Annotated in this window: 45 protein-coding genes and 1 tRNA gene (1 of these 46 running past the window's edge); 22 read left to right on the top strand and 24 right to left on the bottom strand. The window is 72.6% G+C overall.

Annotation, left to right across the window (positions count from 1 at the left end; genetic code table 11):
* Positions 1-812, bottom strand: the beginning of a protein-coding gene (locus tag ACIGQF_RS19075; RefSeq protein ID WP_399711423.1) for an ATP-binding protein. 1,063 nt of this gene lie to the left of the window's left edge; the window shows 812 of its 1,875 coding nt (coding positions 1-812); the start codon lies at positions 810-812; its stop codon lies beyond the left edge, outside the window.
* A gap of 311 nt (positions 813-1,123) precedes the next feature.
* On the opposite strand from ACIGQF_RS19075, the gene ACIGQF_RS19070 reads away from it, so the two are divergent.
* From ACIGQF_RS19070 to ACIGQF_RS19050, 5 genes are all read left to right on the top strand, one after another.
* Positions 1,124-1,196 (top strand) — tRNA-Arg (locus ACIGQF_RS19070).
* Positions 1,197-1,272: 76 nt separating this feature from the next.
* Positions 1,273-1,812: a low molecular weight protein-tyrosine-phosphatase gene (locus ACIGQF_RS19065; RefSeq protein WP_399711421.1), complete on the top strand. Its 540-nt coding sequence runs from the start codon at positions 1,273-1,275 to the stop codon at positions 1,810-1,812.
* A complete protein-coding gene (locus tag ACIGQF_RS19060; protein ID WP_399711419.1) occupies positions 1,809-2,690 on the top strand; it encodes a fructosamine kinase family protein in 882 nt (293 codons plus the stop codon). The genes ACIGQF_RS19065 and ACIGQF_RS19060 overlap by 4 nt, the downstream gene beginning before the upstream one ends.
* A gap of 383 nt (positions 2,691-3,073) precedes the next feature.
* Positions 3,074-3,523, top strand: coding sequence for an alcohol dehydrogenase catalytic domain-containing protein (locus ACIGQF_RS19055; protein WP_399711417.1), 450 nt, complete (start codon positions 3,074-3,076; stop codon positions 3,521-3,523).
* Between the two features lie 82 nt (positions 3,524-3,605).
* Entirely contained in the window at positions 3,606-4,736 is a 1,131-nt protein-coding gene (locus ACIGQF_RS19050; RefSeq protein ID WP_399711415.1) for a hypothetical protein, read from the top strand.
* A gap of 32 nt (positions 4,737-4,768) precedes the next feature.
* On the opposite strand, the gene ACIGQF_RS19045 is transcribed toward ACIGQF_RS19050, so the two are convergent.
* The 8 genes from ACIGQF_RS19045 to ACIGQF_RS19010 form a co-directional block, all read right to left on the bottom strand.
* Complete coding sequence (locus ACIGQF_RS19045; RefSeq protein WP_399711413.1) at positions 4,769-5,284, bottom strand: hypothetical protein; 516 nt, start codon at positions 5,282-5,284, stop codon at positions 4,769-4,771.
* Positions 5,285-5,616: 332 nt separating this feature from the next.
* Positions 5,617-6,294: a GTP-binding protein gene (locus ACIGQF_RS19040; RefSeq protein ID WP_399711411.1), complete on the bottom strand. Its 678-nt coding sequence runs from the start codon at positions 6,292-6,294 to the stop codon at positions 5,617-5,619.
* On the bottom strand, positions 6,275-6,634 hold the full coding sequence (locus tag ACIGQF_RS19035; protein ID WP_361566516.1) for a DUF742 domain-containing protein: 360 nt from the start codon (positions 6,632-6,634) through the stop codon (positions 6,275-6,277). Before ACIGQF_RS19035 ends, ACIGQF_RS19040 begins: the two co-directional genes overlap by 20 nt.
* Positions 6,631-7,038, bottom strand: a complete 408-nt coding sequence (locus tag ACIGQF_RS19030; protein ID WP_399711409.1) for a roadblock/LC7 domain-containing protein — start codon at positions 7,036-7,038, stop codon at positions 6,631-6,633. Before ACIGQF_RS19030 ends, ACIGQF_RS19035 begins: the two co-directional genes overlap by 4 nt.
* The gene (locus ACIGQF_RS19025) at positions 7,035-8,624 is read right to left on the bottom strand and encodes an ATP-binding protein (protein ID WP_399711407.1); all 1,590 of its coding nucleotides are present in this window, start codon (positions 8,622-8,624) and stop codon (positions 7,035-7,037) included. Before ACIGQF_RS19025 ends, ACIGQF_RS19030 begins: the two co-directional genes overlap by 4 nt.
* Before the next feature lie 313 nt (positions 8,625-8,937).
* On the bottom strand, positions 8,938-10,116 hold the full coding sequence (locus ACIGQF_RS19020; RefSeq protein ID WP_399711405.1) for a rod shape-determining protein: 1,179 nt from the start codon (positions 10,114-10,116) through the stop codon (positions 8,938-8,940).
* Positions 10,117-10,291: 175 nt separating this feature from the next.
* Entirely contained in the window at positions 10,292-12,361 is a 2,070-nt protein-coding gene (locus ACIGQF_RS19015; protein ID WP_399711403.1) for an FUSC family protein, read from the bottom strand.
* A 109-nt stretch (positions 12,362-12,470) separates the two neighbouring features.
* A complete protein-coding gene (locus ACIGQF_RS19010) occupies positions 12,471-12,926 on the bottom strand; it encodes a hypothetical protein (RefSeq protein ID WP_361566504.1) in 456 nt (151 codons plus the stop codon).
* Between the two features lie 180 nt (positions 12,927-13,106).
* Between ACIGQF_RS19010 and ACIGQF_RS19005 the strand changes: the two genes are divergently transcribed.
* Positions 13,107-13,727: a TetR/AcrR family transcriptional regulator gene (locus tag ACIGQF_RS19005; RefSeq protein WP_399711400.1), complete on the top strand. Its 621-nt coding sequence runs from the start codon at positions 13,107-13,109 to the stop codon at positions 13,725-13,727.
* Complete coding sequence (locus ACIGQF_RS19000) at positions 13,727-14,449, top strand: hypothetical protein (protein WP_399711399.1); 723 nt, start codon at positions 13,727-13,729, stop codon at positions 14,447-14,449. Before ACIGQF_RS19005 ends, ACIGQF_RS19000 begins: the two co-directional genes overlap by 1 nt.
* A 55-nt stretch (positions 14,450-14,504) precedes the next feature.
* On the opposite strand, the gene ACIGQF_RS18995 is transcribed toward ACIGQF_RS19000, so the two are convergent.
* The 3 genes from ACIGQF_RS18995 to ACIGQF_RS18985 form a co-directional block, all read right to left on the bottom strand.
* Positions 14,505-15,368 (bottom strand): ABC transporter permease, encoded by an 864-nt coding sequence (locus ACIGQF_RS18995; protein WP_399711397.1) that lies wholly within the window; start codon positions 15,366-15,368, stop codon positions 14,505-14,507.
* Positions 15,365-18,070, bottom strand: a complete 2,706-nt coding sequence (locus ACIGQF_RS18990; protein ID WP_399711395.1) for a CocE/NonD family hydrolase — start codon at positions 18,068-18,070, stop codon at positions 15,365-15,367. Before ACIGQF_RS18990 ends, ACIGQF_RS18995 begins: the two co-directional genes overlap by 4 nt.
* A gap of 148 nt (positions 18,071-18,218) precedes the next feature.
* Positions 18,219-19,520 carry a hypothetical protein gene (locus tag ACIGQF_RS18985; protein ID WP_399711393.1) on the bottom strand — a complete coding sequence of 434 codons (1,302 nt, stop codon included), beginning with the start codon at positions 19,518-19,520 and terminating at the stop codon, positions 18,219-18,221.
* A gap of 170 nt (positions 19,521-19,690) precedes the next feature.
* Here ACIGQF_RS18985 and ACIGQF_RS18980 point away from each other — a divergent pair, with 170 nt between their 5' ends.
* Positions 19,691-20,923, top strand: coding sequence for a styrene monooxygenase/indole monooxygenase family protein (locus ACIGQF_RS18980; protein WP_399711391.1), 1,233 nt, complete (start codon positions 19,691-19,693; stop codon positions 20,921-20,923).
* Positions 20,924-21,070: 147 nt separating this feature from the next.
* Here the strand turns inward: ACIGQF_RS18980 and ACIGQF_RS18975 are convergent, their stop codons facing one another.
* From ACIGQF_RS18975 to iolC, 5 genes are read right to left on the bottom strand one after another with little or no spacing between them, the layout of a single operon-like run.
* The gene (locus tag ACIGQF_RS18975; protein WP_399711390.1) at positions 21,071-22,564 is read right to left on the bottom strand and encodes a CoA-acylating methylmalonate-semialdehyde dehydrogenase; all 1,494 of its coding nucleotides are present in this window, start codon (positions 22,562-22,564) and stop codon (positions 21,071-21,073) included.
* 38 nt (positions 22,565-22,602) lie between these two features.
* Positions 22,603-24,486, bottom strand: coding sequence for a 3D-(3,5/4)-trihydroxycyclohexane-1,2-dione acylhydrolase (decyclizing) (gene iolD, locus ACIGQF_RS18970; protein ID WP_399711388.1), 1,884 nt, complete (start codon positions 24,484-24,486; stop codon positions 22,603-22,605).
* Entirely contained in the window at positions 24,483-25,421 is a 939-nt protein-coding gene (gene iolB, locus ACIGQF_RS18965) for a 5-deoxy-glucuronate isomerase (protein WP_399711386.1), read from the bottom strand. The genes iolD and iolB overlap by 4 nt, the downstream gene beginning before the upstream one ends.
* Positions 25,422-25,477: 56 nt before the next feature.
* Entirely contained in the window at positions 25,478-26,359 is an 882-nt protein-coding gene (locus ACIGQF_RS18960; RefSeq protein ID WP_399711385.1) for a deoxyribose-phosphate aldolase, read from the bottom strand.
* A 60-nt stretch (positions 26,360-26,419) separates the two neighbouring features.
* Positions 26,420-27,427, bottom strand: a complete 1,008-nt coding sequence (iolC, locus tag ACIGQF_RS18955; protein ID WP_399711383.1) for a 5-dehydro-2-deoxygluconokinase — start codon at positions 27,425-27,427, stop codon at positions 26,420-26,422.
* Between the two features lie 300 nt (positions 27,428-27,727).
* Here iolC and ACIGQF_RS18950 point away from each other — a divergent pair, with 300 nt between their 5' ends.
* From ACIGQF_RS18950 to ACIGQF_RS18930, 5 genes are all read left to right on the top strand, one after another.
* Positions 27,728-28,648 carry a sugar phosphate isomerase/epimerase family protein gene (locus tag ACIGQF_RS18950; protein ID WP_399711381.1) on the top strand — a complete coding sequence of 307 codons (921 nt, stop codon included), beginning with the start codon at positions 27,728-27,730 and terminating at the stop codon, positions 28,646-28,648.
* 166 nt (positions 28,649-28,814) lie between these two features.
* Positions 28,815-29,834: a Gfo/Idh/MocA family protein gene (locus ACIGQF_RS18945; RefSeq protein ID WP_399711680.1), complete on the top strand. Its 1,020-nt coding sequence runs from the start codon at positions 28,815-28,817 to the stop codon at positions 29,832-29,834.
* Positions 29,835-30,066: 232 nt separating this feature from the next.
* Positions 30,067-30,957, top strand: a complete 891-nt coding sequence (locus tag ACIGQF_RS18940; protein ID WP_399711379.1) for a sugar phosphate isomerase/epimerase family protein — start codon at positions 30,067-30,069, stop codon at positions 30,955-30,957.
* 4 nt (positions 30,958-30,961) lie between these two features.
* Positions 30,962-32,380, top strand: coding sequence for a sugar porter family MFS transporter (locus tag ACIGQF_RS18935; protein WP_399711377.1), 1,419 nt, complete (start codon positions 30,962-30,964; stop codon positions 32,378-32,380).
* A gap of 403 nt (positions 32,381-32,783) precedes the next feature.
* A complete protein-coding gene (locus ACIGQF_RS18930; RefSeq protein WP_399711375.1) occupies positions 32,784-32,990 on the top strand; it encodes a helix-turn-helix transcriptional regulator in 207 nt (68 codons plus the stop codon).
* A 131-nt stretch (positions 32,991-33,121) separates the two neighbouring features.
* Here the strand turns inward: ACIGQF_RS18930 and ACIGQF_RS18925 are convergent, their stop codons facing one another.
* Positions 33,122-34,162 carry a LacI family DNA-binding transcriptional regulator gene (locus ACIGQF_RS18925; protein WP_399711373.1) on the bottom strand — a complete coding sequence of 347 codons (1,041 nt, stop codon included), beginning with the start codon at positions 34,160-34,162 and terminating at the stop codon, positions 33,122-33,124.
* A gap of 293 nt (positions 34,163-34,455) precedes the next feature.
* Here ACIGQF_RS18925 and ACIGQF_RS18920 point away from each other — a divergent pair, with 293 nt between their 5' ends.
* Positions 34,456-35,457 (top strand): Gfo/Idh/MocA family oxidoreductase, encoded by a 1,002-nt coding sequence (locus ACIGQF_RS18920; protein WP_399711371.1) that lies wholly within the window; start codon positions 34,456-34,458, stop codon positions 35,455-35,457.
* Here the strand turns inward: ACIGQF_RS18920 and ACIGQF_RS18915 are convergent.
* Entirely contained in the window at positions 35,385-36,293 is a 909-nt protein-coding gene (locus ACIGQF_RS18915) for a DedA family protein (protein ID WP_399711369.1), read from the bottom strand. The two genes, ACIGQF_RS18920 and ACIGQF_RS18915, sit on opposite strands and share 73 nt — an antisense overlap.
* Positions 36,294-36,569: 276 nt before the next feature.
* Between ACIGQF_RS18915 and ACIGQF_RS18910 the strand changes: the two genes are divergently transcribed.
* Both ACIGQF_RS18910 and ACIGQF_RS18905 read left to right on the top strand, forming a co-directional pair.
* The gene (locus ACIGQF_RS18910; RefSeq protein ID WP_052866971.1) at positions 36,570-36,803 is read left to right on the top strand and encodes a heavy-metal-associated domain-containing protein; all 234 of its coding nucleotides are present in this window, start codon (positions 36,570-36,572) and stop codon (positions 36,801-36,803) included.
* A gap of 4 nt (positions 36,804-36,807) precedes the next feature.
* A complete protein-coding gene (locus ACIGQF_RS18905) occupies positions 36,808-39,126 on the top strand; it encodes a heavy metal translocating P-type ATPase (RefSeq protein ID WP_399711366.1) in 2,319 nt (772 codons plus the stop codon).
* Between the two features lie 593 nt (positions 39,127-39,719).
* On the opposite strand, the gene ACIGQF_RS18900 is transcribed toward ACIGQF_RS18905, so the two are convergent.
* The 5 genes from ACIGQF_RS18900 to ACIGQF_RS18880 all read right to left on the bottom strand — a co-directional run bounded on the left by ACIGQF_RS18900 (position 39,720) and on the right by ACIGQF_RS18880 (position 47,005).
* Positions 39,720-41,009: a citrate synthase gene (locus tag ACIGQF_RS18900; protein ID WP_399711364.1), complete on the bottom strand. Its 1,290-nt coding sequence runs from the start codon at positions 41,007-41,009 to the stop codon at positions 39,720-39,722.
* Positions 41,010-41,186: 177 nt separating this feature from the next.
* Positions 41,187-43,430 carry an ATP-dependent RecD-like DNA helicase gene (locus tag ACIGQF_RS18895; RefSeq protein ID WP_399711361.1) on the bottom strand — a complete coding sequence of 748 codons (2,244 nt, stop codon included), beginning with the start codon at positions 43,428-43,430 and terminating at the stop codon, positions 41,187-41,189.
* Between the two features lie 400 nt (positions 43,431-43,830).
* Positions 43,831-44,688: a sugar phosphate isomerase/epimerase family protein gene (locus tag ACIGQF_RS18890; RefSeq protein ID WP_399711359.1), complete on the bottom strand. Its 858-nt coding sequence runs from the start codon at positions 44,686-44,688 to the stop codon at positions 43,831-43,833.
* Positions 44,685-45,785: a dihydrodipicolinate synthase family protein gene (locus ACIGQF_RS18885; protein ID WP_399711357.1), complete on the bottom strand. Its 1,101-nt coding sequence runs from the start codon at positions 45,783-45,785 to the stop codon at positions 44,685-44,687. The genes ACIGQF_RS18890 and ACIGQF_RS18885 overlap by 4 nt, the downstream gene beginning before the upstream one ends.
* Before the next feature lie 68 nt (positions 45,786-45,853).
* The gene (locus tag ACIGQF_RS18880) at positions 45,854-47,005 is read right to left on the bottom strand and encodes a Gfo/Idh/MocA family oxidoreductase (protein WP_361566439.1); all 1,152 of its coding nucleotides are present in this window, start codon (positions 47,003-47,005) and stop codon (positions 45,854-45,856) included.
* 284 nt (positions 47,006-47,289) lie between these two features.
* Here ACIGQF_RS18880 and ACIGQF_RS18875 point away from each other — a divergent pair, with 284 nt between their 5' ends.
* The 6 genes from ACIGQF_RS18875 to ACIGQF_RS18850 all read left to right on the top strand — a co-directional run bounded on the left by ACIGQF_RS18875 (position 47,290) and on the right by ACIGQF_RS18850 (position 56,793).
* On the top strand, positions 47,290-48,420 hold the full coding sequence (locus ACIGQF_RS18875) for a LacI family DNA-binding transcriptional regulator (RefSeq protein WP_399711355.1): 1,131 nt from the start codon (positions 47,290-47,292) through the stop codon (positions 48,418-48,420).
* A gap of 32 nt (positions 48,421-48,452) precedes the next feature.
* Entirely contained in the window at positions 48,453-49,574 is a 1,122-nt protein-coding gene (locus ACIGQF_RS18870) for a GNAT family N-acetyltransferase (RefSeq protein WP_399711352.1), read from the top strand.
* Positions 49,575-49,813: 239 nt separating this feature from the next.
* Entirely contained in the window at positions 49,814-50,623 is an 810-nt protein-coding gene (locus tag ACIGQF_RS18865) for a sugar phosphate isomerase/epimerase family protein (RefSeq protein ID WP_399711350.1), read from the top strand.
* Positions 50,624-51,929: 1,306 nt separating this feature from the next.
* On the top strand, positions 51,930-53,783 hold the full coding sequence (locus ACIGQF_RS18860) for a glycoside hydrolase family 3 protein (protein WP_399711348.1): 1,854 nt from the start codon (positions 51,930-51,932) through the stop codon (positions 53,781-53,783).
* Positions 53,784-54,103: 320 nt separating this feature from the next.
* Positions 54,104-54,889 (top strand): hypothetical protein, encoded by a 786-nt coding sequence (locus tag ACIGQF_RS18855; RefSeq protein WP_399711346.1) that lies wholly within the window; start codon positions 54,104-54,106, stop codon positions 54,887-54,889.
* 152 nt (positions 54,890-55,041) lie between these two features.
* Positions 55,042-56,793, top strand: coding sequence for a phosphodiester glycosidase family protein (locus ACIGQF_RS18850; protein ID WP_399711344.1), 1,752 nt, complete (start codon positions 55,042-55,044; stop codon positions 56,791-56,793).
* Positions 56,794-56,958: the final 165 nt, after the last annotated feature.

The following is a 56,958-nucleotide window of genomic DNA, read 5'->3' as shown; positions in this document are numbered from 1 at the left end:
CCGAGGCCCGCGCGGTTCAGCAGGGCCGCGTACCGGTCGGTGATGTCCGGCGCGATCTGGTGCGGCACCCGGTCGAGCACGGTGACGAGCGTGACGTCGTACTCCTTGGCCGTGCGCAGCAGGTGCCAGGGGACGGCGTCGGCGTACCGCGCGGCCGTGGTGACCAGCACCCACACGTCCGCGGCGCAGATCAGCTCCGCCGCGAGCTCCCGGTTGCGGGCCACGAGGGAGTCGATGTCCGGGGCGTCCAGAAGGGCGAGCCCCCGAGGGACACCCCGGTCCGTCTCGATACGCAGCGGCGCGGGCCCGCTGCCCTCGGAGGCGACGTCACCGTCCTCCTCCTCGCCCTCGTACGCGCCGCCCCCCGCGCCTCCTCCGTCCCCGTAAAAATCACTTCCGCACGAACCCTCCCCATACGGGTGATTCCCGGCACCGCCCTGTTCGGGCATCCACAGGCGGACGAGGTCGGGCAGCACTCGGGGGCCGGCGAACCAGTGCCGGTCGTCGGGGTGGCACACCAGGACGGGCGTACGCGTCGTGGGCCGCAGCACGCCCGCCTCGGTGATGTGCCGCCCGACGAGGGAATTGACCAGCGTGGACTTCCCGGCGCCGGTGGATCCGCCGACGACCGCCAGGAGCGGTGCCTGAGGAGCGCGCAAACGGGGCATCACATAGTCGTCGAGGTGAGCGAGGAGTTCGGCACGATCGCGGCGGGCTCGCGCGGCCCCTGGAAGCGGCAGCGGAAAGCGCGCGGCGGCGACGCGGTCACGCAGCACGGAGAGCGCGTCGATGATCCGGGGTCCTACGTCCAAGGTCGCCACATGTGAAGAATGCCCAATTTCGACGCCTTTTTGAAGCGTATAGCCCCATGTGCGCGCCGTACGAACCCACTCAAAACGGTATGTGTGGCGCGTGGGACGCCCGCGACAGGAGGGGCTCAGGCATAACGAGTGCACAACACCCGTCCCGTGAGGCGCCAAAACCGGTGCAGAATTCGTACCTGCCTGCGATTATCGGGACCGCTTCACCGAACCTCCACAACGTGCCACGGAGGTGAAGCAACCGGGACGAGGCACGCGGCCCCCTATCCTGGTCCGCGGTCCGTGATCCACGTTCACACCCGGCCCCCGTAGCTCAGTGGATAGAGCAGGTGCCTTCTAAGCACTTGGCCGCAGGTTCGAGTCCTGCCGGGGGCGCTCTTCAAGGCCCTCCCTGGGGAGGGCCTTTCTGCTGGGCAGCGTAGTCGCAGGCGGGCGGTCGTACGCTGGGCGTGTGCACATCTGTTTCGTCTGCAGCGGGAACATCTGCCGGTCTCCGTCGGCCGCGCTGGTCTTCGGTGAGCATCTGCGCCGGGCCGGGCTGGACGGGGCGGTACGGGTCAGCAGTGTCGGCATCGGGCCCTGGCACGTCGGGGAGCCCATCGACGAGCGGGCCGGCGAGGTGCTGGCCCGGCACGGTTACCCCACTCGGCACGTCGCGGCCCAGCTGGGCGCCTCGCACATGGACGCCGATCTGTTCGTGGCGATGGACCGCAGTCATGAGAAGGCGCTGCGCCGGCAGGTGGCGGACGCGTCGCGGGTGCGGCTGCTGCGCTCCTTCGACCCGCGGGCGGCCGGTGCCGGGGACTCCGATCCGCGGGCGGCCGGTGCCGGGGACTCCGACCTGCGAGCGGCTGGGGGCGCGGGCGCCGGGCTGGAGGTGCCTGATCCGTACTATGGCGGGCCCGAGGGGTTCGACGAGGTGCTGGGCATGATCGAGGCTGCGATGCCGGGACTTCTCGCCTGGGTGCGCGAGCGGCTGGACGACGCGTGACGGCCGGGACGGCGGCCTCGGACGGTGAGGGTCCGGAGGACGTGGCGGCCCGGCTCACCGGGCGGCAGGTGAGTGGGAAACCGCGGCTGTCGGGAGCGCTTGCCGAAGTCGCGCTCGACGACGGGCGGGTCGTGGTCGTCAAGCAGGGTGACAGCCCCGGCGCGGTGGCGGCCGAGGCGGCCGGGCTGCGCTGGCTGGCCGAGGCCGACGCGGTCCGGGTCCCCGTGGTGCACGGCCGGGACGGGCGCCGGCTGGTGATCGACCGCGTGGCGACCGGGCGGCCGAGCGCGGGCGCCGCGGAACGCTTCGGCCGGGACCTGGCCGCTCTGCATGCCGCCGGGGCGCCCGCCTTCGGTGCCCCACCGCCCGACGGCCCCCGGGACGCCACCATCGGGCTCGCCCCGATGCGCAACGTCCCCGGCACCGACTGGCCCGAGTGGTACGCCGAGCACCGGGTCCTCCCGTATCTGCGCCGCGCTGTCGACGACGGCACGGTGCGTTCCGCCGAGGCAGCCGTGATCGAGGACGTCGCGGCGCGCCTCCCCGAGCTGGCGGGCCCGGCCGAACCGCCCGCCCGGCTCCACGGCGACCTGTGGAGCGGCAACGTGCTGTGGGGCGCGGACGACCAGGTATGGCTGATCGACCCGGCCGCGCACGGCGGCCACCGCGAGACCGACCTGGCCATGCTGCACCTGTTCGGCTGCCCCCATCTGGACCGTGTCCTGGCCGCCTACCAGGACGCAGCGCCGCTGGCCGACGGCTGGGCCGACCGCATCGGCCTGCACCAGTTGTTCCCCCTGCTCGTCCACACCGTGCTCTTCGGCCGCGGCTATGCCGAACAGGCCCTCGCGGCGGCCCGGTCGGCCGGTCGAAGCTGATCGACCGGTCGAATCCGATGGGCCGGTCGAAGCTGATCGGCCGGTCGAAGCTGAGCTGACGCCCCGTCGACCCCACCCTCGCGAGATGCACGAGACCTCACCCCCCACCGCATGAGCCCCGCCCGGACGGGTGACACCGCCCCTCCCTCTGTGGGTTCGTCGGGCGGTGGCGGCGTGGGGAGGTGACGACGCGGGCGGTTCGGAGGTGAATGAGGGGCCGGGTGCTCCCTGCCCGGTCGGGAGGCGCCTTCCCATGGGTACTCGGGTCACCCCCCACGGGTACGCGGTCGCACCCCGTCGGTGATGGTGGAGCGGCTGCCCGGTGGGGTGTGGTGGAGCGGCTGCCGGTGGGGTGTGGTGGAGCGACGAAAGGGGTTGTGAGCATGCGTGCGCTGACCGTCCGGCCGTTGCAGCCGGGTTCGCTGGAGGTGCGGGAGGTGCCCGACCCGGTGGCCGGGTCGGGCGAGCTGCTGGCGGACGGCCTCGGCGTCGGGGTGTGCGGTACCGACAAGGAGATCGCGGCCGGCGACTACGGGGCACCGCCGCCTGGCCGGGACCGGCTCGCCCTCGGGCACGAGTCGCTCGGGCGCGTGCGCGGGGCGCCTCCCGGGAGCGGCTTCGCGCGCGGTGACCTGGTGCTGGCGAACGACGCGGTGGTGGGCTCGGTCAACGCCGATCTGCGGCACTACCGGCAGGCGGCCGACGCACCGGCCGGCGCCGACCAGGATTGGCCGGCACGCATGATCACCAGGCGGGTGCCGCTGTCCCGCGCACAGGAGGCGTTCACCGCGCGGGAGGACGACATCAAGGTCGTCGTCTCGCTGGAGGAATGAGAACGAAGGCCAGGGGCGCGGAGGCCGTGAGCCCGGATGCCAGGGGCGCGGAGGCCATGGGCGCGGAGGACGGTGGCGACGCATGACGGTGGGACCCGAGTCGACGGGACCCGAGTCGACAGGACCTGAGCCGACGGGACCCGAGTCGACCGGCCCCAAGTCGACCGGACCTGGGCGTGCAGGGCCGGGGCGCGCCCCCGAGCGGCAGCAGCGGCGTCGCCTCGTGCGGCGCGTACGGCACCGGCTGCAGATCCGGCGGTTCCGGGAGCGCGGCAGCGAGCTGGAGCTGCTGCACCGTGCCATGGGCTTCGGCGCGCTGGGGCTGGTGACGCTCGTGCCGCTGCTGATCGTGGTGGCCGCGGCCGACCCGGTAGGGCACCGCGGCTTCGCCCTCTGGCTGGTCGACGGCATGGCGCTGTCCGGGCGTTCGGCGGACGCGGTGGAGAGCGTCTTCACCGCGCCGCGCCAGGCGGTCGCCACCACGAGCGCGGTCAGCCTCGTCGCCCTCGCCGTCTTCGGGCTGAGCTTCGCGGGCAGCGTGCAGACCGGGTACGAGAAGACCTGGAGCCTGTCGGTCGGCCCGTGGCACCGGGCCTGGCGGCAGCTCGTCTGGCTGGCCGTCCTGCTGGCCTACCTCTACGCCGAGGTGCAGTCCCGCGGCGCCCTCCCGGAGCCGCTGCGGATCGTGCTGAACCTCTTCGCCGGCGTGCTGTTCTTCTGGTGGGGCCAGCGCTTCCTGCTCGGCGCGCAGGTCGCGTGGCGGGCGCTGCTGCCGGGCGCGGTCGCGACGATGGCGGGCCTGACGGGGCTGCGCGCCTTCTCGTACCTGGTGTTCGCACCGCTCATCGTCACCAACGCGGTCAGCTACGGGCCGGTGGGCACCGTACTGATCGTGGAGTGCTGGCTGGTCGGGGTCGGCTTCGTGGTCTTCGGCGGGGCGCTGCTGGGGCGGCACTTCCACGACCACCCCGAGCGCCATGTCTTCCCCCGCGTACGCCGGGCCGTAGACGTCCGCCACATCCACCACCTGCGTCCCGCGCCCCGGACCGCCCGGGACAGGAGCCCGGCGCGGCCCACCCGGGCCGAGGACCGCGCGGACCGCCGTACGCAAGAAGGCCGCGCGGACCGCCGTACGCAAGAAGGCCGCGCAGACGGCCGTACCCGGGACGGGGACCCACCGCCACCCTCCGATGGGCCCCCGCACGCCCCGTGATCGGCCGGGCCCGTCTCGGCCCGGCCCTCACCTCACTCCGTCGGCGCTTCCTTGATGTCCGTGATCTGCCGGGTCTCCAGCGAACTGCGGACGGCCACCCGGGAGGTGCTCGGGTTGCTGCCCGAGTCCCAGGTCAGGGTGACGATCGTGTACGAGCTGCCGGTGCCGGAACCGTCGTAGGCGACCGACCACTTGACCGGGACGTTCTGCGCGCGCAGGACGCCGTCGGCGTGGTTCTTGGACTCCCACGTGGCGAGGCGCTTGCGCAGGTCGGCGCGGAGGTAGTGGGTCCGCAGCTGTCCGGCGAGCCGGCCGTCCTCGTCGTAGACGGCGTCGATGTACGCGCCGTAGAAGTCCGCGACCCGGTCCACGGTGGATTCGGGGCTGCCGCCGCGCACCGGCTCGGCCGCCGTCTGCGCCGCCGGCCGTACGGGCGGCGGTGAAGTGGTGGCGCCGAAGGCCGGAATGGCGGCGGAGGCGGTGAGGAGCGCGGCGGCGGCCGTGCCGATGACGGCGGTGCGGCGACGCGCGGGACGGGAGGTACGCATGGTGATTCCTTCCCCCAGGATGAGCGTTTGGTCCCTGAGTCAGTGGGTCCACGAGATAAGACACTCATATGCCTGGGAAGGGTTGTATTCGACCCGGTGTGTCATTCGGGGTTCCCCGGGATGGCGTCCATGTGTGTCGGCACTCCGGCCGATTCGACTCGGCCGCGTGTCGACGCCCGGCCGACGGGACCGCACAGGCGGCATGACACCGCAGGCGGCATGACGGAGGGCCCGGCCCGGCGGTTGCCGGTGCTCGGGCCCTCTCTGCGAGCACGCTGCGGAGTCCTCGGGTCTCAGGTCTCCGCTGTGTGCTCAGGTCTCCGCGGCGACGCTCAGCTCTCCGCGGTGACGGCGAGGCCGTGCAGGTAGTGCATGAGCGTCATCAGGACGTCGCGGCTGGAGGTGCGCAGCCGGGCGTCGCAGTCCACGATCGGCACCTCGGGCGGCAGGTCCAGGGCGCCGCGCAGCTCCTCGACGGGGTACTTCGGCGCCTCCGGGAAGGAGTTGACGGCGACGACGAAGGGGACGCCGCGCTCCTCCAGACGCCCGATGACGTCGAAGCTGACCTCCAGGCGGCGGGTGTCGACCAGCACGACCGCGCCGAGCGCCCCGTCGAACAGGCCGTTCCACAGGAACCAGAAGCGCTGCTGTCCCGGCGTGCCGAACAGGTAGAGCACCAGTTCCTCGTTGAGGCTGATGCGCCCGAAGTCCATCGCGACGGTCGTGGAGGTCTTGCGTTCCACGCCCAGGGTGTCGTCGACGCCGACGCCGGCCTGCGTCATCGTCTCCTCGGTGGTCAGCGGGCGGATCTCGCTGACGGCGCCGACCAGGGTCGTCTTGCCGACCCCGAAGCCGCCCACGATCACCACCTTGACCGCGGCCGTCGCCGAGTCCGGCAGCTCGTCCTCGCTCCGCGGCCCGACGACCGGCTCCGCGTCGAACGTCTGACCGGCCACGGGCTGCTCGGCGAGCGCCTGTCCGGCGGTCGGCTCAGAGCTGTTGAAGTCCATGGATCACCGCCTCGATAAGGGAACGGTCCGGAAGTTCTGCGGGCGGGACGGGCGCGCGCGCCACCACCCGCCCGTCGGCCAGCAGGTCACCCAGGAGCACGGTGACCACGCTGACCGGAAGCTTCAGGTAGGCGGAGAGCTCCGCCACCGACAGGGGGGAGTGGCACAACCGCATGATCGTGGCGTGCTCGGGCTGTACGCCCGGTCTCGGCGAACTCTTGGCCACGATCAGCGTGACCAGGTCGAGGGAGAAGGTGTCGGCGGCGCCGGTACGCCCGCCGGTGATCACATAGAGCCGCTCGGGGCTCTCGTCCTCCCACTCCTGGCCCGCTGTGCTCATGCGGCCGGTCCCACGCCGCGCGGCGGGCTGCTGAGGTGCTCGCCGATCCGCGCCACCAGGTCGCGCATCTTCATGCCGATCAGTCCGGCGTCCACCCCTTCGTCGGCCAGCACCGCGAGGTAGGCGCCCGAGCCGGCCGCCATCAGGTAGAAGAACCCGCCGTCCAGTTCGATGACGACCATGCGCATCTTGCCGTCGCTGCGCGGGAATTCGGCGGAGACGGCACCGGCCAGGGACTGCAGGCCGGCGCAGGCGGCGGCCAGCCGGTCGGCGGTGTCGTTGTCCGTGCCGTACTGGGCCATGCGCAAGCCGTCCGAGGACAGCACGACGACGTTGCGGGTCTGCGGGACGCTCTCCGCCAGGTCCTTGAGCATCCAGTCCATGTTGGCCCGGTGCTGAATCATGGCAACTCACTCTTTTCCGACGACTCGTCACTCTTCGGCCCGGCGGCCCCGCCCGGTTCTCCGGAGAGGCCGCTCTGGAAGGCGGCCAGCCACATGCCGGGCTGCACCTCGGAGGCGGACTCCGACGCGGAGGACCGGTGGTCTGCGGTGTCGGGGGCGGTGGACGCCTGCGGCGCGGGCTGGGCCTGCGGCGCGGTGGCGCGGGACTTGCGGCGCCGCTGCGGCAGCCCGTTGGCGGTCCGCTCGGTCACCACGGGTACGTCTTCCTGGGTGCTCTCGGCCCGGGACGGCAGCGCCGCGGGTGCTCCTGGTGCCGCCGGAGCCACGGGTGCAGCGGGCACGGGCCCGGTGGCCCGGCGCGGGACCGCCGGACGCGCGGTGCGCTCGCTCACCGGCCCGGAGGAGGCGCCGATGCCGTGCGCGCGTCCGGTGGCCGGCGCCGTGGTGATCAGGTCCTGCGGCACGATGAGGACGGCGCGCACGCCGCCGTACGCCGAGGGGCGCAGCGACACCTGGAAGTCGTACGCCTGGGCCAGCCGGCCGACGACCGCGAGGCCGAGCCGAGGGGTCTCCCCCAGGTCGTTGACGTCGATGCCCTCCTGAGCCTGCTGGAGCATCCGTTCGGCCCGCATGCGGGCCTCCTCGCTCATGCTGACGCCGCCGTCCTCGATCTCGACGGCGATGCCGGACTGCACCTCGACCGCGGTCAGGTGCACCCGGGTCTGCGGCGGGGAGTAGCGGGTGGCGTTGTCCAGCAGCTCGGCGAGCGCGTGGATGAGCGGCTCGACGGCCTGGCCGACGACGGCGACCTCGGTGACGGAGTGCAGCTCGACGCGCTGGTAGTCGATGATCCGCGACATCGCACCGCGAAGCACGCTGAACAGCGGGACGGCGCGGCTCCACTGGCGGCCGGGGCGGGCGCCGCCCAGTACGGCGATGGAGTCGGCCAGCCGGCCGATCAGCGCGGTGCCGTGGTCCAGCCGCAGCAGGTCGCCGAAGACCTCGTGGTTCTGGCCGTGCCGGTCCTCCATGTCGCGCAGTTCCTGCGCCTGCTGGTGGACGATGGCCTGGACGCGGCGCGCGATGTTCACGAACGCGCGCTGGGCGGACTCGCGCAGGTCCTCCTCGGCGACGACCGCTTCCAGGACCGAGCGGAGCACCGCCTCGTGGGCCGCGGTGAACTCGGGGGTCAGCCGGGCCTCGCGGGCCTCCTGGGCCAGCCGCTCGGTCATCGAGGCGAGGACGTCCTCGGGGAACTCCTCCTGGCCGAGCCGGTGGACGACCTCGGGCAGCAGCTCCTCGGCGAGCCGTACGGTCGCGGCCTCCTGGCGGGAGAGCACCTCGGCCTGCGTCCGGGCGCTCCGGCGCAGTTCCGCCAGGGCCCGGCCGCGGCGGGCGACCTCGGCGGAGAGGAGCGCCACCGCGACGGTGGCGACGCCTCCGGTCCACAGGACCGGCGTCAGCGCGTCGGAGGGGACCAGCACGGCGGAGACGACGGCGGCGATCACAGTGAGCGCCGCCGGCAGTATCCACACGAACGCCGAAGCCGGTCGCAGGCCTCCGGGCGACGATCCTTCTCGAACCATCAGCACCCTCAACCAATCGAAAGATACGGGGAAGTTCTCGGGCGCAGCGGTGAGGGCAGCGTCGACACACAGATCACCAGTGGTAACTGCCAGTACGCTGAGCCGGTCTCAGCATAACCGGACTTGATCACTCCTTGACGCCAGGTCATATCGCCGCAGGTGGAGGGCCATTCGGGCCGCGGAAAGGACGGATGTGTCCGCGCTGCGGACGCCTTCCGGACACCCGCGCACCACCCTCCGTACGGCACGCGAGCACGCCGGTGCCCCACGCGGGCAAGGGAGTTGACCGCGTGGCCGGCCAACGAGCGGGTCCTCAGAGGCGTACGGTCCGGCGCGGCAGGTTCCTGGCGTCCGCCAGCAGTCCGTTCATGGTGGCGAACTCCTCCACGCACCGGCCGGTGCCCGCCACGACGCAGTTCAGCGGGTCCTCGGCGACCACGACGGGCACGCCGGTCTCCCGGGTGAGCAGCCGGTCCAGGCCGCGCAGCAGCGCGCCGCCGCCGGTGAGCGCGATGCCGTGCTCGATGACGTCGCCGGACAGCTCGGGCGGGCAGGCGTCCAGGGTGCGGCGGACGGCCCGCACGATCGCGTCGACGGGCTCGGCGAGCGCCTGCCGGACCTCCTCCGCGGTGATCTCCTGGATCCGCGGCAGGCCGTTGACGTGGTCCCGGCCGCGGACGGTGCAGGAGTCGACGCGTACCGGCACGGTGGTCTCCGCGTCCGTCTCCGTCTCTGCGGCCGCCTCCGTCTCTGCGGCCGCCTCCGTCTCCGTGTCCGCGTCCGCCTTCGCGCCGTCGGCGGGCGGCTGCGGCGCACGGTCCTCGTCCGGCGTCCACAGCGCGGAGCCAATCGCGATCTTGATGTCCTCGGCGGTGCGCTCCCCGATGTCCAGCGCGTGCTTCTTCTTGACGTACGCCAAAATCGCCGCGTCCATCGCGTCGCCCCCGACCCGTACCGAGTGAGCGGTGACCAGGCCGCCCATCGAGACCACGGCGACCTCGGTCGTGCCGCCGCCGATGTCCACCACCATGCAGCCCACCGGCTCCGCGACCGGCAGCCCGGCACCGATGGCCGCCGCCATCGGCTCCTCGATCAGCTGCACTTCGCGGGCGCCCGCGCGCTTGCCGGAGTCGATGACCGCGCGCCGCTCGACGCCGGTGATCCCCGACGGCACGCAGATCACCACGCGCGGGCGGGAGAAGCGGCGCCCGGGCAGCGCCTTCTTCAGCAGCCCCCGCAGCATCCGCTCGGCGGCGTCGAAGTCGGCGATCACCCCTTCCTGGAGCGGCCGCATCGCGGTGATGCCGGAGGGGGTGCGGCCGATGGTGCGCTTGGCCTCGGCGCCGACGGCGACGACGTCGCCCGCCGCATTGACGGCGACCACGGACGGCTCGTCGAGCACCACGCCCTTGCCGCGTGCGTACACCAGGGTGTTGGCGGTGCCCAGGTCGATGCCTATGTCGTACGTACCGCCGGAGGAAGTGCTGGCCATGAGGAGTTCGCTCGCTCGCTTTCGGCTCGGACTGCGGGTACGCCCGCGGCGCGGCGTGCGGATCCCCCCGACATCGCGCCCCAGACGGCAGCAATGACGTCAATAACGGGCGATTATCTACCCTACCGGCGTCGCGTAGGTGCACGCCGCCCGGCCCGGGAGGAGGAACACGCGCTCAGCTCCGGGTCCGGTTCAGCGCCCGCGCGAACTCGTCCAGCGCGTCCACCAGCAGTTCCGCCGCGCGCGGTGCCACTCCCCCGCCGTCGGGCCCGGCCTCCCACTCCGCCAGCCGTCGCCGCAGACCGGTCCAGTCCATGTCGCCGCCCTCCCGGACGGCCCGCGCCGCGCGCTCCACCGCGGGCCCCAGCTCGGCGGAGAACGCCTCGGCGCCCGGCGACGGTTCGGCGTCCGGGCCCGGCAGGTGGGCCTCCATCACCATGGTGACCCGGCCCATCGTGTTGAGGGCCGTCGCGGCGTCCTCCTCGGCGGCCGGGGAGAGCCCGCGGTGCCGTACCGGCTCCTGCTCGGCGCGTTCCCCGCTCTTCACCCAGGCGACGCGTGCCGCACGCAGGTCGAGCAGCGCCTCGCGCACCCGGCGCGGCCGGCGTTCGGCGGGCCGGGCGTAGATGTCCAGGACGGCGGTGGCGTACCGGCCGCCGGCGGCCAGCCACTCCGCCAGCCGGTCGCGCAGCCGTGAGGTCTCCCAGGCCGGGAAGACGGCGTACGAGAGGGTCGCCAGCACCCCGCCGAGGAGGGTGAGGACCACCCGTTCCTGGACGGTCTGCTCCCAGCCGGCGCCCGCGATGCCGAGCAGGAAGACGACGTACGCGGCGACGCAGGCGGAGGTGACCGCGACACCGGTGCGCAGCAGCAGGTACATCAGGAAGACGCAGACGACGGCCAGCGCCGCGTCCACGTACTGCCCGGGATGGAACAGGGCGAGGACGCCGCCGCCGACGGCGACGCCGAAGAGGGTGCCGGTGAATCGGGCGATGCCCCGCTGATAGGTCTGCGCGAAGTCCGGACGCATGATCATCACGGAGGCGAGCGGCGCCCAGTAGCCGTGCCCGAAGGGCAGCGCGGTGCCCGCGAGGTAGCCGACCGCGGCGACCGCCGCTACGCGCAGCGCGTGCCGCAGCACGAAGGAGGACCACCGCAGCTCCCGCCGAACGGCCCGCAGGACCACCGGGACCTGCCGGTGAACGGCGGGGCGCAGCAGGTGGGGGCGGTCGCCGTCGGTGACGGGGCCGGTCGGCTCGACCGGTTCGTCGGCGGCCTCCACGGCGTCGGCCAGCAGGCTCAGCAGCCGGGCCGCCGAGCGGCGCGCCGGGCCGGTCAGTACGTCGCCGGTGACCGGCACCTCCATGATGTCCATGACGTCGGCGGGCAGCCGGACCGGCCGGGCGTGCCGGATGGCGGAGGCCACCGCGTCCAGCACGGTCGCCGCCGCGTGCAGCAGTTCGCGCACGCGGTCCCGCTCGGGCCCCTCCACCGGCACGCCGACGACCGGGTCGGCGAGCGAGGCGAGCACCGGGCGCACCTGCTCGGCGAGGGTGCGCGGGCCGTGCAGCTGGGCGGGGCGGCGGCGGGCCTGACGGGCCGTGACCCGGGAGGCGAGCCGGGCGTCCATCAGGGGCTGCGGGTCGAAGGGCGCGACCGGGTCGTGGCGCAGCCGACGCGCGTAGTCGGCCTCGGCGGCGAGCGCGTCGGCCAGCGCGTCCCGCTGCCGGCCCCAGCGGCGGACGGGGAAGAGCACGATGAGCGCGGCCTGGACGCAGCCGCCGGCGGCGATCAGCGCGGCGTGTTCCAGCGCGCCCAGGACGGAGGTCGGCAGTGTGACGGTCACCAGCATCACCGCGACCGTCTGGGTGCCGATCAGCCCGGAGACCGGCCCGACCGCCCAGCACAGCCCCGCGAGCAGGGTCCAGGCGCTGAGCAGCAGGACGAAGAGCACGGTGTGCGAGGCGGCGAGGTAGCCGAGGAAGGTGGAGATGGAGAGGCCGCCCGCGACGGCCAGGGCGAGCAGCGGGCGCGGCCGCCAGCTGCGCTGGAAGGTGGCGATGCCGGCGGAGAAGGCCCCGAAGGCGGCGGAGACGGCGAGCACCGGGGAGCCCAGCCACAGGCAGCCCCCGACGACGATGGCCACGCCCACCGCGCCGCGGACCGCGATGAGCGGGGTCAGTTCGGCGCGTTCGACGGACAGCCCGGAGCGGGCGGTCTGCTTCAGCGCGCTCGTCCAGGTCATAGCGAGAGAATACGTGCCGCATACGCGGAAATCGGGCGGCCTGCCGCGCGCGGCACCTCCGTACCGGCCGCCCCTCGGATCACGGCCGGTACGGAGGAAGGGGCGGCCGTCAGCGGCGGCCGGGGCTGCAGTCGATCTGGGTGAGCTTGATCGGCTTGGTGGCGTCCAGGCCTACGTAGGCGGTGAAGTGCTGGTCCCTGCCGCGCGGCCAGCTGGTGGTCACCGTCGCCCAGCCGACGCCGGCGGACTGCGCGGTGGTCACCCGGCCGATGGTGATGTCGCGCGGGGCGTTCTGCGCACAGAGCAGTACGTCGTACTTCTTGTTCTGCTCGACGCGCTTCTTCAGCGCGTCGCCGACCATGTGCCGCCGCTCCCACCGGCGGGGCCCGTGGTTGCCGTAGAAGCCCTCCAGGAAGTGGTGGATCTGCTCGGCGCCGTAGCGGGCCGGCGCCTTCTTCGGGGCCGGGCTGGCGGCGGGGGCGGAGGCGGCGAGGGTCAGGCCGCCGCCGAGCAGGGCGGCGCAGAGCGCGGAGACGGTGACAGCTCGCGAAGCCTTACGGATCATCGAATGTCCTCTTCTTCCGGATTTCATCCGCATTATGCGGACCTCACCCGAGCAGACACGTCGCACCTCGCGAGGGTTGCACGACCCGCGGCGCAAGCACCCGCCCGGCCCAACGAAGGCCCGCACACCCCCGCCGCGAGCGGGTGCCATTAATAGAGTGAGTGCTCTACTATTGGCTCGATGCGCACCGTCGACCCCGACCGGCACGCCCGCAAGCGGGCCCGGATCCTCCAGGCCGCCGCCGCGGAGTTCGCCGCCCACGGCGTGGACGGCACCTCCACCGCGGCCGTCTGCCGCCGCGCCGGCATCGGCTCCGGCACCCTCTTCCACTACTTCCCGACCAAGCGCGACATCTTCCACGCGCTGTTCGCCGACGACGTGCCGCGCCACGCCGAGGCCTGCGACCGGGCACTGGCCGCCGAGCGGCCCGACGACGGCCTCGACGGGCTGGTGGACCACCTCCTCGCCGACCTGCCCGACCCGCTCGTCCCCGGCCTCGCGGCGGCGGCCTTCCTCCAGGCCAACCGGGACGAGGCGTTCGCGCTGATGGTCGCCGCCGACGAGGCCCGGATCCACGCCGCCCTCGTGACGCTGCTGGAGCGGCTGGCGGACGAGGGCCGGCCGCTCGCGTTCGCCCCCGGGCGCGCCGCCGGCTGGCTCCAGCGGCTGATCAACGCCGCGTATCTGAGCGCCGACGAGGCCGGGTTCGACCCCGCGGCGCACGCCGCCGAACTGCGCCACATCATCGACTGGCTGGTGGGCCGTGTCCCGGCCCCGGCCCGACCGGAAGGGCACACCTGATGTCTGCTGAGGACACGGCCGGGAAGGAAGCGACCCGGGTCGGGCCCGGCACCGGCTCCCGCGCGCTGGTCTGGGCCGCCTTCCCGGTACTGGGCGCCGCGCTGGGATGGCTGCTGGACGCGGTGGCGGGCTGGGTGGCCGGGCTGCCGTGGGCGCCGTTCCAGGGTCTGTTCCGGCTTCTCGCCTCGCTCCCCGAGCCGCAGGCCACGATCGGCGCCGCGCTCCTCGGCCTGCTGGCCGGGGTGCTGCTCGCGCTGCTCGCCGAACACGACTACGTGCACGCCGCCATCGGCCCCGCGCGGACCGTCCTCACCCGCGGGGGCCGGAACCGCATACTGCACCGCGCGGACGTCTCGGCGGTCTTCCCGGACGGCACGCACCTCGTGGCCCTCGGCCGGCACACCGAGGAACTGCTGCGCCTCAAGGGCGACTTCGACACCGGCGCGTTCGCCGCCGCGTTCCGCGCGCACGGCTACCCGTGGCAGGACACCGACCCGCACGCCGAGGAGTACCGCCGCTGGGTGGCCGGGCTGCCCGGCCTCGACGCGGGCGCCCACGCGCTCCTCAAGGCCCGCGCGCACGCGCTGGAGAAGAGCCGCGCGGACGACGCCGCCCAGCTGCGCGAGGAACTGGCCGCGCTGGGCATCGTCGTCCGCGAGGAGAAGAAGCAGCAGTTCTTCCGCCGCGCCCACGGCCTCCCGGCGGCGGAGCCGAAGGTCTGAGCGCGGCCCGCCACCGGCCGGGCGCGCGCGTCCGGCCGGTACGGCACCACGTCCGCTACGACACCACGTCCTTGGTGCGGAAGCCGCGGAAGGCCAGCGCGAAGAGGACCACCGCGTAGGAGACCGAGACCGCCGCACCCTGCAGCATGTCCGACATCTCCAGCTTCGGCTGGAGCGCGTCCACCCAGGCGAACTGCCAGTGCGCGGGCAGCACGTCGCGCCAGTTGCCGAGCGCGGTGACCTGGTCCAGGACGTTGCCGACGATGGTGAGGCCGACCGCCCCGCCGACCGCGCCCAGCGGCGCGTCGGTCACCGTCGACAGCCAGAACGCCAGCGCCGCCGTCACCAGCTGCGACACGAAGAGGTACGCCACCACCAGCGCCAGCCGCGGCACCGCGTCCCCGGCCGGCAGCACCCCGCCGCCCGGCAGCCGCAGCCCGTCCCAGCCGTACGCGTACGTGCCCACGGCCAGCGCGACCAGCGGCAGCAGCACCATCGCCGCCGCGCTGAAGGCCAGCGCCACGGTCAGCTTGCTCAGCAGCAGCCGGGTCCGCGGCACGGGCGCCGCCAGCAGGTACCGCAGCGAGGACCAGCTCGCCTCCGAGGCGACCGTGTCGCCGCAGAACAGCGCGACCGGCACCACCAGCAGGAAGCCCGCCGAGACGAACAGCGTGGTGGCCGCGAAGTTGGCGGCCGAGGCGGTCGCGGTGTCCATCAGGTTGATCCGGCTGTTCCGCCCGGCCGGATCGCCGCCGATGGCGAACGCCGCGGCCAGCACGAAGGGCAGCGCGACCAGCACCAGGCCGACCACCAGCGTGCGGCGCCGCTTCAGCTGCCGCAGGGCCTCGACACGCAGCGGCAGGGTGCGGCCCGCGCGGTAGCCGGCCGCGGGCCCGGCCGGATGTGCTGCGGTACTCATCGGTCCCCTCCGATCAGGGTCAGGAAGGCGTCCTCCAGGCGGCGGTGCGGCCCGACGCTCTCCACCGGCACGTCCAGCCGGAGGAGTTCGGCGAGCAGCTCCGTGGTGCCGGCCGTGCCGTCGAGGCGTACGAGCAGCCCGTCGTCACCGCCCGCCACCGAGGCGACGAACGGCAGCGCGGCCACCTTCTCCACCACCCCGTCCGGCACCGGCACCGCCGTGCCGACCAGCAGCGTGTCGCCGCTCCCGACGATCTCCGCGACCGGACCCGCCTGCACCAGCCGGCCCCGGTCCATGACGACCAGATGCGTACAGGTCTGCTCGACCTCGGCCAGCAGATGGCTGGAGACGATCACGGTCCGGCCCTCGGCCGCGTACCGGATCATCACGGCCCGCATCTCGCGGATCTGCGGCGGGTCCAGGCCGTTGGTCGGCTCGTCCAGGATGAGCAGGTCCGGCAGGCCGAGCATGGCCTGCGCGATGGCCAGCCGCTGCCGCATGCCCTGCGAGTACGTACGGACGGCACGCTGCAGCGCCTCGCCCAGGCCCGCGATCTCCAGCGCCTCGTCGAGGTGCGCGTCCTCGGCCGGCCGGCCGGTGGCGCGCCAGTACAGCTCCAGGTTCTCCCGGCCCGTCAGATGCGGCAGGAAACCCGCGCCCTCGACGAACGCACCGACCCGGGAGAGCACCGGAGCACCCGGCCGCACCGCGTGCCCGAACACCCGGATCTCGCCCTCGTCCGGCGTGATCAGACCCATCAGCATCCGCAGCGTGGTGGTCTTGCCCGCGCCGTTCGGCCCGAGCAGCCCGAGCACCTGACCGCGCTCGACACCGAAGGTCAGCTCCCGTACGGCATACCGGTCAACGGCGCCCGCGTACTTCTTCGTCAGGCCGGTGATGCGCAGCGGCACCTCAGCCAGGCCCGGATCGGGCGCGGGCGGCGTCGTGCGGCGGCGGCCGGTGAGCAGCAGCGCACCGGCGATCAGTACGGCCGCGAGCGGCATCCCCCACACCCACCAGGGCAGCGAGGTGGGGGCGGTCCGCACGTCGGGCGCGGTCGGCACGCTCAGCGCGTCCTTGCCGGCGAGCGCGACCTTGTACACGGCGGGCTCGTCGGGCGACGCGTACGCCATGTCGGTGGCGGCCACCACCAGCCGCATCTGGTGCCCGGCCTCGAATTCGTGGTCGATGGCCGGGAGCCGGACCGAGACCGTACGGCCGTCCTTCGCGTCCGTCACCCGCAGCGGCGTGACGAGCTGGTGCGGCAGCAACTGGCTCTGCCCGTCCGGGCCGACGTCGTAGACCTTGGCGAACAGCACGGCCTCGTCGTGGTCGCTCCTCACCCGGATCTTCGCCGTGGGCGACCCCGTGACCTGCACGGAATCCTTCAGCGGCGCGGACTCGAACCGGGCGTACTGGCCGGGGAAGTCCAGCGACGGGCTGTTGCCCAGCGCGCTGAGGCTGCCGAGCGCGGCGCCGATGCCGGGGACGGAGGAGATGGCGGGCGGGTCGCCGCCCGCGGGGTTGGTGAGGGTCTGCTCGCGGCCGGCCAGCGGCACGGACCGCGGGTCGCCGCGCAGGCCCGGGTAGCTGTCCCCGGTCGCGCCGGTCAGCCGCGAGGCGCCGTCGCGGGCGTTCACGCCCCCGGCCCGGCTGATCCGGAACGCCGGGCCGGTGTCGGCGCCGCGGTCCTTCTTCAGGTAGCGGGCGAACCACGCCTCCGTACGCGCCAGGACCCGGGACTCCTCACGGTTGCCGCCGTCGTGGCCGCCCTCGATCCAGTCCACCGACACCGGCGCGCCGTTCTTCTTCAGCGCCTTGGCCAGCGCGTCGGACTGGCCGAGCGGGAAGAGCGAGTCGGACTGGCCCTGGGAGATGAGGGTCGGGACCTTGATCCGGTCGGCGAACGCCTTCGGACTGCGGCTCTCCAGCATCTTCCGGGCCGCGTCGTCCGGCCGCCCGGAGACCGCCACCCGCTCGTACATCCGGCACAGCTGCGCCTCGAAGCGGTTGCAGGCGACGCCGCGTGCGGGGTTGGGCACGGTGGTGCTGACGGGGGCCGAGCCGGTGGTGAAGAAGTAGCCGGCCCACAGCTTCTTGAACACCCCGTCGGGGAACAGCGCGTCGGCGAGGTTCCAGTACGTGATCTGCGGGGCGATCGCGTCGACCCGGGGGTCGTGGGCGGCGGTGAGGAGCGCGATGGCGCCGCCGTACGAGGCGCCGGTCATGCCGACGCGCGGGTCGCCGGCCTTGTCCAGCTGCACCTCGGGACGTTTCGCCAGCCAGTCGATGAGCCCGCTGGCGTCGGCGACCTCGCCCTTCGGGTCGTTGAGGCCGATCTTGCCGGTGGAGCGGCCGAAGCCGCGCGCCGACCAGGTGAGGACGGCGTACCCGGCCCGCGCCAGCTGCTGGGCCTGGCCGGCGGCCGCGGTCTTGCTCGCGCCGAAGCCGTGGCCGACCAGCACGGCGGGCCGGCGGCCGGAGTCCGCCGTGCTGGTGAAGTAGGAGGTGTCGATCCGGACGGTGGACTTGCTGCCGGGTTTCTCCGGCAGCGTCAAAACGTGGTCCTCGCGGTGCACCGCGGGGGCCGCGTCGTCGGACGCGGCGACGGCCGCCCACGAGCCGCCGCCGAGCAGGACGCCCAGCACGGCCACGAGCGCGACCAGTCGCCGGCCACGCGGCCGGGGAACCTTCAGAGCCATGTCGTTCACCCTACGGGGGTGCCCAATGATCTCCGGGTCAGCCCTGCGAACTCCGGACCGGGCCCCCGCGACCTGCGCATCAACCCTGCGGCGGGCCGCGGGTCAGCCCTGCGACGCCCTGCGGCTCAGGCCTGCGGCGGGCCTCGGGTCAGCCCTGCGGCGGGCCGAAACCGCCGGCCGGCGGAGCGGGCGGGGCAGGCGGAGCCGGCGGCGCGCCGTACGGCATGGGCGGGGCCTGCGGCGGCGCTTGCGGGGCCTGCGGCGGTACCGCGGGTGCCTGCGGGGGCGCGGCGGGCGGGCCGAAGCCCGGTGCCGGCGCGGCGGCCGGACCGAAGCCGGGCTGCGGCTGCGGCTGCTGCATGGGCGGCGCGTACCCGGGCTGTCCGTAGCCCGGCTGCGGCTGGCCGGGCTGTGCGTAACCCGGCTGCGGGTGGCCCGGCGCTCCGTACGGCTGCTGGCCCGGCATCGCGAACGGCGCCGGTCCCGGCACGCCCGGCTGCGCCGGCGGGTACCACTCGGCGGCGACGGGCACGCCCGGACGTCCCATCAGGACCAGCAGCGCCACCGCGCCCACCAGCTCGAACAGGATCTGCGTGTGGTTCAGGATCATCGGGAACGCCGGGCCCTGCTGCACCGAGAAGAGCACACCGAACCTGATCAGGGCGATCGTCGTCATCAGCGCGAGCGGCAGCAGGACCAGCGCCAGCCCCAACGCGAACCCGCGCGCGGACCCCGCACGCCCGAGGCACAGCAGCGCGCCGACCGCGGTCAGCAGGACGAAGACGACGGACTGCCAGCCGCCCGCGACGCTCAGCAGCGCTGTCAGCGTGCCACGGCCCAGATACAGGGCCTCCAGCACGCCGGAGCCGTACTCCACCACCATGCAGACGTTCCAGACCGCGCCGAACAGCGCGAGGACGCCGAGCACCACGGCACCGGTCGCGACCGCCGGCTTCGCGGGACGCATCGGCGGATCGCTGGGCCGCCGCGTGGGCCAGCTGCGCATGCCCGCGAGGAGCACCACGGCGCACGCGAAAGCCAGCAGGATGACGAAGGCGCTGCTGATGAAGACGCCCTCGAAGGTGCCGGTGCTGTTGTCCACCTCACCGCGGAACCAGCGGTCGTCGCTGGTGTGCTGACCGGTGCTGATGAACACCAGCACGCTGGAGGTGAACGTCAGCGTCGTCGCCACGGCCAGGATGCCGCCGGCGGCCCGCGCCCCGGTGAACGCCGCCCAGACCGCGCCGAGCTGGACCACCGCGAGCGCCAGCGTGAACAGGTCGGTCACCATGCCCGTGCCGCCGGCACCGGCCCAGGAGTCCCACAGCGCCCCGAACCCGCGCTCCGCGACATCGATCGCCATCCATGTGGCGCTGTGCAGCAGGAAGAGTGTGCAGAACACCCCCGCGGTGATCCGCGCCCCCTTGCTGAGGACCGTACTGTGCGGCATCTCGCCCCCGTCTTTTCTCATGTGGTGCCATCTGTGCCGAGCTGCGCCGGACGCCGGAACGGCGGTACGGCGCCCGCGCACCGTAACGGATCTGTACACCCCCCGCGCACCGCCAGTACAACTGAGGGAGGGGTCCGGCGCCGCACCGGGCCGCGGGGGTGGGAGGCGGCATGCGCGCCATCGCGATCGTCGGAGCCGGGCAGGCGGGGCTGCAACTCGCCCACGGACTGCTCGCCGAGGGGTACGACGTGACCGTCGTCTCGGACCGCACACCGGAGCAGATCCGCTCCGGCCGGGTGATGTCGACACAGATCATGTTCGGCCCCGCGCTGGGCCTCGAACGGGCGGCGGGCCTGAACTCCTGGGACGGCAAGGCCCCCGGCATCACGGCACTCCAGGCCACCGTCTGGGACCCGCCGGGCACGCCGGCGCTACGGTTCAGCGGCCGCTTCGACGAGGAGGCGCAATCCGTCGACCAGCGGGTGAAGACGGCCGACTGGCTCGACCTCTACGAAGCGCGCGGCGGCCGGGTGGAGTACGGCGCGGCCGACGCCCGGCGGCTGGCCGCGCTGGCCGCCTCGCACGACCTGACGCTGGTGGCCGCCGGCCGCGGCGACCTCGCCCGGCTCTTCCCCCGGGACCCGGCCCGCTCCCCGTACGACCGGCCGCAACGCACCCTGGCCTGCATCTACCTGCACGGCGTCGGGCACCCGCCGGAGTACCCCGCGCCGCAGGCCCGCTCCCATCTCACCGCCGAGGCCGGGGAGATCTTCGTGATCCCCGCGCTCACCACGGGCGGGCTGTGCGACATCGTCTTCTTCGAGGGGCTGCCGGGCGGCCCTTTCGACTGCTGGCAGGACCGCCCGGACCCGAGCGGCTGCCTCACCCGCACCCAGAGCCTGCTGCGCCGGTACGCGCCCGTGGAGTACGAACTGTGCCGGAACGCCGAACCGACCGACGCGCGCTGCACGCTCTACGGCGCGGTCACCCCGACGGTGCGGCGCCCGGTCATCGAGGTGGCGCCGGGCCACTACGTCCTCGGCATGGCGGACACGGTCGTCGTCAACGACCCGGTCACCGGCCAGGGTTCGAACAACGCGGCCCGCTGTGCCGCCCGCTACCTCCGCGCGATCAGGGAACGCGGCGGCGCCCCCTTCGACCGGGCCTGGATGGAGCGGACCTTCGAGACCTTCTGGGACCACGCGCAGTACGCCACGGAGTTCACCAACGCCATGCTCCAGCCGCCCCCGGACCACGTACGGCGGCTGCTGGCCGCCGCCGCCCACTGCCCGGCCGTCGCCCACCGCTTCGTCAACGGCTACGCCGACCCCGCCGACTTCCGCCACTGGCTCACCGACCCGGAGGCCGCCGCGTCCTACCTGGCGGAGATCCGCGAAGCGTGAGCCGTGAGCACGGCACGCCTCCCGAACGCGGCGCGCCTCCTCGGTGCGGTGCGGTCGACGGAGCCCCGCCGGTCCGCACCGGCAGGGCTCCGCCCGTCCCGCTTCTTCCGTCCCGCTTCCGCTCCGCGTCCGTTCCGCGTCCGGGCGTCAGCCGTTGCTGGGGAAGCCCAGGTTGATGCCGCCGTCGGAGGGGTCCGGCCAGCGGGTGGTGACGACCTTGCCGCGGGTGTAGAAGTGCACGCCGTCGTTGCCGTAGATGTGGTGGTCGCCGAAGAGCGAGTCCTTCCAGCCGCCGAAGGAGTGGTAGCCCACCGGCACCGGGATCGGCACGTTCACGCCGACCATGCCGGCCTCGACCTCCAGCTGGAAATGCCGGGCCGCGCCGCCGTCCCGCGTGAAGATCGCGGTGCCGTTGCCCCACGGCGAGTTGTTCATCAGGGCGATGGCCTCGTCGTACGTGTCGACACGGACGACCGAGAGCACCGGGCCGAAGATCTCGTCGCGGTAGCAGTCCATCTCGGGCGTGACGTTGTCCAGCAGCGAGACGCCGATCCAGTGGCCGTCCTCGTGGCCCTCCACGGTGAAGCCGGTGCCGTCGAGCGCGACGGTCGCACCCTGCGCGCCGGCGCCGGTCACGTACGAGGCGACCTTGTCCCGGTGCACCTTGGTGATCAGCGGGCCCATCTCGGAGGCCGGGTCGTCACCGGGGCCGATGGTCAGCTTCCCGGCCCGCTCCTTGATCTTCTCGATCAGCGGGTCCGCGGTGTCACCGACCGCGACCACGACGGAGATCGCCATGCAGCGCTCGCCCGCCGAGCCGTACGCTGCGTTGATCGCGGAGTCAGCGGCCAGGTCCAGGTCGGCGTCCGGCAGCACCAGCATGTGGTTCTTCGCGCCGCCCAGCGCCTGCACACGCTTGCCGTTGGCGGTGCCGTTGGTGTGGATGTACTTCGCGATCGGGGTGGAGCCGACGAAGGACACCGCGGCGATGTCCGGGTGCTCCAGGATCCGGTCCACGGCGGTCTTGTCACCGTTGACGACGTTCAGCACACCGTCCGGCAGGCCCGCCTCGGCGGCCAGCTCGGCCAGCTTGAAGGCGGCCGAGGGCACCTTCTCGCTGGGCTTGAGCACGAAGGTGTTGCCGCAGGCGACCGCGAGGGGGAACATCCACATCGGCACCATGGCCGGGAAGTTGAACGGCGTGATGCCGGCGACCACACCCAGCGACTGGCGGATCGAGGAGACGTCCACGCGGGTGGAGACCTGGGTGGACAGCTCGCCCTTGAGCTTCTCGGAGATGCCGCAGGCCAGCTCGACGATCTCCAGGCCGCGGGCGACCTCGCCGAGAGCGTCGGAGTGCACCTTGCCGTGCTCGGCGGTGATCAGCTGCGCGATCTCCTCGCGGTGCGCGTCGACCAGCTCGCGGTACTTGAACAGGATCGAGGTGCGCTTGGCGAGCGCGCTGGTCCCCCAGGTCGCGTGGGCGGCCTTGGCCGCGGCGACGGCGGAGTCCACCTCGTCGACCGAGGCGAAGGGGACCTGCTTCTCCTGGGCGCCGGTGGCCGGGTTGTAGACCGGACCGAAGTTGCCGGAGATGCCCTCGACGGGCTTGCCGCCGATCCAGTGGCTGAGGGTCTTCATGTGCGGGGCCTTTCTGGGGACGAAAGCTTCAGCGGAGGTCAGAGGTGGCGGCGGCGTCCGGCCGCCTGGTGGTCGTACTCCTCACGGGCGAGCAGCGCCGCCTCACGCGTCGCGGTCTCGGCAACAGGAACATCCCACCAGGCCTGCGCCGCGGGCGCGCCCGGCACTGTGTCAGCCGTTTCGGTCTCGACATAGACACATGTGGGCCGGTCGGAGGCGCGCGCCGCCGAGAGCGCCGCCCGCAGCTCGGCCACGGTCGCCGCGCGGATCACGTCCATGCCCAGCGACGCGGCGTTGGCGGCCAGGTCCACCGGCAGCGGCTCACCGGTGTACGTACCGTCCTTGGCCCGGAACCGGTACGCGGTACCGAAGCGCTCGGCGCCGGTCTCCTCCGAGAGGCCGCCGATGGAGGCGTAGCCGTGGTTCTGGATGAGGACGAGGTTGATGTTGATGCCCTCCTGGACCGCCGTCACGATCTCGGTGGGCATCATCAGGTACGTGCCGTCGCCGACCAGCGACCACACCGGACGGTCCGGGGTGGCCATCCGGACGCCGATCGCGGCCGGGATCTCGTACCCCATGCAGGAGTAGCCGTACTCCAGGTGGTACTGGCGGCGGGACCGGGCGCGCCACAGTTTGTGCAGGTCACCGGGGAGCGAGCCGGCCGCATTGATGATCACGTCGTCGTCGCCGACGGTCGCGTCGAGCAGTCCGAGCACCTGCGTCTGACTGGGCCGCGCGTCCTCGGCACCGGTCAGGTACGCGGTGTCGACCATCCGCTCCCACTCGGCCTTGGCCGCGCCGTACGCCTCCTCGTACGCCCGCTCCACGCGGTGCCCGCCGAGCTCCCGGGACAGCGCCTCCAGGCCCGCGCGGGCGTCCGCGATCAGCGAGTGCGCACCGAGCTTGTGGGAGTCGAAGGAGGCGATGTTGAGGTTGACGAAGCGCACGCCGGGGTGGGCGAACAGCGTCGCCGAGGCGGTGGTGAAGTCGGTGTAGCGGGTGCCGACCCCGATGATCAGGTCCGCCTCGCGGGCCAGCGCGTCCGCGGTCGCGGTGCCGGTGTGCCCGATACCGCCCACGTCGGCCGGGTGGTCGTACCGCAGCGAGCCCTTGCCCGCCTGGGTGGAGGCGACCGGGATGCCGGTGGCGTCGGCGAAGGCGCGCAGCGCGTCCTCGGCCTCGGAGTGGTGGACGCCGCCGCCCGCGACGAGCAGCGGCCGCTCGGCGGAGCGGATGGCGTGCACCGCCTCGGCCAGCGCGCCCGCGTCCGGCTGCGGGCGGGTGACGTGCCAGACCCGGTCGGCGAAGAACTCCTCGGGCCAGTCGTACGCCTCGGCCTGCACGTCCTGCGGCAGGGCCAGGGTGACCGCGCCGGTCTCGACCGGGTCGGCGAGCACCCGCATGGCCTGCAGGGCGGCGGGGATCAGCGCCTCGGGCCGTCCGACCCGGTCGAAGTAGCGGGAGACAGGGCGCAGCGCGTCGTTGACGGAGACGTCCCCCGCGTACGCCACCTCCAGCTGCTGGAGCACGGGCTCGGCCGGGCGGGTGGCGAAGGTGTCGCCGGGCAGCAGCAGGACCGGCAGTCGGTTGACCGTGGCCAGGGCCGCGCCCGTGACGAGGTTGGTCGCGCCGGGGCCGATGGAGGTGGTGACGGCCTGCGCGGAGAGCCGGTCGGACTGGCGGGCGTACCCGACGGCGGCGTGCACCATGGCCTGCTCGTTGCGGCCCTGGAGGTAGGGCATGGCGTCCTGCGACTCCAGCAGCGCCTGACCGAGCCCGGCGACGTTGCCGTGGCCGAAGATGCCCCAGGTGGCGCCGATCAGACGGCGCCGTACGCCGTCCCGCTCGGTGTACTGGTGAGCCAGGAATGCGACCAGGGCCTGCGCGACCGTGAGGCGGCGCGTCGTCGGGGCGATCATCGGGGGTCTCCTGCGGGTGCGCTGTAGAGGGGGAGGCGGGGGTCGACGGGCTGCTCGGGCCAGGTGCCCCGGATCCAGCCGTGGTCCGGGTGGTCGCAGATCAGCCACTCGCGGGCCTCGCCGGGGCCCGCCATGACGTTGAGGTAGTACATGTCGTGGCCGGGGGCGGCGATGGAGGGGCCGTGCCAGCCGTCGGGGATGAGGACGACGTCGCCGCCGCGGACCTCGGCGAGCACATCGGTCTCGCTGCCGGCGCCGGAGGGCGTCACGCGCTGGTAGCCGAGGCCGGGCCTGGCGGTGCCGTCCTCGCCGGTCGCGGCGGCGATCTCGAAGTAGTAGATCTCCTCCAGCTCGGACTCCTCGCCGGGCCGGCACTCGTCGTGCTTGTGCGGCGGGTAGGAGGACCAGTTGCCGCCGGGGGTGATGACCTCGACGGCGATGAGCTTGTCGCACTCGAAACCGTAGTCACTGTCGCCTCCGGCGGGGGCGGCCGCGCCGAAGTTGTTGACCTGGCGCGAGCAGTTGCCCGTGCCGCGCAGTTCGACGGGAACGGACGAGGCGGGGCCGTACCGCGCGGGGAGCCTGCGCTCGCAGCGGGCGCCGGTGAGCGCGAAGCGGCCACCGGTCTCGCTCGCGATTCCCACGTGCGCGTCGCGCGGTACGTACGCGAAGTCCGTGACACCGCTGAAGACGCTCTCCCGGCCGGCCAGCGCGAACTCCTCGCCGGAATCGACCGCGACCGTGCACCCGCCGGTCAGTGGCAGCACGATCCACTCGCTGTCGCCGGTCGGGAAGGAGTGGTGGCCGCCGGGCGGGAGTTCGAGCACGCGGAGGGAGGAGTACCCCCAGCCGGCGTTCTTGGGATGGATGTCGAGGGCGTACGGACCGTCGGCGGCGGTGCCGGCCGGGCGGTGGAAGCGGGATTCGGCGTTCATGGCGTCAAGTCTCCTACTGATCACTGACAGTGACAGATGCCTGTGGACAACTCCGGCTAGAGCAGGCCGACCGCGGTATCCACAGCTCTTGTCACGTCCCCGTCGACGGGGTAGAGCAGCGAGCGCCCGGCGACCAGCCCCTGCACGGTGGGCAGATGGAGGGCCTTGCGCCACTTCTCGTACGTCGTGTCCTGGTCGGCGGCCGAGATGTCCCCGCCGAGCAGCACCGTCGGGAGCGTCGAGGTCTCGCAGACCTGCGCCATGTCGTCGGGGTCCTCGGTGACCGGCAGCTTGAGCCAGGTGTAAGCGGAGGTGCCGCCGAGTCCGGAGGCGATGGCGACGGACGTGGTCACCGCCTCGGCGCTCAGGTCGTTCTTCACCTTCCCGTCGACCCGGCGGGAGATGAACGGCTCGACGAAGGTGGGCAGTTCCAGCGCGGCCATGGCGTCGATGGCGCGCGCGGTGGACTCCATGGTGTCCAGCGATCCGGCGTCGTCGTAGTCGATGCGCATCAGCAGCTTGCCGCAGTCGAAGCGGAGCCGGGCGATGTCCTGCGGGCGGTGGCCGGTGAAGCGGTCGTCCATCTCGAAGGACGCGCCGGCGATGCCGCCGCGGTTCATCGAGCCCATCACGACCTTGCCCTCCAGGGCACCCATGAGGAGCAGGTCCTCCAGGATGTCGGCGGTGGCCAGCACCCCGTCGACGCCCGGCCGGGACAGCGCGAGCGAGAGGCGTTCCAGCAGGTCGAAGCGGTCCGCCATGGCCAGCTTGCGGTCACCGACGGCCAGGGCGCCGCGCGCGGGGTGGTCGGCGGCGACGATCATCAGCCGGCCGCTGTCGCCGATGAGGGGGCGGCGGGTGCGGCGGGCCGCGGCTTCCGCGACGGCTTCGGGGTGCCGGGCCCGCAGCCGCACGAGGTCGGAGAGCGGAGTGGTCAAGGCGTAACTCACCTTCTTGAGCGCCCGCGCGGTCCGCGCGGGCGGTGTGCGGCGGTGGGGTCAGCGCTCCGCGAGGAACGCTTCGACCTCGGAGGCGGTGGGCATGGCCGAGGAGCAGGCCAGGCGGGAGGCGACGATGGCGCCGGCGGCGTTGGCGTACCGCATCATGCGCTCCAGGCCCCAGCCGGAGAGCAGGCCGTGCACGAGGGCGCCGCCGAACGAGTCACCCGCACCGAGACCGTTGACGACCTCCACGGGGGTGGGCGGCACCTCGGCGGTGCGGCCGTCACGGTGCACGGCGAGCACGCCCTTGGGGCCCTGCTTGATGACGGCGAGTTCGACGCCCATGTCCAGGAGCGCCTGGGCGCAGGCCTTCGGGTCGCGCACGCCGGTGGCGACCTCGGCCTCGTCGACGTTGCCGACCGCTACGGTGGCGTGCGCCAGCGCCGCTTCGTAGTGCGGCCGCGCGTTCGCCATGGCCTGCGCGCCGGTCTCGCCGCCGTCACCGGAGGCGCCGCCCTGGCCGCCCCAGAACATCGGCCGCCAGTCCAGGTCGAAGACGGTCGTCCCGGACTTGGCGCGGGCCTCCAGGGCGGCGAGCGTCGCGGAGCGGCTGGGCTCCTCGCACAGGCCGGTACCGGTGATCCAGAAGACGCGCGCGGCGCGGATGGCGTCCTGGTCCAGCTCCTCGGGGCGGATGACCAGGTCGGGAGCCTTGGGCCGGCGGTAGAAGTACAGCGGGAAGTCGTCCGGCGGGAAGATCTCGCAGAAGGTGACCGGGGTCGGGTACTGCGCGACGGGGGTCACCCAGCGGTCGTCCACGCCGAAGTCGCGCAGCGCGTTGTGGATGTACGTACCGAAGGGGTCGTCACCGGTGCGGCTGATCACGGCGGTCCGGCGGCCCTGACGGGACGCGGCGACCGCGACGTTGGTGGCCGAGCCGCCCAGGAACTTCCCGAACGTCTCCACCTCGGCCAGCGGGACGCCGGTCTGCAGCGGGTAGATGTCCACTCCGATGCGGCCCATGGTGATCAGGTCAAAGCGGCCGGTGTCGGTCGGCTCGGTCATGTGCGCCCCTTCGGTTCGCCCGGTGCCGGCTGTCGGCTCCGGCCAGGTCGGCTCCGGCACAGGTCTAACGGGACGACGCAACCCCTGTCAACAGTTTGTCCTTACATTCTGACGTCGGCGATGCAATGATGGCGGAATCACCCGGACCCCGGGGAGTCACCTGGGGTTACAAAGTCCTTAAGTCCTTATGTCAGGACGAAGTCTTGACAGGCTCGGCACGCCGATGAAGGCTGAGCGCACCACAACCCCACTCCATCCCTTCCCCCGGTCATCGCCGACCGGCGAGAGGAGAGCCGCACCATGTCCGTACCCAGCGTGAACGTTCCCCGCCTGGACCGGCTCCGCGTCGGATCGGCACCCGACTCCTGGGGCGTCTGGTTCCCCGAGGACGAGCAGCAGGTGCCCTGGGAACACTTCCTGGACGAGGTCAGCGAGGCCGGCTACGAGTGGATCGAGCTGGGCCCGTACGGCTACCTGCCGACCGACCCTGCCGTACTGCACGCCGAGATCGCCAAACGTGACCTGAAGGTGTCGGCCGGCACGATCTTCACCTCGATGCACCGCGGCCCCGACACCTGGGACGCGACCTGGCAGCACGTCAGCGAGGTGGCCACGCTGACCAAGGCGATGAACGCCAACCACCTTGTCGTGATCCCGTCGTTCTGGCGCGACGACAAGACCGCCGAACTCATCGAGCCGAACGAGCTGACCACCGAGCAGTGGAAGCACCTCACCGGCGGCATGGAGCGGCTCGCGAAGCAGGTACGCGACGAGTTCGGCCTGGACATCGTCGTGCACCCGCACGCCGACACCCACATCGACACCGAGGAGCACGTCGAGCGCTTCCTCGACGGCACCGACTCGGATCTGGTCAACCTCTGCCTGGACACCGGCCACTACGCCTACTGCGGCGGCGACAACGTCAAGCTGATCAAGACGTACGGCGAGCGGATCGGCTACCTCCACCTCAAGCAGGTCGACCCCGACATCCTGGCCGACGTCCAGGCCAACGGCACCCCCTTCGGGCCCGCCGTGAAGCAGGGCGTGATGTGCGAGCCGCCGCTCGGCGTACCGGCCCTGCCGCCCGTCCTGGAGGCCGCCCAGGCCCTGGACGTGGACCTCTTCGCCATCGTCGAGCAGGACATGTACCCCTGCCCGCCCTCCCAGCCCTTCCCGATCGCCGAGCGCACCCGCCGCTTCCTGCGCTCCTGCGGCGCCTGACCCGCCCTCACCCCAGGCCATGACCTCGCCCCACATGATCCCGCCGCGCATGACCTCGCCCCGCACCGAATACGCCTTGCGGAAGGGGTACGCCTAGGCGCGAGCAACGGCGGAGCGCCACCTGCCTATCACTCGTAAGAATGAGGACGACATGACGAGGGACGACATGACTTCGTACGGGACGCTCGGGGTGGCGGTCATCGGCACCGGCCGGATGGGCTCGGACCACGTACGCCGCATCAAGAACGTCATCAGCGGCGCGCGGGTCGCCGCCGTGGTGGACATCGACGCCGACCGCGTGAAGGCCATCGCCGACGGCATCGACGGCTGTACGCCCTACACCGACCCGGCCACCGCGATGGACGACCCGGCGGTCGACGCCGTACTGATCGCCTCCCCCGGCCCGGCCCACGAGGCCACCCTGCTCGCCGCGTTCGAGCGGGACCTGCCCGTGCTCTGCGAGAAGCCGCTGACGCCGGACGCCGCTTCCGCGCTGCGCGTGCTGGAGGCCGAGCAGAAGCTGGGCCACCGCCGGGTCCAGGTCGGCTTCATGCGCCGCTACGACGCCGACTACATGAAGCTCAAGGCGCAGCTGGACCAGGGGGCCTTCGGCCGGCCGCTGATGCTGCGCAACAAGCACCGCAACCCCACGGCCCCGCCCGGCTTCACCAACTCCATGATGATCAACGACTCCGCGGTGCACGAGATCGACGTGACCCGCTGGCTGCTGGAGGAGGAGATCACCGCCGTCCGCGTGCTCTTCCCGAAGCCCACCGGCAAGGCCCCCGAGGGCCTGAACGACCCGCAGCTCGTCCTCTTCGAGACCGCCGCCGGCCAGGTCGTCGACACCGAGCTGTTCGTCAACTGCGGCTTCGGCTACCAGGTGCAGTGCGAGGCGGTCTGCACCGACGGCACCGCCCGTGTGGGCGACGACCGCGGCGTGTTCACCAACACCGCCAACGGCTGGGGCGGCGCCATCGACCCCGGCTTCGAGGACCGTTTCGTCGACGCCTACGACCGTCAGGTGCAGCGCTGGGTGGACGCCACCCGCCGCGGCGAGGTCGAGGGCCCCAGCTGCTGGGACGGCTACGCCGCCGCCGCGGTATGCGAGGCCGGCGTCCGCGCCCAGGAGACCGGCGAGCGCATCACCGTCGAGCTGATCGAACGGCCGGCTCTGTACCGCTGACCCGCACGTTCCCCTGTAGCGGTGACCGTCACGTGTACCGCTGACCGTCACGTGTAGCGGTGACCGTCACGTCCCTTCATTGCGCCGACTGTCGCGGCACCTCGTACCGCTGATCCGCCGGCCCCCGTCGGTGCCGGTGTTCGGACCGCCACCGTGGGGCTCCGTCATGGGCTCCGTCGTGTGCTCCGTCCGGACCCCGGGCTTCTCCCGTACTTTGAAAGGCTGCCCCTCCGTGAAGATCGCCCTCGACCCCTACATGTTCCGGAACGTTCCACTGCTCGAACTGCCCGGTGTCGTCGCCGAGCTGGGCTTCGAGTGGATCGAGCTGTCGCCGCGCGAGGACTTCAACCCGTTCTTCCTCCACCCGCGTGTGGACGACGGCACCGTACAGAAGTTCCGCAAGGAGCTGACCGCGGCGGGTGTCGGCATTTCCTCCGTCCTGCCCCTGTACAAGTGGTCCTCCCCGGACGAGGACGAGCGGCAGGCCGCCGTCCGCTACTGGAAGCGGGCCATCCAGATCACCGCCGACCTCGGCGTCTCCGCGATGAACTCGGAGTTCAACGGGCGCCCCGAGAAGGCCGACACGAGTGAGGGCCAGTTCTGGCGCTCTCTGGAGGAGCTGCTCCCGGTCTTCGAGCGGGAGGGCATCACGCTCGCCCTGGAGCCGCACCCGGACGACTTCATCGAGGACGGCCACGCCGCCGTCGACATGATCCGCGGCATCAACAACCCGCTGGTGTCCTTCCTGTACTGCGCGCCGCACACCTTCCATCAGGGCAACGACGCGCCGGGCATCCTGAAGCACGCGGGCGATCTGACCACCGCCGTCCACCTGGCCGACTCCTTCGACCACACCGGCTCCTCCGGGCTGCGCTACATCGTCAACCCTTCCCCTAGCTCTTCGAGCTGGGGGATGCCCCAAGGTTCGGCCGTACGCATCCACCAGCACCTGGACATGGGCCAGGGCGAGGTCGACTTCGACGAGCTCTTCCGTGAGCTGGCCGCCAACGGCTTCGACGGCACCCTGGTCTCCTCCGTCTTCGCCTGGGAGGAGCGTGCGAAGGAGTCGTCACGTTTCATGCGGGCCAAGATCGACGAGTACGTCACCCGCCACTGGAGCTGAGCCCATGTTCGCCGCACCGACCGAACCGGACGCGCCCGTCCACGAGGGTCAGGCCCCCGCCGTGACGGCAGGCCGCGCCAAGCGCTTCATCGTCGGCATCGCTGCCATTGCCGCCATCGGCGGTGCCCTGTTCGGCTACGACACCGGAGTCGTCTCCGGGGCTCTCCCGTTCATGGAGGAGCACTTCGGGCTCACCTCGCTCGGCGAGGGCGTCATCACCAGCGCCCTGCTGATCGGCGCGGCCTTCGGCTCCCTCACGGGCGGCCGGATGTCCGACCGGCTGGGCCGCCGCAACTCCCTGCTCTGGTCGGGCGCGGTGTTCATCGCGGGCGCGATCGCCGTCGCGCTCGCGCCCTCGGTCCCGTTCATGGTGGTGGCGCGCTTCGTCCTCGGCCTCGCCGTGGGCAGCGCGTCCGTCATCACCCCGCTCTACCTCTCGGAGATCGCCCCGCCGCACATCCGGGGGCGGCTGGTCTCCTTCAACTCCCTGATGATCGTCAGCGGTCAGCTGCTGGCGTACCTCATCAACGCGGTGCTCGCGCACTGGGAGGCGTGGCGCTGGATGCTCGGCCTGGCCGCGCTGCCCGCGATCGCCCTCTTCGTCGGCCTGTTCTTTCTGCCGGACACCCCGCGCTGGTACATGAGCAAGGGGCGTACGAGGGAGGCCGGCGCGGTCCTGCGGCGCACCCTGCCGGCCGCTGAGGTGGACGACGAGCTGGCCCGCATCGAGCAGGCCCGAGCCCTGGAGACGAGCGCTCAGCGCGGCGCCTGGCAGGAGCTGCGTACCCCTTGGGTGCGTCGGCTTCTGCTGGTCGGGATCGGCCTGTCGATCGTCCAGCAGATCACCGGTGTCAACGCGGTCATCTATTTCGCCCCGAAGATCCTGCTGACCACCGGCCTGGCTACCAACGCCGCGATCACCGCCACTATCGCGGTCGGTGCGATCTCGGTCGTGGCCACGGCGATCGGGATGTCGCTGATCGACAAGGTCGGCCGGCGCCCGATGCTGATCTGGGGGCTGACGGGGATGACCGTGTCCCTGGCTCTGCTGGGCGCCTCGTTCCACCTCCCGAGGTCCACCGGCATCAGCTTCCTCGTGCTGGGCCTGATGGTGGTCTACATGGCCTTCATGCAGGCGACCTTGAACACGGGTGTGTGGCTGTTGCTCGCCGAGATGTTCCCGCTGAAGGTGCGGGGGCTGGCCATGGGGGCCGCGGTATTCGTGATGTGGCTGGTCAACTTCGCGGTCGCCCTGCTCTTTCCGGTGCTGCTGGACGCGGCCGGCGCGTCGGTCACGTTCTGGCTGTTCGGGGTGGCGTGCGTGCTGTCGCTGGTCTTCTGCAAGCGGTACGCGCCGGAGACCAAGGGCATGGCCCTGGAGGACCTGGAGCACGAGCTGCGCAGGGCGGCGGCGCACACGTGAGCCGGTCCGGCGCACCACGGGATGGGAACGGGCTGAGAACGGGTTGAGGCAGGGCCGGGCGCGGGGGCTGCCCGGCCCTTCTCCGTATGCGAGCGTCCCCACTCTCGTGTCCTTCGTGCGGCTCCCTCGTGTCACTCGTGCGGCTCGGTCGTGGCCCTCGTGCGCGGCTTCCTCGTGTCGTTCGTGCGGCGACGCGGCTTCTTCGTACGGCAACAGCCGTCCGGGGCGCGTCACGGTCGTCACCGTTACGCGGGTCTTCCGTCACAGGCCCTCGACAGGCTGTCCCCGTCGCTCAAGGACCTCGTTGCACCAGGCACAGGCTGAGTGATCACCAAGCCGTACGCAGTTCCCCCGCGGGCTCCTTCGGGCCGCCCTGCGTACGGCCGAGGGAGGTGCGCAGAACATGACCGACCGGAGGCTCTGGTCGTACAAGGAGATCGCCGCACACATCCGGGTCCAGCCGGACACGGTGCGCTCCTACCGTAAGCACGGGCTGCTGCCACCACCCGACCTCGTGGAGGGCGGGAAACCGTACTGGTTTGCCGACACCGTACGGGAGTGGGTGGCCCGCCGGCCGGGGCACCGCGGCAGGCGCGACCGCGAGGGCTGAGCGCCCGGTATTCGTCCACAGGCCCCGCATCGTCCGGTGCGGGGCCGTTCCATGCGCCTCGGGGCGGGGCCCGCCGTCGCGCCTCAGTACGGGCCACTGCATGCGCCTCAGTGCGGAGCCGTCGCCGTGCCTCAGTACGGGGCCGTCGCTGTGCCTCGGATCTCCAGGGCGGGTGCGACGAGTTGTCGTTCGGCCGGCCGGGACGGGTGGTCCATGCGCTCCAGGAGACACCGGGCCGCCCGCCGGCCCACTTCGTGGCCGGCGTTGTCCACCGTCGTCAGCCACAGGTGCCGGATCCGGGCGAGGTAGGTGTTGTCGCAGCCGATGAGGGAGAGGTCGCGGGGTACGTCGAGCCCCAGTTCCTGCGCGGCGGAGAGGACGCCGACGGCCGCGATGTCGTTGAACGCGAAGACTGCGGTGGGCCGTTCGCCGCCGCGCGTGCCGCCGAGCAGCCGTACGGCGGCACGGTAGCCGCCTTCCTCCGTCGCGTCGCTGGGTGCCATCACGATGCCGCTTTCGAGGCCGTGCTCGCGCATCGCCGCTTCGTAGCCGTGGCGGCGCAGCGCGCCGACGCTGCCCTGGCCCATGATGTGCGCGATCCGTCGGTGCCCGAGGGTGATGAGGTGCTCGGTGGCCAGTCGCGCGCCGCGCTCGTCGTCGTTGGCGACGGTGTCCACCCGGGGCAGCTCCGGGTCGTGGGTGCCGGCGACGACCGTAGGCAGCCGTCCGGCGGCCTCCGCGAGCGCGCCGGTGTCCGGCAGTGTGCCGACCGCGACGAGGCCGTCCACGCGCAGCTCGGCGAAGGCGCGGGTGAAGTCCTCGCCCGTCCGTCGGCTGAGCCGTCCGTCGGCCATCAGCATGCGCAGGCCGTGCTCGTGCAGTACGGAGTTCAGGCCGTCCAGCAGCTCCACGAACCAGGGGTTGCGCATGTCGTTGAGCAGTACGCCGACGGTGTGCGTGCGGCGGGCCACGAGGCTGCGCGCGGCGGCGTTGGGCCGGTAGTCCAGCTCCCGGACGGCGTCCAGGACGGCGGCCCGCTTGGCGTCGCTGACCTGCGGCGAGCCACGGAGTACGAGGGAGACCAGCGACTTGGAGACCCCCGCGTGCTCGGCGACACTGCGGATCGTCGGCGGCCTCTCCAGCTTCTCGGCGGACCCTTTGGACCGTTCCATAAGTCGAGATCGTTCCACCCACCCCATCTCTCCGTCAATGGACGCCAAAGACCGCCAAAGAGAGACAATAGACGTCAACGGACGTCAACGACCGTCAACGGGAGGCCGAAAAGCCCCGCCCCCGAGGGTTGACACGACTATGTAAGGACATGCAAGGTTCCGGAACAGGGAGTTGGACCGTTCCAAAGTTCCATTCCGAAGCTCCGTTTCAAAGCACCGTTCCAAAGCAGCCGGCCGCCGACGCGGTCGCGCGCGCCTCCATCAGTCGTGCCTCCACCAAGGGAGTGGCAGCTATGAAGCTCGGCCTCATCGGCACCGGCCGCATCGGCACGTTCCACGCCGAGACCCTGAAGGGCGTCCCCGGCGTGCACGAGGTTGTCGTCGCGGACGCGGACACCGCCCGCGCCCGTGAACTGGCGGACAAGCTCGGCGTCCGGGCGGCGGCCACCATCGAGGACATGTACGCGGACGGCGTCGACGGCGTGGTGATCACCGCTGCCACCAGCGCCCACGCCGCCCTCATCCACCAGGCCCTGGACCACGGCGTCCCGGTCTTCTGCGAGAAGCCGGTGGCGCTGGACGTCCCGGGCACCCTCAGCGTCGTCGAACGCGCGGCACACAGCCCCGCCCCCGTACAGATCGGCTTCCAGCGCCGCTTCGACGCGGGCTACAACGCCACCCGCGACGCGCTCCGCGCCGGCGAACTGGGCTGGCTGCACACCCTGCGCGCCTGCACCTCGGACCAAACGCCGCCGCCCGCCGCGTACATCCCCACCTCCGGCGGCCTCTTCCGTGACTGCTCCATCCACGACTTCGACATCCTGCGCTGGCTGACCGGCCGTGAGGTCGTCTCGGTCTTCGCTCAGGGTGCCAACAAGGGCGAGCCGTTCTTCGCCGACGGCGACGACGTCGACACCTGCGCCGCGCTGCTCCGCTTCGACGACGACACCCTCGCCACGGTCACCGCGACCCGTTACAACGGCGCGGGCCATGACGTGCGGCTGGAGGTCTGCGGCTCCAAGGGCGCCCGCTTCGTCGGCCTGGACGACCGCGCCCCGATGCCCACCGCCGAGGCCACGCTGTCCTGGCAGCAGGCCACCCCGTACGCGACGTTCATGGAGCGCTTCCACGCCGCGTACGTCACCGAACTGACGGCCTTCACGGAGGTCGCGGCGGGCCGCACGGAGAACCCCTGCCCGGCCGCCGACGCCCTCGAAGCGCTCTACATCGCCGAGGCGTGCGAGCGTTCGCGCCGTACCGGCGAGCCGGTCGCGCTCGCCGACGTCCGCGCCTGAGCCACGCCGTCACCGTGCTCGGCCCGGCGCTCCTCCCGCTGCTCACCCCGGTGGTGGCCGCACTGCTGGCGGGCCTCTCCTAGACCGCCCTCAGCGGCGTGGCCGCCGTCGGCGTGGCCCTGCTCACCCCGGACGTCCTCCTGCTGGACGCCGTCCTGCTTCCCGCCGTTCTGCTCGGTGCCCGCCTCGGCCGTCGCTGCATCCACCGCATCGACCTGCCCCTCTTCACCCGGCTCGCCCTTCTCCTCACCACGCTCGCCGGCCTCAACCTGCTCCGCCGACCGGGCCGGCGGGCGTCCCAGCGCCACGTGCTGCACGAGGGCCGTCACGCCGCAGACGACGGCAGAGAGGCCGAGGCTCAGGGCCAGGGCGGGAACGAAGGAGCGGGTGGCGGTGGTGCCGAGGTATCCGAGGCCCACCGAGTACGACGCCCAGAGCGTTTCGGCGATGGCGCAGCCGAGGAGGTAGCGGCGCACCGGGTACCGGACGAGTCCGGTGACGAGCGCCGCGGCGACCCGCCCTGCCGGGAGGAAGCGAACGCCCGCCACGAAGGGCACGCCGTACCGGTCGACGAGCAGGGACGTCCGCTCCAGGAGCGTCCGGCGGCGCGGGCGGCGGTTCGCCCAGGCGCGTACCGGGCGTGCGAAGCGCCGCGCGGCCAGGTGGAGCAGCAGGTCGCCGAGGAGCGCGCTGCCGGCGACGACGGCGAGGACGAGGGCCAGATGGAGGTCGCCGTCGGCGGCGAGGACGCCGGCCCAGGCGAGCAGGGCGGCGTTGGGTACCAGTGGTGGCGCGGTGGTCAGCGCCAGCAGTCCGTACATGGCGAGCGCGTTCACTGCGGTCCCGCCTCCTCCGCCCTGCGTCTCCTCCCCCGTGCGTCCCGGTGCTGTCTTTTCCGGACCGTTTCCGTCCCACCCGAACGGTTCCGAACGGTTCCGGTCTCCTCCTGTCCGGTCCGGGCCTTTCCTGCCCTTCCAGACTCGTCCCGGGGCTGCCGGACGGCAATGTTTCCGGCGCGGCGGGAGGGTTTTGCCGTGCATACCCCATAGGGGTATAGAGTGGACTCGGGAACCACGAAACACTCACCGTCACCCCGGCACAAGGAGAGTCCCATGACCGCACCGGCCGACCAGCCCGTCACCACCACCTACAAGGTCACCGGCATGACCTGCGGTCACTGCGAAGGCGCGGTGAAGGAGGAGATCTCGGAGATCGCCGGCGTCAGCTCGGTCGAGGCCGCCGCCGCGACCGGTCTCGTCACCGTCGTCTCGCAGGCCCCGCTCGACGAGGAGGCCGTACGCGCCGCCGTCGACGAGGCCGGCTACGAGCTCGTGGGCCAGGCCTGATCCCATGCCGGACACCACGTCGCAGGCGCAGGTCGAGCTGGCCATCGGCGGCATGACCTGCGCCTCGTGCGCCGCGCGCGTGGAGAAGAAGCTCAACCGCATGGAGGGCGTCACCGCCACCGTCAACTACGCGACGGAGAAGGCGAAGGTCGCCTACGACGCCGGCGTGGAGATCGCCGATCTCATCGCCACCGTGGAGCGGACGGGTTACACGGCGCGCGAGCCGGAGCCCGAGCCGCCCGCCCCCGCTCCGGACGCCCGCGACGAGCCCCCGGCCGGCCCTCAGGACGGCCCGGACCAGCCCCTGACCACCCTGCGGCAGCGGCTGATCGTGTCGGCGGTACTCGCCGCGCCCGTCGTCGCGCTGTCGATGATTCCCGCTCTCCAGTTCGACAACTGGCAGTGGCTCTGCCTGACGCTGGCCGCGCCGGTCGTCGTCTGGGGCGCGTACCCCTTCCACCGTGCGGCCTGGACGAACCTGCGGCACGGCGCCGCCACGATGGACACCCTGGTCTCCCTCGGCACGCTGGCCGCGTTCGGCTGGTCGCTGTGGGCACTGTTCTTCGGGGACGCCGGAATGCCGGGGATGCGGCACGGCTTCGACCCGACGGCCCGCGCAGGGGACGGCTCCTCGGCGATCTACCTGGAGGCAGCGGCCGGCGTCACGGCGTTCCTGCTGCTCGGTCGCTATCTGGAGGCCCGCTCCAAGCGGAAGGCGGGCGCGGCGCTGCGCGCACTGATGGACCTGGGCGCCAAGGACGTCACGGTCCTGCGGAACGGCCGGGAGGTACGGGAGCCGGTGGACCGGCTGGCCGTCGGCGACCGGTTCGTCGTACGGCCCGGGGAGAAGATCGCCACCGACGGCACGGTGCTGCAGGGCGCGTCGGCCGTGGACGCCTCGATGCTCACCGGCGAGTCCGTACCGGTAGACGTGGGCCCGGGTGACGCGGTGGCGGGCGCGACCGTGAACACCGCCGGCAGGCTGGTCGTCGAGGCCACCCGTATCGGTGCCGACACCCGGCTCGCGCGGATGGCGCGGCTGGTGGAGGACGCGCAGAGCGGCAAGGCCGAGGCGCAGCGGCTCGCGGACCGGATCTCCGCCGTCTTCGTGCCGGTGGTGCTGGTGATCGCCCTCGCGACGCTCGTCGTGCGCCTGCTGGTGACGGGGGACGCCACGCTGTCGTTCACGGCGGCGGTCGCGGTCCTGATCATCGCCTGCCCGTGCGCGCTGGGGCTGGCGACGCCGACCGCACTGATGGTGGGTACGGGCCGGGGTGCCCAGCTCGGCATTCTGATCAAGGGGCCCGAGGTGCTGGAGTCCACCCGGCGGGTCGACACGGTCGTCCTGGACAAGACCGGCACGGTCACGACCGGGCGGATGAGCCTGTACGAGGCGGTCCCGGCGGCGGACACGGACGAGAAGACGCTGCTGCGGCTCGCCGGCGCCCTGGAGCACGCGTCCGAGCATCCGGTGGCCCGCGCCGTCGCGGAGGGCGCTCAGGAGCGCGTGGGGGACCTTCCCGCGGTCGAGCGCTTCGAGAACGTACCGGGCCTGGGCGTGCGCGGCACGGTGGACGGCCACGAGGTCGTGGTGGGGCGGGAACGGCTGCTGGCCGGGGCCCCGGGCGCTTCGGCCCCCGCGGCCCCCTCGGCCCCTGACGGCGGCTTCGAGGGCGCGGATCTGCCCGCCGGGCTCGCCACCGCCCGGGACCGCGCCGAGGCCGCGGGGCGTACGACCGTCCTGGTCGCGTGGGACGGGCGGGCGCGCGGAGTGCTGTCCGTCTCCGACACCGTGAAGGACGGCAGTACGGAGGCGGTGGAGCGACTGCGGGCGCTCGGCCTGACGCCCGTCCTGCTCACCGGCGACAACGAGGCCGTGGCGGCGAGCGTCGCCCGTGAGGTGGGCATCGCGGCGGACCAGGTGTTCGCCGAGGTCATGCCGGAGGACAAGGTCGCGGTCGTCCGGCGGCTCCAGGAGCGGGGACGGTCGGTGGCCATGGTCGGGGACGGCGTGAACGACGCCGCCGCGCTGGCCCAGGCCGATCTGGGGCTGGCCCTCGGGACCGGTACGGACGCGGCCATCGAGGCCGGCGATCTCACGCTCGTCCGCGGGGATCTGCGCGTGGCGGCCGACGCCATCCGGCTCGCGCGGCGTACGCTCGGCACCATCAAGGGCAATCTGTTCTGGGCGTTCGGCTACAACGTCGCGGCGATCCCGCTCGCGGTGGCCGGGCTGCTGGACCCGATGATCGCGGGCGCGGCGATGGCGTTCTCGTCGGTCTTCGTGGTGACGAACAGCCTGCGGCTGCGGTCCTTCCGGTAGCGCCCGGCGCGAGGCCCGGGAGGGACGTCCGCGGGGGTTGCGGAATTCCCGCCCCCGCCCGGAAATCCCGTGGGGTTCTTCACGGATTGGGGACCTTCACACAGTTCTCACAACCCGCACCGTACCCATACACTGGGGCCCCGATCTCCTGATCGGGGCCCTTGACCGTATTCGCCCGATATGGCAAGAGACCCAGATCACAGAGGTTCGGACGTAACCATTCGAGGGGGTCGTGAGTCTAACCGTGCAGTACAAGCACCCCGGCGGGGCTTGTACTCGACAACCGGACCGGTCTTGGGGGACTTCGTCCGGTTACGCGTAGCCGGGGCGACGTGCCCGGGGAGCTTTGAGCGGCCCTCCCGTACGTGCGCGTCCCGGCAGATCGCGTAAGGCAGTAGAGCAGGGTGCCCTCAATGGACGCCCGGACGGATCCCGTGGGGGGAATCCGAACCGGGAAAGGGAAGCGCCCCCCGCTCCGGACCCGTGGGGGGATCTGGAGCGAGGGGCGCTTTCCGCTTTCACGACGCGGAGCCGCGGCTGCCGCACGCAGGAGACCGGCCCGCCCTGCGGACCGGTCTGCGGAGCGTCCGGTGTCAGCGCTGCTCGACCGGGACGAAGTCGCGCTCGACCACGCCGGTGTAGATCTGGCGCGGACGGCCGATGCGGGAGCCCGGCTCCTTGATCATCTCGTGCCACTGGGCGATCCAGCCGGGGAGCCGGCCGAGCGCGAAGAGCACGGTGAACATCTCGGTCGGGAAGCCCATGGCCCGGTAGATCAGGCCGGTGTAGAAGTCCACGTTCGGGTAGAGCTTGCGCTCGACGAAGTAGTCGTCGGCCAGCGCGTGCTCCTCGAGCTTCAGCGCGATGTCCAGCAGCTCGTCGGACTTGCCGAGCGCGGAGAGGACGTCGTGCGCCGCCGCCTTGATGATCTTCGCCCGGGGGTCGAAGTTCTTGTAGACGCGGTGCCCGAAGCCCATGAGCTTCACGCCGTCTTCCTTGTTCTTCACCTTGCGGATGAAGGTGTCGACGTCGCCGCCGTCGCGCTGGATGCCCTCCAGCATCTCCAGCACGGACTGGTTGGCGCCGCCGTGCAGCGGGCCCCACAGCGCGTTGATGCCGGCGGAGATCGAAGCGAAGAGGTTCGCCTGCGAGGAGCCGACCAGGCGCACGGTCGAGGTGGAGCAGTTCTGCTCGTGGTCGGCGTGCAGGATCAGCAGCTTGTCCAGGGCGCTGGTGACGACCGGGTCCAGATCGTACTCGGCGGCGGGCACCGAGAAGGTCATGCGCAGGAAGTTCTCGACGTAGCCGAGGTCGTTGCGCGGGTAGACCACCGGGTGGCCGACCGACTTCTTGTACGCGTACGCCGCGATCGTCGGCAGCTTGGCCAGCAGGCGGATGCTGGAGAGGTACCGCTGCTGCTCGTCGAACGGGTTGTGGCTGTCCTGGTAGAAGGTGGACAGCGCGCTGACGACCGAGGACAGCATGGCCATCGGGTGGGCGTCCCGCGGGAAGCCGTCGTAGAAGCGCTTGACGTCCTCGTGGAGCAGCGTGTGGTACGTGATGTCCTGCTTGAAGGACGACAGCTCATCGACGGTCGGCAGCTCGCCGTTGATGAGCAGGTACGCGGTCTCGATGAACGAGCTGCGCTCCGCGAGCTGCTCGATCGGGTAACCGCGGTACCGGAGAATGCCCGCTTCACCGTCGAGATAGGTGATCGCGGATTTATATGCGGCCGTATTGCCGTAACCGGAATCCAGGGTCACCAGACCGGTCTGTGCGCGCAGCTTCGAGATGTCGAAGCCCTTGTCGCCGACGCTGCTGTCGACGACCGGGTAGGAGTATTCGCCGTCCCCGTAACGCAGTACTACAGAGTTGTCGCTCACGTCATCCCTCACCGACGTTGTGCCTCTTCTTCGAGGTGCCCTGACTGCCTATACCTTCCCCCATTTGGACCTTGCCTGTGCACTCGGGGTCGGCCATAGGGCCTTAACGCGGCACTCAGTGCCGCCCAGCTGCCCCATCTTGCTCCCCTTCGCCCCAAAGGGGAAAGGGGTGACACCTCACATCGTGCCGCCAAGCCGGTGATCCAGCGCGGTGTGCCTGCGACCCGCCGATATCGTCCGCACCGCTTGGCCCAGGGCCCTCCGGGACCCCACCAGCACCACCAATCGCTTTGCCCGGGTAACTGCTGTATAGAGAAGATTGCGCTGCAGCATCATCCACGCCCCTGTCGTGACAGGAATCACCACTGCCGGGTACTCACTTCCCTGCGAACGGTGGATCGTCACCGCGTACGCGTGGGCCAATTCGTCCAGCTCGTCGAAGTCGTACGGCACCTCCTCGTCCTCGTCGGTACGGACCGTCAGCCGCTGCTCCTCGACGCTCAGGGTCGTGACCACGCCGACCGTGCCGTTGAAGACGCCGTTGCGGCCCTTCTCGTAGTTGTTCCGTATCTGGGTGACCTTGTCGCCCACGCGGAAAACGCGGCCGCCGAAACGGCGCTCGGGGAGGTCGGGGCGGGCCGGGGTGACCGCCTGCTGCAGGAGGCCGTTCAGTGTCCCGGCACCGGCCGGGCCGCGGTGCATCGGGGCCAGCACCTGGACGTCCCGGCGGGGGTCCAGGCCGAACTTCGCCGGGATCCGCCGGGCCGCCACGTCGACCGTCAGTCGGCCGGCCTCCTCGGTGTCCTCCTCCGGGAACAGGAAGAAGTCCGCCAGCCCGGTCGTGATCGGCGGCGTGCCGGCGTTGATGCGGTGCGCGTTGGTCACCACGCCCGAATGCTGCGCCTGCCGGAAGATCCGGGTCAGCCGTACGGCGGGCACCGGGCCGCCCTCCGCGAGCAGGTCCCGCAGCACCTCGCCCGCCCCCACGGACGGCAGCTGGTCGACATCGCCCACGAGGAGCAGGTGGGCACCCGGGGGCACGGCCTTGACCAGCTTGTTGGCGAGCAGGAGATCCAGCATCGACGCCTCGTCGACCACCACCAGGTCGGCGTCCAGCGGGCGGTCCTGGTCGTACGCGGCGTCCCCGCCGGGCTTCAGCTCCAGCAGCCGGTGCACCGTGGCGGCCTCCGCGCCGGTCAGCTCGGAGAGCCGCTTGGCCGCCCGCCCGGTCGGCGCCGCCAGCACCACCTTCGCCCTCTTGGCGCGGGCCAGCTCCACCACCGAGCGGACCGTGAAGGACTTGCCGCAGCCGGGGCCGCCGGTGAGCACCGCGACCTTCTCGGTCAGCGCCAGCTTCACGGCCGCCTCCTGCTCGGGCGCGAGCTGCGCTCCCGTGCGGTCCGCGAGCCACGCCAGAGCCTTGTCCCAGGCGACGTCACGGAAGGCCGGCATCCGGTCCTCCTCGCTGCGCAGGAGCCGCCGCAGGCGCCCGGCCAGGGACAGCTCGGCGCGGTGGAAGGGGACCAGGTAGACGGCTGTCACGGGGTCCCCGCCGTCCGGCGCCGGCACCGTCTCCCGGACGACGCCCTCCGGGTCCGCCGCCAGCTCCGCCAGGCACTCGATCACCAGGCCGGTGTCGACCTGGAGCAGCTTCACGGAGTCGGCGATCAGCTGCTCCTCGGGCAGGAAGCAGTGCCCCTGGTCGGTGGACTGGGACAGCGCGTACTGCAGGCCGGCCTTCACCCGGTCCGGGCTGTCGTGCGGGATGCCGACCGACTGGGCGATGCGGTCCGCGGTCAGGAAGCCGATGCCCCAGACGTCGGCCGCGAGGCGGTACGGCTGGTTGCGTACGACGGAGATGGAGGCGTCGCCGTACTTCTTGTAGATGCGCACCGCGATGGAGGTGGACACCCCGACGCCCTGGAGGAAGACCATGACCTCCTTGATGGCCTTCTGCTCCTCCCAGGCCGCGCCGATCATCTTCGTCCGTTTCGGGCCGAGCCCGGGCACCTCGATGAGGCGCTTCGGGTCCTGCTCGATGACGTCGAGGGTGTCCGTGCCGAAGTGCTCGGTGATGCGGTCGGCGATGCGGGGGCCGATGCCTTTGATCAGGCCGGAGCCGAGGTAGCGGCGGATGCCCTGGACGGTGGCGGGCAGGACCGTCCGGTAGTTCTCGACGGTGAACTGGCGGCCGTACTGGGGGTGGGAGCCCCAGCGGCCCTCCATGCGCAGCGATTCACCGGGCTGGGCGCCGAGGAGCGCGCCGACGACCGTCAGCAGGTCGTTGCCACCACGGCCGGTGTCCACGCGCGCGACGGTGTAGCCGTTCTCCTCGTTGGCGTAGGTGATCCGCTCCAGGACGCCTTCGACGACGGCAAGTCCTCCGGGATGTCCGGGCCCTCCCCCGTGTGATCGCTGCATGGTCCGACGGTACCGCCGGGGTCGGACACGGCCGGGAGCCTGTGGAAAACCCCGTTTCCGGTCCGCACGGCCGGTGCCCGAGCGGTCACTTCGAGGGGCCCGGCGCTGCCGGGCCCCTCGATTCCCCCTCGGGTTCCCCCTCCACATCGGCGCCCGGTCATCCCCCCCGGATTCCCCCACGGGCACTGATGCCCTGTACGACCCTCCACGAGGCGGAACGGTTGCGTCGTTCCGCTCCTCTTTCGGCGCAGTTCTTGTCACGGTCCGCGCCCGTACACACGGCGCACACGGCGCGTTCACCGCCGCCACGAGCCCCGCGTGCGCCCCACCTGCTCACGGGGCGCCGTGTGTCCCGCCGGCGGCGATGCGCGTCACGTCTCCGGCGAGGCGGCGGTGTCCGTCACCTCTCCGGCAGTACGTGCTTCCGGTAGCGGGCGATCACCTCGGCCAGCACCTCGGCCCCGTCCCGCGCCCACAGGGCCGGGTTGAAGATCTCGACCTCGATGGGCCCGGTGTGCCCCGCCGCCTCGGTCCGCTCGCGGAACCACCGCAGGTCCACCGCGCCGTCCCCGAGCTGCCCGCGGCCCAGCAGGACGCCTTCGGGCAGCGGCGTCACCCAGTCCGCGAGCTGGAACGCCGCGAGCCGCCCGCCGCGCCCCGCCCGGTCGATCCCCACCCCGGCCGTGTCGTCCCACCACAGGTGGTACGTGTCCACGACCACCCCGACCTGCTCGACGGGGAACCGTTCGGCGAGGTCCAGCGCCTGGGCGAGCGTGGAGACGACGCAGCGGTCCGACGCGTACATCGGGTGCAGCGGTTCGATCGCCAGCCGTACGCCCCGCTCCGCGGCGTATGGGCCCAGCTCGGTCAGCGCCTCGGCGACCCGCTCCCGGGCGCCCCGCAGGTCCCGGCTGCCCGGCGAGAGCCCGCCGGACACCAGCACGAGCGTGTCCGTGCCCAGCGTCGCGGCCTCGTCGACCGCGGCACGGTTGTCGTCCAGCGCCGCAGCGCGCTTCTCGGGGTCGTCGGCGGTGAAGAAGCCACCACGGCACAGGCTGGTGACGGTCAGTCCGGCGTCCCGTACGAGCTTCGCGGCCGCCTCGACGCCGTACTTCTGTACCGGCTCGCGCCACAGGCCTACGTGGCGCAGCCCGGCCGCCGCGCAGCCGTCCGCGAGCTCAGGGAGCGACCACTGCTTGACGGTCTCCTGGTTGAGGCTGAGGCGCGCGAGGTCGTCCTGCGCTCCGGGGCCGGTCATGCGTCTCCTCCCAGGACGGCGGTCAGCTTCGTCATCCGGTCGCGGGCCAGCTCGGGGTCGGGGAACAAGCCCAGCCCGTCGGCCAGTTCGTATGCCCTGCGCAGGTGCGGCAGGGAGCGGGCGGACTGCAGGCCGCCGGCCATCGTGAAGTGCGACTGGTGGCCCGAGAGCCACGCGAGCAGGACGACGCCGGTCTTGTAGTAGCGGGTCGGCGCTTCGAAGAGGTGCCGCGACAGCTCCACCGTCGGGTCCAGCACTTTGTGGAACGCGGTGGTGTCCCCCGTGTCGAGCAGTCGCACCGCCTCGGCGGCCAGCGGCGCGAGCGGGTCGAAGATGCCCAGCAGGGCGTGGCTGAAGCCGCGTTGATCACCGGCGATCAGTTCGGGGTAGTGGAAGTCGTCCCCCGTGTAGCAGCGCACCCCGTCCGGGAGGCGGCGGCGGAGCGCGACCTCACGGTCCGCGTCGAGCAGCGAGACCTTCACGCCGTCGACCTTGTCCGGGTGCTCGGCGATGATCTGCAGGAACGTCTCGGTGGCCGCGTCGAGATCGTCGCTGCCCCAGTAGCCCGCCAGCGCCGGGTCGAACATCGGCCCGAGCCAGTGCAGGATGACCGGCTCGCTGCTCTGCCGGAGCAGATTGCCGTACAGCTCCCCGTACGCCTCCGGGCCCGTAGCGGCCGCCGCCAGCTGCCGTGATGCCATGAGGATCGGCTGCCCGCCGGCCTCCTCGACGACGGCGAGCTGCTCCTCGTAGGCGTCGCGTACGTCCGACAGGCCCGCGCCGCCGGGCGCGAGCTGGTCGGTGCCGACACCGCAGGCGATCCGGCCGCCGACGGACCGGGCCTCGGCGGCCGACCGCCGGATCAGCTCGGCGGCGGTCGCCCAGTCCAGGCCCATGCCGCGCTGCGCGGTGTCCATGGCCTCGGCGACCCCCAGGCCGTGCGACCAGAGGTGGCGGCGGAAGGCGAGCGTGGCGTCCCAGTCGAGGACGGCCGGACCGTCGGGGGTGGTGTCGGCGCTCGGGTCGGCGACCACGTGCGCGGCGGCGAAGACGGTACGAGAGGTGAAGGGCGCGGCCCCTCGGTGCGCGGCGTTCACAGTGCCTCCTGGCGCGGCGCTCGCAGGGCCTCCTGGCGCGGCGTTCACGGAGTCTCCTGGTGCGGCGCTCACAGGCTCAGCTCCGGTACGTCCAGGCGGCGCCCCTGCTCGGCCGAGCGGATGCCCAGCTCGGCCAGTTGCACGCCGCGGGCGCCGGCCATGAGGTCCCACCGCCACGGCTCGTCGAGCACGACGTGGCGCAGGAAGAGCGACCACTGCTCCTTGAAGCCGTTGTCGAACTCGGCGTTGTCGGGCACCTCCTGCCACTGCGTCCTGAAGTCCTCCGTGGCCGGCAGATCCGGGTTCCAGACCGGCTTCGGGGTCGCCGAGCGATGCTGCACGCGGCAGCGCCGCAGGCCGGCGACGGCCGAGCCCTCCGTGCCGTCCACCTGGAACTCCACCAGCTCGTCCCGGTTGACGCGCACCGCCCAGGAGGAGTTGATCTGCGCGACCGCGCCGCCCTCCAGCTGGAAGATCCCGTACGCGGCGTCGTCCGCGGTGGCCTCGTACGGCTTCCCGGCCTCGTCCCAGCGGCGCGGGATGTGGGTGGCCAGGTGGGCCTGGACGGTGCGCACGGGCCCGAACAGCTCGTGGAGCACGTACTCCCAGTGCGGGAACATGTCCGTCGCGATGCCGCCGCCGTCCTCGGCCCGGTAGTTCCACGAGGGGCGCTGTGCCTCCTGCCAGTCGCCCTCGAAGACCCAGTAGCCGAACTCCCCCCGTACGGACAGGATCTTCCCGAAGAAGCCGCCCTCGACCAGCCGCTTCAGCTTCAGCAGGCCGGGCAGGAAGATCTTGTCCTGGACGACGCCGCTCTTGATGCCGGCCTCGCGGGCCAGGCGCGCCAGTTCGAGGGCGCCGGCCAGCCCGGTGGCGGTGGGCTTCTCCACATAGAGGTGCTTGCCGGCGGCGATCGCCTTCTTGACCGCCTCCTCTCGTGCGGCGGTGACCTGTGCGTCGAAGTAGACGTCGATGCTGTCGTCGGCCAGCACGGCGTCCAGGTCGGTGGTCCACTCCGTGAGGCCGTGCCGGTCGGCGAGGGCCGCGAGCTTGTGCTCCGCGCGGCCCACCAGGACCGGTTCGGGCCAGATCACCGTGCCCCCGCCCGCGTCCAGGCCGCCCTGCTCGCGCAGGGCGAGGATCGAGCGGAGCAGGTGCTGGCGGTATCCCATACGCCCGGTCACGCCGTTCATGGCGATCCGTACGGTCTTGCGTGTCACAACCCGACCCCTCACATCAACCGGTGGTACCTGTCGCGGCCCACGTGGTCCGCGAACGGACAGCGCACGGGAAAGCGCGGCCGGACGCGTGCGCGGGCGCCCCGCGACGTTCGGTCGGCGGTGCCGGACAGGCACGGGCACGCATGGACGCCCAGCGTTCGGAGTTGCTCACCCCGACCGCATAGAAAGCGCTTTCCATCGCGAGAGAAGCTAGCCTGCGACGCGAGACGCCACAAGAGGGGCGACGCCGTGCGTGGCGCCGCGGGACGGGACGGGGAGCGATCATGACCGTGACACTGGCGGACGTCGCCGCGCGGGCGGGAGTCTCGGCGGCGACCGTCTCGCGCGTGCTGAACAGCAACTACCCGGTGGCCGAGGCCACTCGCGACCGGGTGCTGCGGGCCGTCGCCGAGCTGGAGTACGTCGCGAACGGCCCGGCCAGCGCGCTCGCCGCGGCCACCTCCGACCTGGTCGGCATCCTCGTCAACGACGTCGCCGACCCCTTCTTCGGCGTGCTCGCCAGCGCCGTGCAGGCCGAGATGAGCGACGGCGGCGGGTCCGGCGGCGAGAAGCTGGCCGTCGTCTGCAACACCGGCGGCTCCCCGGAGCGCGAGCTGACGTACCTCACGCTGCTGCACCGGCAGCGGGCCGGCGCCGTGGTGCTGACCGGCGGCGCCGTGGAGGACCCCGGCCACACGGCGGCGCTTGCGGCCCGTATCGCCCGGCTGGCCGCGGCGGGCACCCGGGTCGTGCTGTGCGGCCGCCCGCCCCTGCCGGCGGAGGCGGCCGCTGAGGGCCGCGCGGCGGAGGTACCCGCGGCGAACGGGCGGCTGGCGGGCGGCCGCGCGGCGGCACGTGCCGCGGGGGCCGGGCCCGCCCCGCTGACGGTCGCGTTCGACAACCGGGGCGGCGCGCGGGCGCTGACGGAGCATCTGCTCGAACTGGGCCACCGCCGCATCGGCTGCGTCGCCGGCCCCGAGCGGCTCACCACCACCCGGCACCGGCTGGAGGGCCACCGCGCCGCACTCGCCGCGCACGGCGTCGAGGACGTCCCCGGCCGCACGGTGCACGGCGCCTACGACCGGGCCTCGGGATACGCGGCGGCGCACGAACTCCTCCGGCGGGACGACCGGCTGACCGCCGTCGTCGCGGCCAACGACACGGTCGCGCTCGGCGTCTGCGCGGCGCTGCGCGAGCGCGGGCTGCGGGTGCCCCAGGACGTCTCGGTCGCCGGTTTCGACGATCTGCCGTTCAGCGCGGACGCGGTGCCGGCGCTGACGACCGTCCGGCTGCCGCTCGGCGACGCCGGGGCGCTGGCCGGCCGGCTGGCGATGGGGCGGGAGCCGGCGCCGTCAGCCGCCGCGACGCTGCTTTCATCCGAATTGGTGATACGCAATTCGACGGCTCCGCTCTAACCTTGACTCAGTCAAGGTTTTTGGGGGATGCCATGACCGTCCAGGAATTCCGTCGCTTCAACCGCTTCTACACCAATCTCATCGGCGCGCTCGATTACGGCCGCCACCTCTACAGCCCGTACACCCTCACCGAGGCCCGCCTGCTGTACGAGCTGGCCCACACCGACGAGCAGGTGGACGCCGCGGACCTGCGGGTGGCGCTCTCCCTGGACGCCGGGTACCTCAGCCGCCTGCTCGGCAAGTTCGAGGAGCGCGAGCTGATCACCCGCGGCCGCTCGGAGCAGGACTCGCGCCGCCTGCGCATCGCCCTCACCCCATACGGCCGGGAGGCGGCGTCGGTGCTGGAGGAGCGGTCCCAGGAGACGGCGGGCCGTCTCCTGGACAAGGTGCGGGACCGGGACCGCGCCCGGCTGACGGAGTCCATGGCGACGATCCGCGAACTCCTCGGCGACACGGACGGGGAAGGGGAGCGGGGGCAGGAGCGGGGCCGAGCCCGGGAGCGGGAGCAGGGCCGGGTGGATGGGCCCGGGGGTGGGGCGGGGGCCCGGCCTGCCGCCTCCGGTCGTGTGACGTTGCGGACCACGCGCCCGGGGGACCTGGGCTGGATGGTGCAGCGCAACGCCGAGCTGTACGCGCGGGAGTACGGCTTCGACCTCTCCTACGAGGCGCTGGTGGCCCGCATCGTCGCCGACTTCGCCGCACACTTCGACCCCCGCTGGGACCGCGCCTGGATCGCCGAACTGGACGGCACCCGGGCAGGACAGGTGCTGTGCGTACGGGACGAGCCGGAGGGCGGCTCGGGGCCCGGGGACGGGGAGGGTACTGACGGGGAAAACGGCTCGGAGCACGCGGCCGGGGACGGGGGCGGGGAGGACGTTCACGGGGAGAGCGCAGGCCGGATACGCAGGGCGCGGCTGCGGTTGTTGCTCGTGGAGCCGGAGGCTCGGGGGCACGGCATCGGCGAGCGGCTGGTGGCGGCCTGCGCGGACTTCGCCCGGGAGGCCGGGTACGACGAGCTGGTGCTGTGGACCAACAGCGTGCTGACGTCCGCCCGGCGGATCTACGAACGGGCCGGGTTCGAGCTGGTCGCCGAGCGGCCGCACCGCAGTTTCGGGCAGGACCTGGTGGGGCAGGACTGGCGTTTGCCCCTGTGAAGGGACTCGGACGGCGGTGCCGGGCCCCCGTGAGGGAGCCCCGGACGGCGGTGCCGGAAGGGTGGGGGACGAGGTACCGGGTACCGGTGAGGGTCAGAGACAGAAAGCCGGGAGCAGAGGGCTGCGAGCTGGGGACTGGGAGCTGGTAGCCGGAGGCAGGGCTCTCGGGGGGACGGAGCCTGTCGGGGCTTTCTGGAAGTGCCGTCTCGAAGTGCTGCGAAAGGTAGGGCTGTAGAGCTATGCGATTCGCCTTCTCGACGCTGGGCGTGCCAGGGATGCCGGTGCGCGACGTGATCCGGCTCGCCGTCGACGCCGGGTACCACGGGGTGGAGCTGCGCGCCCATCCGGAGGAACCGGTGCACACGGGGCTGGGCGCTCAGGAGCGTGCCGACGTGGCCCGGGAGTTCGCGGACGCCGGAGTGGAGATCCTGACCGTCGCCGGGTACGCCAAGGTCGCCGAGGCCCAGGACGAGGCGGGCGAGGCGACGCTGGCCGACGAGCTGGCGGGGCTGGTCGGACTGGCGGCGGACCTGGGCGCCTCGTACGTACGGGTGTTCCCAGGCGGAGGCGACCGGCCGGCCGATGAGGCCGACGCGGACGCCGCCCGCCGGCTCGGGGCCGTCGCTCCGCTCGCCGCGGACCGCGGGGTGACCGTGCTGCTGGAGACGCATGACTCGCACCGCACGGGGGCCGCTGCGGCGCAGGTGCTCGGGCCGGTGGGCCACGGGTCGGTCGGGGCGCTGTGGGACGTGATGCACACCTGGCTGGGCGACGAGGACCCGACCACCACGCAGGCCGTGCTCGCGCCGCATCTGGGCTACGTCCAGGTGAAGGACATCGACTCGGCCGAGGACAGGACGCCGCTGCCGCTCGGCGCCGGGGTGCTGCCGCTGGCCGACTGCCTGGGGGCGCTCGTCGGGGACGGCTGGGACGGGTGGCTGTGCTGGGAGTACGAGAAGCGGTGGTACCCGTCGGCGGCCCCGCTCCCCGGCCTGCTCCGCGCCGGCCGGGAGCACCTGGAACACCTGCTGCAGGTGGCCGGGAAGTGAAAGTGATGGCCGGGAAGTGAAGTGGTGGCCGGGGAGTGAGGTGGTGGCCGGGGAGTGAGGTGGTGGCCGGGGAGTGAAGTGAGGTAGGGCCGCGGGACGGAAGGGACGACGGTCGGGCAGGCGATCAGGCCTCGGCCGGGCTGCGTTGGGGCGAGGCGGTGAAGGCCGGCTGAGCGATGGCGGGGAAGGGCGGCTGAGCGATGGTGGAGAAGGCCGGCTGAACGATGGCGGGGAAGGGCGGCAGGCCCCGGCCGAGCTGCGTCGGGCCCGACTGATCAGCGCCGATGTGGGCGGCGGGGCGCGGCCGGGCTGCGTGGGGGCGAGGCGGCGAAGGCCGGCTGATCAGCGCCGGGGCGGAGGCCGCCGGGGACCGACTGAGCAGCGCCGGGGCGTCGGGACCGGCTGAGCAGCCTCGGAAGCGGGTGGCCGGCGCCTGCGGAAGCGAGTGGTTGGCGCCGGTGGAACCGGGTGGCCGGCGCCCGTGGAATCGGGTGGTTGGGGTCGGTGGAAGTCGGTGGTGGGGGTCTGTGGAAGCGGGTGGTAGGTCCAGCGAGTGTCAGTGGTACTAATCCGTACCAATCTGGCGGCATGGGGGCGTTCCGGGGAACCCAGCGCGTCGTCGGTCCGTCACAACGACGTGCTGCCGGTGAGTCTCCGCAAAGCGGTGTCGGCCTCGCTGCTGGCTGCGTCGCTGACCACCCTCTCCACCGCCTGCGGCCGGCAGCACACCGCCACCGGTGCACCCCCCTCCTCACGCGCCGGTGGCGGATTCCCCTCCGGCCGGAGCCACCCCCGGCTCCGGCCGTAGCGGCCCCGCCCAGCCCGGCGGGGGTACAGGTCCCCAGACGGCTTCGCCCTACCCCGCCACGCCCCCGTCCCGTCCGGCGGCCTCCCCCCCCGGCCGTCGCCGCAAGCCGCCCGGAGCTCTGACGCAAGGCTGCCCGGAGCGCTGCCGCATGCCGCCCGAAGCTCCGCCGCGAGCCGTCGGAAGGGGTGGTCCGCGCTTCAAGCCGCCCGACACTCGGCCGGGAGCCGACGGAAGGGCTGCCCCGCGCTCAGGCCCCGGAAGCTCCGCCGCGAGCCGTCGGGAGGGGTGGCCGCCGCCTCAAGTCGCCGGTCACCCGGTTGGCGTGTGGGCATTGACCGGCAATTGTTTTCCGGATATCCGTGTCTCCTTGGCAGTTTCCTTCAATACGCCAATACGCCTGGGCCCGGACGGACCGGAGCGGCCTGTGCCGCGCCCGGGCCCCATGGGGCCACCAGCACCGAGGAAGTCCTCCGAGGAAGCCCTCCGGAAGGAGCGCACATGCACTCCAGACGTCAGCTCGACTCCAGACGCCCGCTGCACTCCAGACGTACCGTCCTGACCGCTGCCGCCGCGGCCGCCGCCGCGGCGGCCACCGCCGCCGGCCCCGCCGGCACCGCGTTCGCCGCCCCCGCCACCCCGCGCGGCACGCACGACCGCCTGCGCGCCCTCATCTCCCGCATGAGCCTGGAGGAGAAGGTCGGCCAGCTCTTCGTGATGCGGGTGTACGGGCACTCCGCCACCGACCCGGACCCCGCCGACGTCGAGACCAACCGCAAGGAGATCGGCGTCGCCAATGCCGCCGAGCTGATCGCCAAGTACCACGTCGGCGGCATCATCTACTTCTCCTGGGCGCACAACACCCGCGACCCGCACCAGATCGCCGACCTCTCGAACGGCATCCAGCGGGCGGGCGCCGACCAGCGGGTCCCCGTGCCGCTGATCATCGCCACGGACCAGGAGCACGGGATAGTGGCCCGCATCGGCGCCCCCGCCACGCTCTTCCCCGGGGCGATGGCCCTGGCGGCGGGCGGCTCGCGCGAGGACGTGGAGAGGGTGGGCCGGATCGCCGGCGCCGAGCTGTACGCCATGGGCATCCGCCAGGACTACGCGCCCGACGCCGACGTCAACGTCAACCCGGCGAACCCGGTCATCGGCGTGCGGTCCTTCGGCGCCGACCCGCGGGCCGTGGCGCGGTACGTCGCCGCCGAGGTGAAGGGGTTTCAGTCGGCCGGTGTGGCCGCGACGGCCAAGCACTTCCCCGGGCACGGCGACACCGACACCGACAGCCATATCGGCCTGCCGTACATCCACCACACCGCCGAGGAGTGGGAGCGGCTGGACGCGCCGCCGTTCAAGGCGGCCATCGCGGCGGGCATCGACTCGATCATGACGGCTCATATCGTCGTACCCGCGTTCGACAAGAGCGAGGACCCCGCCACGCTCTCCCGGCCGATCCTCACGGGCATCCTCCGCGAGCGCCTCGGGTACCGCGGCGTGGTGGTGACCGACTCGCTCGGCATGGAAGGCGTACGGAAGAAGTACGGCGACGACCGGGTGGCGGTGCTCGCCCTGAAGGCCGGCGTCGACCAGCTGCTGAACCCGCCGGACCTGAAGGCCGCGTACAACGGTGTGCTCACCGCGGTGGACAAGGGCGAGGTCCGCGAGCCGGAGATCGACGAGAAGCTGCTGCGCATCCTCACGATGAAGGAGCGCCGCGGCCTGTTCGCGAACCCGTACACCTCGCGCCGCGCTGTGGACCGTACGGTCGGCACGCGCCGGCACCTGAAGACCGCCGACCGGATCGCCGACCGCACCACGACGCTGCTGGTCAACGAGGGCAAGCTGCTGCCGCTGTCCCGGCACCGGTCCCGCCGCGTCCTGGTCGTCGGCGCCGACCCGGCCGCGCCGTCGGGCACCGGCGGCCCGCCCACCGGCGTGCTCGCCCGCACCCTCGGTGAGCTGGGCTTCACCGCCACCGCGCTGTCCACGGGCACCGCGCCCACCAAGGCCCGGACCGACGCGGCGGTGGCGGCGCTGGCCGAGCACGACGCGGTGGTCGTGGCGACGTACAACGTCACCGCGGGGTCGACGCAGCGTGGGCTGGTGCAGGCGCTGCTGGAGTCCGGCAAGCCGGTGGTCCAGCTGGCGATCCGCAACCCCTACGACATCGCGCAGCTCAGCGGCGTGAAGGCGGCCCTGGCGAGCTACTCGTGGACCGATGTGGAGCTGCGCGCCGCGGCCCGGGTGATCGCGGGCCGCCGGGAGCCGAAGGGGCGGCTGCCGGTTCCCGTCATGCGCGCCGACGCCCCGAAGGAGGAGCTTTTCCCGATCGGTCACGGCCTGTCGTATTGAACAGCCCGTCGTGCTGAACAGCCCGTGGCACTGAACAGCCCGTCCTACTGAACAGCCCGTCGTGCTGAGCGGTACCCGTACGGGCGGCCGGTGCGCCGGCAGCCCGCCCGTACCGAGACCGGTCGCACGGAGACCGGTCGTACGGGGACCGGTCGTACGGAGATCGGTCGTACGGGGACCGGTCGTACGGAGATCGGTCGTACGGGGACCGGTCGTACGGCGGGCGTCGCACGTGTCCGTACCGCATGCCTCGTACCGCGTGCGCAATACGCCGGTCCCGGCTGGCGTGTGCCCGTCTCGGCGGGCCACGCTGGGCCGGTATGTCTCGGAACGTCAGCCGGAACGTCAGAACGCCAGCAGGAGTCCTCGTCGTTGCCCTGGCGTCCGTCCTCGGCATCGCCCTCGGCCTGCTGCTGACCAGTTGTCAGGAGCAGGGCGATGCCCGGCCGCCGTACGCCACCGGCAGTGTTCGCCCGAGCGGTGTGCTTCCGCCGGGTTACGGTGCGGTGTTCCTGGACCGGGGCGAGTGCAGCACGCGGGGACAGGGCGCGGCCTTCCGCGAGGTGGGCTGCGGGAGCGGTGCCGCCGCGGCGCGGGTGCTGGCGCGGTACGCCGGAGGGCAGGGCGGGGGCGCGCGCTGCCCGGCCCGTACCGACTTCGTGCTGCACATCAGCGAGCACCGGCCGGACGCCGACGAGGACGGCGACGGCTCGGTCCCGCAGGGGTACGCCTGCATGCGCAATCTGCGCGCGCCGCATCCCGGGGACCCGGGGCAGGGCGGTGGCCCGCGTACGGTGCCGGGCGACTGCGTCTATCTCGCCGCCGGGCTCCAGGCACGCGAGACCCCGTGCGGCGGGCCGCGCTCCCGCGCATCGCAGTCCGGCGAGTCCCGGTCCGGAGAATCGCACTCCGGCGAATCGCACCCCAGTGAATCGCGATCCGGCGAATCGCAGCCCGGCGATTCGCGCTCCGGCACGCGTCACCGGCCCGAGTACGAGGTGACGGCGACGGTCCGGAGCCGCGCCTCGTGCCCCTCCGGGACGGCCCTGTACCTCCGGCTCCCCGACCGCACCACGGGCTGCGCCCGCCGGCTCGGTCCGGGCTGACGCGCCCGGCGGCGGCCGCCGGGGCCGCCCCGTGTCACCCACCCGTCACCTCTCCCCCGCCTTCCCTCCGCCCGTTTTCCTTTCGCGCGACGGGTTTTCGTGGTGCCATCCCGGTGCCCTGCCCCGCCCCGCCGTGTTCCGAAGGAGTTCCGGTGCCGCGTCCCCGTCCTGTCCCGCGTGCCTCCCGCGCGTCGTCCCGCACGCTCTCGCCCGCCCTGTCCGCCGTGCTCGTGGCCGCGCTCGCCGCGACATTCGTGATCCCCTGCCCGGCCACGCACCGGGCCGGGGCCGGAGCCGGAGCCAAGCCCGAGGTCGGGGCCGGAGGCGCGGCCCCCGCCGCCTTCGCCGGCTCGGCCCCCGCCGCACGGTCGAACGGCGGCACCCAGCCGGAGAGCGCCACCCGCTCGGTGCAGGCCCCGCAGCCGCACGAGGTCGCCCTCCCCGAGGAGTTCGCCCTCCCCGAGGAGTTCACCCACTGGCGGCACCAGCGGCTCGCGTCCGGCGTCGGGCTGTACGAGGGGACGCTGTCCGGGCGTCCCGGGGCCGATCGCTGGACGATCACCGTGCGGGAGGACGGTGCGGTGCTGCACGGCCGGGAGACGGCCGACGGGCTGATCCGCGCGCTGCGTGCCGCCGGGTTCGCGCCGCGGTCCGAGGACGTCCGGTGGCCGGCCGGTGCGCGGCAGCGGGGCACGGTGGGCGTACGCGTGCGCGTCGGCACGTACGGGGACCAGGGCCGGGCCGACGAGGCGCGCACGGCGCTGAAGGCCGCCGGCTTCGACGCGGTGAGCGAGTGGACCGGCGCCGACGGCACCCCCGGTACCGGGCTGGCCCGCGTCAAGGTCGCCGTCATCGATCCCCGGGCCTACAAGGGGCGGCTGGACGCCGGTCACGGGGCGGGGGTGGCCGGGCGGGAGAAGGTCACCGACCTCGCGGCCCGGGCGGACGCGCTGCTCGCGGTGAATGCCGGGTTCTTCGTGATGGAGGAGAAGGACGGTGTGCCGGGGGCGGCGGCCGGTATCGCCGCGTACGACGGCGAGTTGCAGAGCGCCGCCACGAACGGGCGGGTCGCCGCGATACTGCGGGGTGACGGCCTGCGTCCCGAGTTCCGGCGGCTGCGGACGGAGCTGTCCGTCACGGCGGGCGGTGCCACGGAGCCGGTGGACGGCATCAACCGGGTGCCCGGGAAGGTACGCAACTGCGGCGGTGTCGGCGGGGACGCGCCCACCGAGCGGCCGCTGCACGACGTCACCTGCACCGACCCGGACGAGATCGTCCGCTTCACGCCGGAGCTGGGGGCCGCGACCCCCGCCGGGCCGGGCGTGGAGGCGGTGCTGGGCCGCGACGGCCGGGTGCGGGAGCTGCGGCCGCGCGGCGGCCCGGTCCCGGCGGGCGGCTCCCTGCTGGCCGGGACCGGCGCGGGCGAGCGGTGGCTGCGCGCGCACGCCGCGCCCGGCTCGGCGGTGCGACTGCACGAGAGGATCACCGACTCCGACGGCCACCCCGTGCGGCTCACCGGCCGGGACGACATCGTCAACGGCGGGCCGCAGCTGGTCCGGGACGGCAAGGTGGCCGTGGACTTCGCCGGGGACGGCATCGAGCACCCCGGCGACCGCTCGTTCGGGTACGCCTGGGGCATCAAGCGCAATCCGCGCATGGTGCTCGGCACCGACCGGGCCGGGCGCCTTCTCCTGCTCGCCGCAGAGGGCCGCCGGCCCGGCCGCAGCGACGGGCTCGGCCTGACCGAGGCCGCAGCCCTCATCAGGTCCCTCGGTGCCACCCAGGCGATGAACCTGGACGGCGGCGGCTCCGTGGGCATGGCCGTCGACGGCCGGCTCATCACCACACCCTCCGACGCCACCGGCGAACGCCCCATCGGCGACGCCCTGTTGCTGCGGCGGTGAGGAAGCGAGGAAGCCGGACGTGAGGCCCGGTACGGCAGTGGGGGCCGGGGGGCGGGCCCCCCCGGCCCCCCCCCCGGGGGGCCCCTTGGGCAAAGGCCCCCGCCAAAACAAACCCGGCAACCCCCTTTTTTAGAGACTAAGCGTCACCCCCGCCCACGCAGGCGG

The organism is Streptomyces sp. NPDC053560, from assembly GCF_044544605.1.
Classification (GTDB): Bacteria; Actinomycetota; Actinomycetes; order Streptomycetales; family Streptomycetaceae; genus Streptomyces.
This window is presented reverse-complemented; position numbering and strand designations above follow the sequence as displayed.

What these genes read in the sequence shown, in the direction of transcription:
- ACIGQF_RS19055 (WP_399711417.1), top strand. Translation starts at nt 3,074, where the DNA reads ATGCGTGCGCTGACCGTCCGGCCGTTGCAGCCGGGTTCGCTGGAGGTG.
- ACIGQF_RS19050 (WP_399711415.1), top strand. Translation starts at nt 3,606, where the DNA reads ATGACGGTGGGACCCGAGTCGACGGGACCCGAGTCGACAGGACCTGAG.
- ACIGQF_RS19045 (WP_399711413.1), bottom strand. Translation starts at nt 5,284, where the DNA reads ATGCGTACCTCCCGTCCCGCGCGTCGCCGCACCGCCGTCATCGGCACG.
- ACIGQF_RS19040 (WP_399711411.1), bottom strand. Translation starts at nt 6,294, where the DNA reads ATGGACTTCAACAGCTCTGAGCCGACCGCCGGACAGGCGCTCGCCGAG.
- ACIGQF_RS19035 (WP_361566516.1), bottom strand. Translation starts at nt 6,634, where the DNA reads ATGAGCACAGCGGGCCAGGAGTGGGAGGACGAGAGCCCCGAGCGGCTC.
- ACIGQF_RS19030 (WP_399711409.1), bottom strand. Translation starts at nt 7,038, where the DNA reads ATGATTCAGCACCGGGCCAACATGGACTGGATGCTCAAGGACCTGGCG.
- ACIGQF_RS19025 (WP_399711407.1), bottom strand. Translation starts at nt 8,624, where the DNA reads ATGGTTCGAGAAGGATCGTCGCCCGGAGGCCTGCGACCGGCTTCGGCG.
- ACIGQF_RS19020 (WP_399711405.1), bottom strand. Translation starts at nt 10,116, where the DNA reads ATGGCCAGCACTTCCTCCGGCGGTACGTACGACATAGGCATCGACCTG.
- ACIGQF_RS19015 (WP_399711403.1), bottom strand. Translation starts at nt 12,361, where the DNA reads ATGACCTGGACGAGCGCGCTGAAGCAGACCGCCCGCTCCGGGCTGTCC.
- ACIGQF_RS19010 (WP_361566504.1), bottom strand. Translation starts at nt 12,926, where the DNA reads ATGATCCGTAAGGCTTCGCGAGCTGTCACCGTCTCCGCGCTCTGCGCC.
- ACIGQF_RS19005 (WP_399711400.1), top strand. Translation starts at nt 13,107, where the DNA reads ATGCGCACCGTCGACCCCGACCGGCACGCCCGCAAGCGGGCCCGGATC.
- ACIGQF_RS19000 (WP_399711399.1), top strand. Translation starts at nt 13,727, where the DNA reads ATGTCTGCTGAGGACACGGCCGGGAAGGAAGCGACCCGGGTCGGGCCC.
- ACIGQF_RS18995 (WP_399711397.1), bottom strand. Translation starts at nt 15,368, where the DNA reads ATGAGTACCGCAGCACATCCGGCCGGGCCCGCGGCCGGCTACCGCGCG.
- ACIGQF_RS18990 (WP_399711395.1), bottom strand. Translation starts at nt 18,070, where the DNA reads ATGGCTCTGAAGGTTCCCCGGCCGCGTGGCCGGCGACTGGTCGCGCTC.
- ACIGQF_RS18985 (WP_399711393.1), bottom strand. Translation starts at nt 19,520, where the DNA reads ATGCCGCACAGTACGGTCCTCAGCAAGGGGGCGCGGATCACCGCGGGG.
- ACIGQF_RS18980 (WP_399711391.1), top strand. Translation starts at nt 19,691, where the DNA reads ATGCGCGCCATCGCGATCGTCGGAGCCGGGCAGGCGGGGCTGCAACTC.
- ACIGQF_RS18975 (WP_399711390.1), bottom strand. Translation starts at nt 22,564, where the DNA reads ATGAAGACCCTCAGCCACTGGATCGGCGGCAAGCCCGTCGAGGGCATC.
- iolD (WP_399711388.1), bottom strand. Translation starts at nt 24,486, where the DNA reads ATGATCGCCCCGACGACGCGCCGCCTCACGGTCGCGCAGGCCCTGGTC.
- iolB (WP_399711386.1), bottom strand. Translation starts at nt 25,421, where the DNA reads ATGAACGCCGAATCCCGCTTCCACCGCCCGGCCGGCACCGCCGCCGAC.
- iolC (WP_399711383.1), bottom strand. Translation starts at nt 27,427, where the DNA reads ATGACCGAGCCGACCGACACCGGCCGCTTTGACCTGATCACCATGGGC.
- ACIGQF_RS18950 (WP_399711381.1), top strand. Translation starts at nt 27,728, where the DNA reads ATGTCCGTACCCAGCGTGAACGTTCCCCGCCTGGACCGGCTCCGCGTC.
- ACIGQF_RS18945 (WP_399711680.1), top strand. Translation starts at nt 28,815, where the DNA reads ATGACTTCGTACGGGACGCTCGGGGTGGCGGTCATCGGCACCGGCCGG.
- ACIGQF_RS18935 (WP_399711377.1), top strand. Translation starts at nt 30,962, where the DNA reads ATGTTCGCCGCACCGACCGAACCGGACGCGCCCGTCCACGAGGGTCAG.
- ACIGQF_RS18930 (WP_399711375.1), top strand. Translation starts at nt 32,784, where the DNA reads ATGACCGACCGGAGGCTCTGGTCGTACAAGGAGATCGCCGCACACATC.
- ACIGQF_RS18925 (WP_399711373.1), bottom strand. Translation starts at nt 34,162, where the DNA reads ATGGAACGGTCCAAAGGGTCCGCCGAGAAGCTGGAGAGGCCGCCGACG.
- ACIGQF_RS18920 (WP_399711371.1), top strand. Translation starts at nt 34,456, where the DNA reads ATGAAGCTCGGCCTCATCGGCACCGGCCGCATCGGCACGTTCCACGCC.
- ACIGQF_RS18910 (WP_052866971.1), top strand. Translation starts at nt 36,570, where the DNA reads ATGACCGCACCGGCCGACCAGCCCGTCACCACCACCTACAAGGTCACC.
- ACIGQF_RS18905 (WP_399711366.1), top strand. Translation starts at nt 36,808, where the DNA reads ATGCCGGACACCACGTCGCAGGCGCAGGTCGAGCTGGCCATCGGCGGC.
- ACIGQF_RS18895 (WP_399711361.1), bottom strand. Translation starts at nt 43,430, where the DNA reads ATGCAGCGATCACACGGGGGAGGGCCCGGACATCCCGGAGGACTTGCC.
- ACIGQF_RS18890 (WP_399711359.1), bottom strand. Translation starts at nt 44,688, where the DNA reads ATGACCGGCCCCGGAGCGCAGGACGACCTCGCGCGCCTCAGCCTCAAC.
- ACIGQF_RS18875 (WP_399711355.1), top strand. Translation starts at nt 47,290, where the DNA reads ATGACCGTGACACTGGCGGACGTCGCCGCGCGGGCGGGAGTCTCGGCG.
- ACIGQF_RS18870 (WP_399711352.1), top strand. Translation starts at nt 48,453, where the DNA reads ATGACCGTCCAGGAATTCCGTCGCTTCAACCGCTTCTACACCAATCTC.
- ACIGQF_RS18865 (WP_399711350.1), top strand. Translation starts at nt 49,814, where the DNA reads ATGCGATTCGCCTTCTCGACGCTGGGCGTGCCAGGGATGCCGGTGCGC.
- ACIGQF_RS18860 (WP_399711348.1), top strand. Translation starts at nt 51,930, where the DNA reads ATGCACTCCAGACGTCAGCTCGACTCCAGACGCCCGCTGCACTCCAGA.
- ACIGQF_RS18855 (WP_399711346.1), top strand. Translation starts at nt 54,104, where the DNA reads ATGTCTCGGAACGTCAGCCGGAACGTCAGAACGCCAGCAGGAGTCCTC.